The organism is Mesorhizobium sp. CNPSo 4688, from assembly GCF_057784295.1.
Map to the genome: position 1 here is coordinate 398,264 of NZ_JBWLUY010000004.1, position 57,671 is coordinate 455,934.

A 57,671-nucleotide genomic window follows, 5' to 3' on the forward strand; every position below is an offset into this window, starting at 1 on the left:
TGCGGCTGTTGTCGTCTCAAGCTATGAAACCTTTTGATTTCGAGGCCGTTGTCGGGGCGTATGTCCGAGGCGAAACCCAAATCGAAACCGACCGACGGCATCAGACCGAGCGATGCCCCGAAGTCGCGCCGGGAAAAGCCATCACGACAAAAGCCGCGCGACCCACGAACGGGCGAGGAGAAGCCGCGCGAAAAGAAGCCAACGCCCGCCGACGCAGCGCCGGAGGTCGACGGCCAGGCGGGGCCGCCGCCGGAAGCTATCGAACCCGATCCGCAGCTGACGCCCGAAGAGGCCGAGCAGGCGCGCAAGAAATACCTGCTGCGGCGTTTCTGGATCAGCGCGCGCGGCTACTGGAGCCGGCGCGGCGACCGGCTCGCCTGGCCATTCACGATCGGAGTGCTGCTGCTGATTTGCATCAACATCGGTTTCCAGTATGGCATCAATGTCTGGAACCGCTCGATGTTCGATGCCCTCGAGCAGCGCAACGCCCGCACAGTCTATTTCCTCAGCGCCGTATTCGTGCCGCTGGTGATCTGCAGCGGCTGCCTTGTCGTCGCGCAGGTCTACCTGCGCATGACGATCCAGCGCCGCTGGCGTTCCTGGCTGACCACCGGGATCGTCGCGCGCTGGCTGGCAAACGGCCGCTACTACCAGCTGAACCTCGTGGGCGGCGACCACCAGAACCCCGAGGCCCGCATGACCGATGATCTGCGCATCGCCACCGAGTCGCCGGTCGATTTCATCGCCGGCGTCCTCAACGCGTTCCTGTCGGCCTCGACCTTCATTGTCGTGCTGTGGACGATCGGCGGCGCGCTCACCCTGCCGATCGGCGGCGAGAGCATCACCATTCCCGGCTTCCTGGTCATCACCGCGATCATCTATGCCGCCATCACCTCGACCTCGATGGTGGTCATCGGCCGCAATTTCGTCCAGCTCTCCGAGCGGAAGAACCAGGCGGAGGCCGAGCTGCGCTACACGCTGACGCGCGTGCGCGAAAACGGCGAGAGCATCGCCTTGCTGGGCGGCGAGGAGGAGGAGCGCGGCGGCATCGACAGGAATTTCGGCCATGTGCTGAGGCAATGGGCGCTGCTGACCGGACAGCACATGCGCACGGCGGCGGTGTCGCAGGGATCGAGCCTGTTTGCGCCGGTCGTGCCGATCCTGCTGTGCGCGCCAAAATTCCTCGAAGGCTCGATGACGCTTGGCGAGGTGATGCAGGCGGCGTCGGCCTTTGGCATCGTGCAAGGCGCGTTCGGCTGGCTGGTCGACAACTATCCGCGTCTCGCCGATTGGAACGCCTCCGCGCGGCGCATTGCCTCGCTGACGATGTCGCTCGACGGGCTCGAGCGCGCCGAGCAGAGCGATGCGCTCGGACGCATCAACCGGGGCAAAACCGAAGACGGCGCCATCCTCAGCCTCGAGAATCTTTCCGTGACACTCGACGACGGCACCTCCGTGGTCAAGGAAACCGAGGTCGTGATCGAGCCGGGCGAGCGGGTGCTGGTGGCTGGCGAATCTGGTTCAGGCAAGTCGACGCTAGTGCGGGCAGTCGCGGGCCTGTGGCCATGGGGCGGCGGCAGCGTCAATTTCCACGCCGACAGGCGCCTGTTCATGCTGCCGCAACGCCCCTACATCCCCACCGGCACGCTTCGCCGCGCGGTCGCCTATCCCGCGGCGGCGGACAAGTGGACGATCAAGCAGATCAAGGCCGCCCTCGACAAGGTGGGGCTTGGCTATCTCACCGACAGGATCAGGGAAGACGCGCCATGGGACCAGACGCTGTCGGGTGGCGAAAAGCAACGCCTCGCCTTCGCGCGCCTGCTGCTGCATCGCCCCGATATCGTGGTGCTGGATGAAGCGACTTCGGCGCTCGACGAGAAGAGCCAGGACACGATGATGAAGACGGTGATCCGCGAACTGCCTGATGTCACCATCATCAGCGTGGCGCACCGCGCGGAGCTCGAAGCCTTCCACAGCCGCAAGATCACCCTGGAAAGGCGTGAGGGCGGCGCCAAGCTCGTCAGCGATGTCGACCTCATCCCACGCAAGCGCAAACGCAGCCTGCTGAACCGCGCCCTGTGGGGTTCCGGCACCCCAAAGCCGCGCAGGTAGGGACGGCATAACCGCGAACAGGTGACAGTGGAGTGCCTGAAGCGAAGTGATTAGCCGGCTTCTTAACGACCGTAGAGGCCCTTGTAGGTTTCGCGCAGCAGGTTCTTTTGCACCTTGCCCATCGTGTTGCGCGGCAATTCATCGACGAAGATGACCTGCTTCGGGTGCTTGTATTTCGCCAGCTGGCCGGCAATGGCGCCAACGATCTCCGCGCCGGTAATCTGCGAGGCAGGCGCCCGCACCACGACAGCGGTGACGCCTTCGCCGAAATCGGGATGGGCAAGACCGATGACCGCACTCTCCACGACGCCGGCCAGCGCGTCGATCTCGCTCTCGATTTCCTTCGGGTAAATGTTGTAGCCGCCGGAAATGATCAGGTCCTTGCCGCGCCCGACAATGTGGACGTAGCCATCGGCATCGATGATGCCGAGGTCGCCGGTGATGAAAAAGCCGTCGGCGCGGAATTCCGCCTTGGTTTTCTCCGGCATGTGCCAATAGCCGGAAAAGACATTCGGCCCCTTCACCTCGATCATGCCGACTTCACCCTGGGCTAGCGCAGCACCACTGTCGGGATCGGCGATGCGCAGCGAAACGCCGGGGAGCGGGAAGCCGACCGTGCCAGCGCGGCGCTCGCCCTCGTACGGGTTCGAGGTGTTCATGTTGGTCTCGGTCATGCCGTAGCGCTCGAGGATCGCGTGGCCGGTGCGCTCGCGCCAGGCCTTGTGCGTTTCTGAGAGCAGCGGCGCCGAGCCGGAAACGAACAGGCGGATATTCTTCGCCGCCTGCGCGTCGAGTCCCTGTTGCTGCAAGAGCCTGGTATAGAAGGTCGGCACGCCCATCAACACCGTGGCGCGCGGCAGAAGCGAGACGATGCGGCTGGCGTCGAATTTCTGCTCGAACAGCATCGAGGCGCCGGCCATCAGGGCGACGTTGGTGGCGACGAACAGGCCATGCGTGTGGAAGATCGGCAGCGCGTGGATCAGCACGTCATCCCTCGTGAAGCGCCATTGCTCGACCAGCACGCGCGCGTTGGAGGCCAGATTTTCGTGGCTGAGCATGGCGCCCTTCGAGCGGCCGGTCGTGCCCGATGTGTAGAGGATCGCCGCGAGGTCGTCCGGCTCGCGCGCCATATCGTCAAAATCCGCGGGCTGTTGCGCGGCCAGTTCGATCAGCGAGCCTTCACCGTTGCTGCCGAGTGTGGCGGTAACTGCGCCCGAAGTCTTTGCCAGCGGCGCGATATCGCCGGCCCGCGCTGGGTCGCAGACGACCAGCCGCGGCTCGGCATCGCCGAAGAAATAGCCGAGCTCCGTCAACGTGTAGGCGGTGTTGAGCGGCAGGAAGACCGCACCGGCGCGCAGGCAGGCCAGATAAAGGAAGATGCATTCGGGGCTTTTTTCGACTTGCACCGCGACACGGTCGCCCGGCCTGACGCCGAAATGCTTCAGCGCCTGCGCCAATTGCGCCGACCCCGATAGCATATCGCCGTAGCGGATCGAACGCCCGTTATCGGTCTCCATCAAGGTGTGCTCGGGCGCGGGCATGGAGTCGCGAAAGGCGTGGAACAGATGATTGCTCATGCGTCTTCCCTAGCGCATGGCCTCGAAAATAAACAACCGCTTTTCGGAACACCGCTGCAAGCAGATTTCGGATCGAAAAACCGCAAGTGTTGCTATCTGCGGCCGCGCAACGCCTTGCTTGCCCGGAGATCGCCGCTCTCGTTGAAGCGCTCCATGCACATGGCTGCCGTCAAACGATAGTGGTTGAGCAGCGCTTCGACGGCGCCATCGGCATCGCCATCCACGGTGCGCTCGGCGATCAGGCGATGTTCGCCGATATCGTCGCGCTCGGCCCCGTCCTGGGAGATCAGCCGGTAGCGGGAGGCCTGATCGGAAAGCTGGTCGCAAAAGCCGGTCAGCCAGTGCGACCGGCAGCCTGCGATAAGTGCCCGATGGAAGGCGCGATGCAGCTTTTCCCATTCCGGATTGTTCGAGGACGGATCCTCCGGCAAACGGCGCTGCGCGCGCGCCAGCCGATGCAAGGCCAGCACCAACTGCTCTTCCCATTCGCCGGTGCGGTTGGCAATGGATTCACGCAGCGCCCGCTCTTCCAGCCAGCAGCGGGTGCGTGTCAATTCCTCGAGTTCCGGTGCACTGACCGGCATGATGAAGAAACCGCGCTGGTCGTGCCGGCCAAGCAGGCCTTCCGAAGCAAGCCGGTTGAGAGCCTCGCGAACCGGCGAGGCGCCGGCGCCGTAACGGGAAACCACCCATTCGACACGAAGCTTGCTTTCACTTTCAAACACGCCGCGCAGGAGATCGTCGCGAAGCTGTTGATAGACCGTACTGGCGAGGGTGCTCTTGGCCCCCGCGCCTTCAATCATATCGGAAGATCCGTAGGTCAATATGGCTCCTGTCGCTCTCCCATGCTCCGCCAGCCCGGCCTCGAAGCAAACGATTCGCCCGTACTTGTACTATATGCCTTGAGGCATCCATGGCTCAAGGGGAAGATCACGATATTCGACTTAAAGAGGAAGGTTGTACGCATCTTACTCCGAGGAAGTAACGAATATCGTGAAAAACTTGTTCTTATGAAGAAACTTTGTCCAACGGTGTGGCCCGCGTCTTCGTGACATGGTTGTGAGATCAGGAATACGGGTAATTTTTCCTTAACGCGCGTCAGATTGGCGAGATGCGCCCTCCCGTAACAGGGGCGCCTTGGAGGATCGGACCAATTGATCAGAACCGCCGAGAATTTGTCTTGAAGCTGATGTCAGCCGGCAGCCCGGTCGGCCGCGGTTCGGATGGCTTCGATATTGGCCCTATAGGCTTCAACGCTGCCGCCTTTGAAGACGGCGGCGCCCGCCACCAGCACGTCGGCGCCGGCCGATGTAACCAGAGGAGCCGTCTCCGGCGACACGCCGCCGTCGATCTCGATGCGGATCGGCCGGTTGCCGATCAGCGCCTTGACCCGCTTGACCTTGTCGATCATGGCCGGGATGAAGGCCTGGCCGCCAAAGCCCGGATTGACGGTCATGATCAGGATCAGGTCGAGCCGGTCGAGCACATATTCGATCGCGCTTTCCGGAGTCGCCGGATTGAGCGACACGCCAGCCTTCTTGCCGAGACCCTTGATAGTCTGCAACGAACGGTCGAGATGCGGTCCAGCCTCGGCATGCACGGTCATGCCGTCGCAGCCGGCATCGGCAAAGGCGGCCAGATAGGGATCGGCAGGCGCAATCATCAGATGGCAGTCGAAGAAGGCCTTGGTGCGGTTGCGGATGGCCTTGATCACCGGCGGGCCGAAAGTGATGTTGGGCACGAAATGCCCGTCCATGACGTCGAGATGGATCCAGTCGGCGCCGGCCGCGACCACCGCCTCGACCTCGTCGCCGAGCTTGGAAAAGTCCGACGCCAGCACCGATGGCGCAATCAGGGTCTTCCTGGCCATGTCAGCTTCCCGTTGTTGAGCTTGCTTCCGCCCTAATCGTCTCGGCGCCGCTTGTCGACAGGAATCCGGTGTGGGCGACTGATCCACACAATGCAGAGAGGCGGCAGTGGGCCGCCTCTCCAGGTCTGTAGCGTCAAATTTCAGTTCACGTGACGCCTCGGCTTGGCCAATCCCGGCGCAAACAGCTTGCCGCTGCCTTGCTTCAATCTCTGCAGATTGAACGTCTTGACGGGTTGCTTCGGCACGCAATATCCACGCACAAGCTTTTCGGTCGTCTGGCAGCCAGTGGTGATGATGGCGTCCTTCACGCATGCCTTGCCGACCGGGTGGTAACCGCGTTTGCAGTCGATGATGACGGGAGGCTTGCGCACGCATTTGCCGTTGATGCGCAATTCGTCGCGCCTGCACTGGTCGGCGACTACAGGGTTCCTCACGCATTTCAAGCCGACCTGACGATAGCCTGGCAGACAGTGAATGCTGACGCCGATGCACCTGCCGCTGACAAGCTTTTCGGTGCTCTTGCACGCGGCAACGATCGGCTTGTCGATGCATTTGCCGCGCCGCAATGTCTGGCTGGGCAGGCATTTGCGGCCGGGATCGACGACGACCGGCGGCAGTCTCGGCTTGCCGAAGTCCGGACGCGTGCTGGAGACGAGATCGTCAGCCTCCGGTTCGGAGGTGCGCTTGATGCAGGTGAAATCCTCCTTGTCCGTATCGACGGTGGCGATGGAGCCGTTCTGCTTGATCTCCTGCAGCGTGCACTGGATCGAGCGGGTTCTGACGATGCTGAGATCATGTGCCGCGCTGGCCTTGAAGACGCCGCCATCGTTGAAGGCGACCGTGGTGCCGGTGAAGAAGGCGCCGTTCGAACAGCCGATCCGGTAGTGAAACGCGCCGGGCTCGTCGCGGCTCACCTCGAATGCGACCTGGCCCTTGCGAGGGCAGAGTTTTCTCGCTCCTGCGCTGTCGGAAACGGTCACTTCACCTTGCCAGTCGGCCTTTGCCGGCGGGTTGTCGGGATCGGCCTGCGGTGCGTCGGTGAAGCCACCGCCGCCGGCGCCGGTACAATGCACCGTGATGTCCTTCCAGCCGTCGAAGGGTTCGAACGGTCCATTGCCGACGACCTCGGTCTTGTACTGGAAATAGGCCGTGGCGCCGACATTCTCCCACTTCTCATAGTTGGCGTAATAACCATTCTTGCTTGCGTCATACGATGCCCACGCCTGCTTGAACTCGGAGGTGATCGGTCCGCCGTCCTTCTGTCGCCAGATGCGCATCGAGACCGGTCCGGCCTGGTTGGCCTGCGCCCGGCTGGTAACCTTGAGCGAGGGACAGACAGTGCCAGGAGTCGAGCCCGGTTGGTTCGACTGGTAGGTGGTCAAGAACAGCTTGACGTTCTCGACCTCGAACTTGCCGAAATCGGCAGCGATGTCCTGGACATTGGGCTTGATCACCGGGTCGCAGACAACCTGCACCTGGAAGGTGCCATGCGCGGCGTAGTTCGAATCGAAAAGCGGGTAGGGCCAGCTGCCCTGCTGGGTCTCGGCGACGGCATTGCCCATGTCGAGCGCTTTGTCGGTAAGTGCCGTGAAGCTGGCGTCGAATGTGTGGCTGAACGAATAGGATTTCGTCGGACCGTCGGCCTGCAGGTGCTGGTTGCACTTGGCGATGATCTGGTCGCCATAGGGCACGACGGCAATGCCGGTGTCCGACGACAGGGGTATGTTGGCCGGATCAAAGGCGAAGTTTTCCTGGTGGTCGTAGTCACGGCTGACTGTGGCCGCGCTCCAGATCGGCGGAAACGGGCCGCATTGGCCGGGTCCGCAGACGCCGAGTGCGACACCGACATCCTGAACGTAGCCGGGCCACCGTGTATCGATCTTCATGTGGCCCCAGAACTGGACGGTGCCGCTCTTCAGCCTGTCCCATTTCTGCTTGTCGCTCGAAACGACGTGAAGCGTGGTGTTGGCGCTCTGCGTGTCGAAGGACATCGACTTGATGTTGGCCTGTTCGGCGAAGGCCGACGTGCTGGCGAGCGCGGCTGCGATTAAGGCAACAGCGGTCGCCGTGTTGCGAAAGATATAACGGGGTGAAGACATTTTCTCTCTCCTGAAAGTGTTTCCTTCAGGAGTGGGTCATCCCGGCCGGCGCGAAGGTTCACAGCGACAGAACATAATTGCTGGTCCGAGTGTTGGCCTTCCCGGGTGATCCACCTCAGTCCGTTCGCTCTTTGAAATCTGATTGCAAATCGCAATCAGATATATAGCCTATAGGTATCGAACGGAGGTACACGTGGGAAAGATCGTCTACTCCATGCTGACGTCGCTGGACGGCTTTATCGAGGGACCGTCGGGCGACATCGGCTTGCCGGTGCCCGGGGAAGAACTGCACCGGCATTTCAACGGCGAGATGCGGCGGACCGCGATCGCGCTCTGCGGACGCCGGATGTATAAGGCGATGCGCTTCTGGGACAGTCCGGAGCGCGAGACCGGGGACGAGGTAGAGCGGGATTTTGCCGATGCCTGGCAAAGGACCCCGAAGATTGTGTTTTCGACCACGCTTAGCGACGTCGGACCCAATGCCCGGCTGGTGAGTGGGGATGTCGAAACCGTTGCAAGTCGGTTCAAATCGCAAACGGAGGGCGAAATCTCCGTCAGCGGCGCCGATCTTGCCGCACAATTCGCGCGCGCGGGCCTGATCGACGAATACCGGCTCTACATGCAGCCGGTCGTGCTGGGCGGCGGCAAGCCGTACTTCCAGTCCGGCCTGGCGCTGACCTTGCAGCCGCTCGGCACGCAAAGCCTTGCCCAGGGCGTGACGCTGCTGCGCTACGCGCCCGCCAGCTGAGATTCGGCCTGGAACAGTGTGAGGATCGACAACTCTGCCGCCTGAAATAAAAGCCCCGCCGGATCGCTCCGGCGGGGGTTCTATTTCTGGCTCGTATCCAGAACCTACGGCTTGAAGTTGGCCGTCGGATCTCTCTGCGGCTGTACCTGCGGCTGCTGCGTGCGCTTCGGCACCAACTGCTGGAGGATCCCCGGATTGAGCAACAGGCTCGGATCGAGCGATGGCTGTGGGCGAATGGGCCGGCAGTTCGGATACCGTCCAACGGTGCCTTCCGGGCAGCGCCGCCTGATCGGTTGGCACTGGCCGTTGATCATCACCGAGCCCGGGGCACATTCTTCCGGCCTCGGCTTGCGGCATGCGCCGTCGATCACCTGGGTGCCGCGCGGGCAAACGCATTCGCCGCGCTTGTTGTGGACCTGGCCGCGTATGTCGCACTGTTCCAGCACAGGCCGCTTCTGCCGGCAGGCACCGTCCCGCACCTCGGTGCCCCGTGGGCAGACGCAATTGCCATTGGCGTCATGAACCTGGCCGCGGATGGTGCACTGCTCTGGCTTCGGCCGGATCGGCCGGCAGGCTCCATTGCGCACCTCAGTCCCACGCGGGCAGATACAATCGCCATCGGCGTCATGAACCTGGCCGCGGATGGTGCACTGCTCTGGCTTCGGCCGGATCGGCCGGCAGGCTCCATTGCGCACCTCGGTCCCACGCGGGCAGACACAATCACCGTCGGCGTCATGAACCTGGCCGCGTATCGTGCACTGCTCGGGCCTCTGCTTGTCGCGCACGCAGGCATTTGCCTGTCGGTCGAGATGCGTGCCGTCCGGGCAGTAGCAGCCATTGCCGTCCGACGTCGGGACCGAGCCGGGGATGGTGCAGCCCGGCTTGTCGATCTTGACGCAGGCGCCGTTCTCGAGCTCGGTTCCGCGTGGGCAGACACAGCGTCCGTCCTCGGTGCGGATCTGGCCCTTGAGCAGCACGCATGGCCTTGGCTTCGGCTCGATGATGACGCCACCGTCGGGCGAGCACTGGCCGTTGCGGAAGGTGGTGCCTTCCGGACACACGCACCGGCCGGCGTCGTTCATCACAAAGCCCGGCGAGCATTCCTTCTTCACCTCGTGCTTGATGGTGAAGGGATGGCAGGCATAGGCCTTGCCGCGATCGCCCTGGATATTGGTCTGATCGCCGGACAGCATGTCGCCGCCTTGCACCCTGGTATCAGGAGACAAGACACCGACGCAGTTCTGGCCGCTGACATTGCCCTGCAGGTTGGCCAGGCGGCCGTCGTCAGGAAGGACCACGGTGACAGTGTGCACGTGGCTTTCCCCCGCGCCGAGCGTCAGGTTGGCGATGCAGGACAGAGGCAGCGTCGTCGGTTCTGGCGAGCAGCCGAAGGGTGGTTCGATCGAGGTGATCGCAACGCCTTCCAGCCGGCCGAGCCCGTCCACGCCGATCGCATCGCCGATGCGGACCGGACCCGAGAATGGGGTCTGGCCGTCATTAGTGATGGTGATCTCGAACGAGCAGGGCTGTCCCGGCTGGCACTCGGCGTCGCCGGTCTTCTTGACGCTGATGGTGGAGGTGCCACCGCCCTTGGCGCAGGCCTGGCCGAACGGGTAGACAACGTCGTCTCCCGGAGCCGGGCCATACGAGCCGCGTGCGCAGTTCTCGAACGCGCCATTGGCGGAGACCGTCACGTCGAAGTGCCTGGATGTTCCGGGCGTCATCACGGCGCCGGGAATCTGGCACGACAGCGCGTTGGCCGGAACCGCTCCGCAGGTCCACTCCGCGCCGTCGGGTGTGACGGTCTGGATCTGGACCGGCGCGCCGCCCGAGATCAGCGTGGCAGCATCGTTGACCCGCACCGGACCGGTGGGGGCAGAGGTGCCAAGGCTGATGACGGTGATGCGGCAGGAAACCACCGCCGCGCCGGCCAGCGAGCCGTTGCACACCTTGGTAATGCGCAAGGTTGGCTTGCCTCCATTGGGATGCCGGAAGCGTTCCTTGGCGCAGGCCTTGTTGTTGGTGAGGTCGACCTCACCGGGGACAGGCTTCAGCGCCGCGCAGTTTTCCACCGAGTCCGACTGGTAGCCGGCCGGCATCACCGCCTTGACGACGATCGGCGTCGAGGCGCCCGGCATCAGCACGATGCCGGCATTGTCGCAGCGGAACTGGCCGGGGCCGTTCGGTCCGCATGTCCAGGGCGGAGACGGGCCGAAGGTCGAAGAAGCCGGCGCGCCGCCCGGGTAATTGTCGATGACCGTCAGCGGCCCATTGTAGGGGACGCTGCCATTGTTGATGATGTCGATCACGAAGTAGCAGATGCCGTCGGGCGTACAGACCGGAATGCGGGCACGCTTCTTCAGGATCAGGTCGACCTTCTTGTCGACCGGCGGCCGGCAATCGCGGTCGCGGTCGCCACGCCGGCAGATCGGGATCGAGGCGCAGCCACGATCGTTCTGCTGGCTGCCGAACAGCGGCTTGCCGCTGGCGCCGTAATTGTAGGTGGCGCAGTTGCGCAGCGTGCTGCCTTGCCAGCCACCGGCCGGCTTGAAGCCGAGCTTGAGGTCGACGGAGGCGCCCGGATTGAGCGTGGTCACCGGATAGGCGCACGTCATCGGGGTCGCGCCGGGCACGCAGACCCAGGGCGGGTTGGGCCCTGAATCCAGCGTCGAGCCGGCCGGCAGCGTCACCTCGTCGAGCACGATCTTGCCGTGATACGGCCCGTCGCCGACATTGGTGACCCGAATGGTGAAGTCGCAGCCGCCACCCATCGTGCAACGCGTCACGTCGGCGCGTTTCTCGACCTTGAGGTCCGGTTCCTTGTCCTTGGGCGGACATCTCAGGTCACGCGGGATGACGATGTCGATGGTTTGCGTGCAGCACAGCCCCCAACCCTCCTTCGGGCCGGCATAGGTCTCGATGCCGGTGACGATGAGGTGGATGACATCGCCGGGCGATGCGCCGACGATCTTCCAGTTGAGCACACCGCCGCCCGCCGGCACCAGTTGGGTGTCGGGGATGATGGTGATACCGGGGGTGGTCGTCGACACCTGCACCCACTTGCCGCCCATCTCCGGGCCGACAGGCATGTGGTAGATGAAAGCGCCGCCGCCGGGCACGCAATCGACCGTGCCGCGCTCCACCTTGAAGCATTCCCGGTCGGGAGGCGGAGGCCGCTTGTCACAGTTGGTGAGGTCGATCTTGATCGAGGTCTTCACGCCGGTCTTGAAGTCGCCATCGTCGGGCTTGCCCGGATCCTGCGACGGGATGATGGTCCCGGTGCCAGCTCCATTTGTCACCTTGATCAGACCCTGGTTGTCGACGATGGTCGGCGAGGGAAACGCCGCATGGTCGATCTTGGCGGTGATCTGGAAGTTGACGACGCGTTCATTGGCAGCGCCCGCGCCGTCGAGATCGGCGGCGGAGAGCCGGAAATCAGACACGGTTGCCGTATCGTTCGGATCGGCCGAGGTGCTGATCGAAACGCCGGGCAGCGGGCCGCCCGCAGCGTCCGTGCCGTCGCCCGACACATGAGCGCTGACGATCGACAGGCCGTGCGGAAGCTGGTCCTTGAACTCGATCTTGAGCTTCTTCAACAGGGCAATCATGCCCGGGTCGGCAAAGCTTTGCGCATCGCCGCGCAGGCCGAAGCTCAGGGAGTAGACGACGTAGTCGCAACCTCGCTGGGTGCCTTTCTTGGTGAAGAACGGCACGACCCGTTCCGGCCTCGGAGTGATGATTTTCGAATTGTCGAGGTCGAGCCGCAGTTTCGGGGTGATCGGGACGGCGTCTTCGGCGTGACTTGCCACAGGGGCGTACATGGCGACCGCGATACCGGCCGCCATCAGCCAGCGCGCGCCGCGCCTGGCGTATGACAGGGGTCTCATGATGGTCTCCATGACGGTTTTCTGGTTGCGCGTCGCGGTGGGGGAAAGTGCAGAAATGTTCATCTCTCCCTCCTCAACGTTCGCAGCTGACGGCTGGGATTCTGAGCGGCAAAGTCATCTTGCAGCAAGGGTAGTAGCCACCCTTGTCCTTGTCGGATTGCCTGTAGAAGCAAAGCCCGACATCGACTGTGTCGCCCGGATAGTGGCCGGTGATGTCGATCGTGTAAGGCTTGCCGGGCGCGTGCGACTGGGGTGATGTCACCCCGACGCCTGGCGTCCTGGACTGGGCCTTGATCGAATCGCCGCCGAAGCCGGCATGGTCATGGAGATAGAGGTCGGCCTGGAGGCCGCGAGGCGTGCAGTAGAACTGGACATCCTCGACATCGATGCACGGCGGCAGATCGCCGGGCGGTGGGAAGTCAGGCGGATAGAAGGGCGGCAGGTAACCGCCGGGGATTTCTTCATAGTAGCCGGCACGGCCTTCACAGGGGTGCCAGACCTCGACGTCGCCGACATGGCCTTCCACCTCGGGGTCTTCGAAATAGCCGTCGAAATCGACGAACCACGAGCCGAAGGGCGGCACGTTGGCCGGCTTGACCAGCGGCGTCGGCGTGATCTGCACGCCGTGCACGGCAAGCGGCCCGCCGGCGGCGAGCTGGTCGGCCAGTGTCGGGGTGTCACGCAGTTTGTCGCCGGTGTTGACCAGCGTATCAGTGCAGACGCCGGTGTTGAGATTGCCTTCGGCGTCGTAGCCATATTGCAGGTCGAGGCCGCCGGCCGACTGCCGGTTGCCTTGCGGGAAGCCGACCGCATATTCCTGCGGCTCTTCCACCCATTCCGATTCCGTCGCCGGATCGTGGGGGTTTTCGCGCCAGTAGCGGATGACCTCGCCTTTGCCGGAATCGGCGAACTGGCTGTAATCATAGCGGTTTTCCACCGGACCGCGCTGCGCCAGGTACATGAAGCCCTTATTGTCGAAAGCGATGTCGGTGACGGCGTAGTCCTTGTCGGCCTTGACCGTCAGCTCCCAGCGCGGATCCCCGGCGAATGTGCCGTCGCGGGCAATGCCCACCGACCAGATTTCAGACTTTTCGCCGACCGAATAGTAAACCCGGCCGCCGCGATAGGCGACCGCCCAGACGCGGCGTTCGTCCTGCGTGTAGCCCCAGGTGTCGGGGTCTTCGCTATCGAAGGCGGCGCCCTGAATGTCCATCACAGCACCGTCGTCGGCGACGGGCGCGAGCCCATGCGCCGGTCGGCCGGCAACGCCGTGGTCGAACGTGTCGATTAGCGTACCGTCGTCCGCGAGGCGGTGGATGAGGCCGGTGTCGAGGTCGCTGGCGAAGAATTCGCGGTGATTGCTGTCGAAAGTGACGTCGCCGATGCCGGGACCGCTGTTGGTGTCGATGTCGGCGAATTTGGAGACGGCGCCGGTGATGCCGTCGATCTTCCAGATCGTGCCGGGACCGCCACCATTTTCGGTGCCGAACTGGCCGTCCATGAAGACCGCGCCGGCCGTGCCGCGGCGCTGCCGCTCGGGCCTTCCGTCGGCGTCTTCGTCAGGGGTGACGATGCGGATGCCGTGCAGCGAGCTGGCGCCGGCATAGAGGTTGGGGATGCCTGATGGGACGCCGTCGCGCACGCCGTCATCATAGGTGACGGCGAACACCTGGCCGATCTGTTCGGCCGTTACTTCGAAAGGCGGCGGCGTGTAGACGAGCTGGCCGGAGGCAGGTCCGCCCAGCGCAGAAACGTCGAAAACGCGCAGGGTGGCGCGCGTCGTGTCGATGAAGGTTTCGTCGACCGGGTCTACGCCGGGCGGCAGCCCTTCTTCGAAATTGGGAATGACGGTGCCGGAAAATCCGGTCACGGCCATCGAGCCGGGATAGATGATCTGAGTTTCCTGCGCCCGGGCAGCTGTGCCCAACCAGAGCGTGGCGCTCAGCGCCAGGGCAAGCAAACCCCCGGCCAGATGGAGCGAACGACGCAAACCGCCGCGTGGAGATGGCATGGACGTGCCGCGATCGCAGGACATAAAACTCCCCCCGAAGTTTTCGGGAGGAACGTCCGGTCCGGCCGTGCGAATCAGGGCAAGGCGCGTCGTTCCGGCACGTTCGTCCCTGATCGAATTGTCTGCTTTCCTCATCCTCACGATACGCCTGCTCCTGCGCAGGGTCAACGGAATCAGCCGGAAGCCCAGCGCATCGACCCCATCCCGAAGGCGATGGTCGCGCTGAGCTCCCGTTGTTCCCGGAGACCTGCGAGTCTCTGGGGTCCTGGTCATTGGGGGCATCCTTTCCGGCCCCGCACCATGCGGCGCCTGAGCGTCAGTCGCAGGCGGAAGTGGAAAGGTTCATGCAAAACGGCGGCTGGGACTGTTCGCCATTTCACAGAAGCGGCGACTAATTCTTGTGTCAGTCAACTCAGGATGGAAGACAGGTTGGTGCTTGCTCCTCCTGGGAGGGTTGCTCAGGCAGATTGTCGGCGAATGATCACCAAGCCCAGTCGCCCTTGCCCAGCACCGAGACCGCCTCAACGATACGGCTGAAGCTGGCGCGCGCCCGGCCGACCGTGTGCCTGGCCCGGAGATAGCTATGCACCAGCCCGGGCTCCTCGAACCAGGTGGCGCGGCCGCCTGCGGCGAGGACGCGGTCGCGATAGGCTTCGCCGTCGGACGACAGCGGGTCGCATTGCGCGGTGATGAGCACCGTCGGCGGCAGTTTGGTGAAGTCGGTGTCGGCGAGCGGCGACAAAGTGATATCGCCGGTGGCGTCAGCGCCGCCGGTGCGGATGTGCTTGTAGAAGTCGAGATCGCGCACCGTCAGCATCGGAGCTTCCGCATGCCTCACGTAGGAACCCCTCGAGCGGTCGCCGCCCAGGCCGGGATAGATCAGCACCTGGCCGATTGGCCGCTTTGCATGACCGCGCGTTGCGTGGGCAACGGCCGCGCAGAGATTGCCGCCGGCGCTGTCGCCGCAGAGCAGGACGGAACGGTCGTAGGTTTTGGCAGCCCATTCGAAGGCATGCCGCGCATCGTCGAAGGCGGCCGGGTGCAGATGCTCAGGGGCCAGGCGGTAGTCGACGGAGACCACCTCGAAGCCCGTGCGGGCGCACAATTCGGCGCAGACATCGTCATGGCTGTCGAGCCCGCCGAGGATAAAGCCGCCACCATGGATGTAGAGCACCATCGCCGCCTTGTTCGGGGTAGCGCTGCGATAGATGCGGATCGGGATATCGTGCGCGGCAATGATGGTCGTTTCCGCCGTCACGCCATCGGGATAGCCGGCAAAGAATTCGCGACACATCCGGTCATAAATCGCGCGCTGCTGGGCAATGGTGTAGTCGATCGTGTCGGGCGGGTAGAAGGAATTGGTCCGCTCGATGAAGACCCAGGTCTCGGCGTCGATGAGGGTTTTGTAATCGGTCATGCGGGAAGACCAACTTTGGATGATGGCGCCCAGGCACCCCCCTCTGGCCTGCCGGCCATCTCCCCCTCAAGGGGGGAGATCGGATGTCGCGAATGGTTTCGCCAATCGTCAACGTTGGTGGGTGGGCGTCGAGGTCCGAGCAGCCAATCTCCCCCCTTGAGGGGGAGATGCCCGGTAGGGCAGAGGGGGGTGTGGAGGAACGCCATCGTCCGCTAGGCTACTTCCCCTTCCACACCGGATCGCGCTTCTCGGCGAATGCGCGAAACCCTTCCATATTGTCTTCCGAGCCATACAGCGCATCGACGGTCGCCAGTTGCCGCCGCGTCACGCGGTTCATCGCATCTTGGAAGGTCAGGGCTTCGGCAACCCGCGCCGTCTCCTTGATCGCGGCAAAGACCAGCGGCGGCCCGCTGGCCAGCAGCCTTGCAATCTCCCAGACACGGTCTTCGAGCTTTTCCTTGGGCAGCACTTCGTTGACCAGACCCCAGCGATGCGCTTCGGCGACATCCATCCAGCGGCCGGTGAGCAAAAGGTCCATGGCGACATGGTAGGGAATGCGCTTCGGAAGCTTGATCGTCGCCGCGTCGGCCAGCGTGCCGGCGCGGATTTCGGGCAGTGCGAAGGAGGAATGGTCGGAAGCGTAGATGAGGTCGCAGGACAGCGCCAGTTCGAAGCCGCCGCCGACCGCCATGCCGTTGACGCAGGCGACGACCGGCTTGTTCATGTCGCGCAGCTCCTGCAGGCCGGCAAAGCCGCCGACGCCATAGTCGCCATCGACCGCGTCGCCGCCGGCAGCGGCCTTCAAATCCCAGCCGGCGCAGAAGAACTTATCGCCGGCGGTCTTGACGATGGCGACGCGAAGCTCCGGATCGTCGCGGAACGCCTTGAACGTCTCGCCCATCAGCCGCGACGTCTTGAGGTCAATGGCATTGGCCTTCGGCCGGTCAAGCGTGACCTCGAGGATATTGCCCTCGCGGCGGGTCGAAATGACGTCAGACATTCTTCTTGTCTCCCAGCACCAGCAGCGCGTCGGCGATCCAGGCGCCCTTGCCCTCGGCGCAGACGATGAGCGGGTTGATGTCGAGTTCCTCGATCTCGCCGGCATTCTTCTGCACGAAGTCGGCAATGCCCGCGACGGCCTCGATGGCGGCGGCGACATCGGCTTTCGGCCGCCCACGATAGCCCTCGAGCAGGGGGAACAACTTCAGCCGGCGCAGGGCCGCCTCGATATCGTCGCGCGTCGCCGGCAGCATCAGGGTGACGCTGTCGCGCAACAGTTCGACCAGCACGCCGCCGGTGCCCAGCGTCATCACGGCGCCGAACATCGGGTCGCGGGTGAAGCCGACGATCAGTTCGGCGACGCCGTCGCGCACCATGCGCTCGACATAGAGCCCGGTGCCGAGCGGCAGCAGATCATGCGCCGCCGTGCTGACGGATTCGGCATCCCTCAGGTTCAGCCTGACAGCGCCGACTTCCGACTTGTGGGTGACACCGAGCGCCTTCAGCGCCACCGGGAAGCCGAGCGCCATCGACGAGATGACGGCGTCGACTGCATTGGCGGCGCGTTCGCCCTTCGGCACCGGCAGGCCTGCCTTGATCAGTCGCTCCTTGGCTTCGGCCTCATCAGGCGTCACATGGCCGCCTTCGGCAGCGCCCGCGGCTGACGTGTCGATCGGCTGCGCCTGCGGCTCGGCCCAGGCCCAGCCGATGAAGGCTGCTGCGCCTGCGGCGTCCATGGCTTCGGAGATGCCGAACAACGGCACCATGCCGCGCGCCATCAGCTCGGCGGTGTATTCCTCCGGCAGATTCTCCGGCAGCGACGAGACGATCGCGCCATGCGCCTTGTTGGTCTTCAGCGCCGATTCGAAGGCGCGCAGCGTCGCCCACCAGTCGGTGACCGAGCAACGATCGGGGCGCGGAAAGTCGAGCACCAGCATGTTGAGGTCGAAACCGCCCGAGACCATGGCGGTGAAGGTGGCGGTCATCGCCGGCTCGTTGTTCCAGATGAAGGTGTGGTAGTCCAACGGGTTGGCGACAGCGACCAGCGGCCCGAGCGTCGATTTGACATGGGCGCGGTGCTTGCTGGTGAGCTCTGGGAAGTTGACCCAGCGGCCCTCGGCACTGTCGGCCATCACCGAGGCCTCGCCGCCCGAACAGCTCATCGACGACAGGCGATAGCCGGGCAGCGGACCGGTGACGTGCAGCAGCTTCAGCGCCTCGATGAAGGCGGGGATGGAATCGACGCGCGCAATGCCGAGCCGCCTGAGGAAAGCGCCGGAAGCGGCGTCCGAGCCGGCGAGCGAGGCGGTGTGCGAGACTGTCGCTTGCCGCGCCTGTTCGGAGCGGCCGACCTTCATGGCGATGATCGGCTTCTTCAGCTCGCGAGCTCGTGCGGCCAGCCGCTCGAAGCCGGCTACCGAATCGAAAGCTTCGATGTGCAAACCGAGCGACGTCACGCGCTCGTCCTCTATCAGGCCGAGCGCCATTTCAGACAGGCCGGTCTGCGCCTGGTTGCCGGCGGTCATCAGGAAAGCGATCGGCAGGCCGCGCTTCTGCATCGTCATGTTGATGGCGATGTTGGACGACTGGGTGATGATGGCGACGCCCTTGGCGCCTTCGGGCAGCCTGATGCCGCCATGCTGGTCGGGCCACAGCAACGCGCCGTCGGCATAGTTGATCAGGCCATAGCAATTCGGGCCGATGATCGGCATCTGGCCGGCAGCAGCCACCAGTTCGGCCTGCAGCCGCTCACCGTCATCATCGTAGGCCTCGGTCTCGAGAAAGCCGGCGGCAAAACAGACGGCGCCGCCGGCGCCACGTTCGGCCAGCGCCTTGACCACCTCGATGGTCAAGTGCCGGTTGACGCCGACAAAGGCAGCGTCGGGCGCACCGGGAAGGTCTGCAACAGAACGATAGGCCTTGCGGCCGGCGACCTCGTCCTTGGTCGGATGCACCGGCCAGATTTCGCCGGCAAAGCCCATCTTGATCGATTGGGCAACGACGGCAGCGGCCTGCGCCCCGCCGAACACAGCAATCGACTTCGGGCGCAGGAGACGTTCGAGTTTATGCATGGCCATCTTTTCGTTTGAGCATGATCTTCTCCCCAAAACCGGACCCCGGTTTTGGGTACATCATGCTCTATGCTCCGAACGGACGCAGCAGCGCCCGCGAAATAATATGTCGCTGAATCTCCGAAGTGCCTTCCCAGATGCGCTCGACGCGCGCATCGCGCCAGATGCGCTCCAGCGGCAGGTCGTCCATCAGCCCCATGCCGCCATGGATCTGGATGGCTTCGTCGGCAACGTAAGCCAGCATTTCGGTCGCCTTCAGCTTGGCCATCGCCATGTCCTGATCGGTGACAGTGCCCTGATCGTACTTCCACCCGGCTTCGAACACCATGAGGTCCGCAGCTTTCAGTTCCGTCGCCATGTCGGCAAGCTTGAATGACACGCCCTGGAACTTGCCGATCTGCTGGCCGAACTGATGGCGCTGCGCGGAATATTCGATGGCGTGGCCGAGCGCTCGCTCGGCGCGGCCGAGGCAGGTGGCGCCGACCTGCAGCCGGGTGGCGCCGAGCCAGGAATTGGCGACCTCAAAACCTTTGTGCACCTCGCCGAGCACCTGGCTCGCCGGCAAACGGCAATCGTCGAATTCAAGGATGGCGTTGGTGTAGCCGCGATGCGAGACGTTGCGGTAGCCGTCGCGTACGGTGAAACCCTTGGTGCCCTTGTCGACGAAGAAGGCGGTGATCTTCTTGCGCTTGCCGCGCGCGGTTTCTTCCTCGCCCGAAGCCATGAAGACGATGGCAAAGTCGGCCAGATCGGCATGGCTGATAAAATGCTTGGTGCCGTTGAGCACCCAGTCGTCCCCGTCCTGCACGGCGGTCGCTTTCATGCCGCGCAGGTCGGAGCCGGCGCCGGGCTCGGTCATCGCCAGGCAGTCCCACTTTTCGCCACGGATGCAAGGGAACAGGTATTTTTCGCGCTGTTCCGGCGTGCCGGCCAGAAGGATGTTGGAGGGGCGCGCGACGCAGGTCCAGTGCAGCGCATAGTTGGCACGGCCGAGTTCTTTTTCGTAGAGCAGCCAGGTCACCGTATCGAGGCCGGCGCCACCGACATCGGCTGGCATGTTGGCGGCGTAGAGGCCGGCCTCGATCGCCTTGACCTTGATCTCCTCGATCAGCTCGCGGCGCAGCACGCCGGTGCGCTCGACCTCGCGTTCATGCGGGTAAAGCTCATTCTCGACGAAGGCGCGCGTCGTCTCGACAATGAGCTTCTGTTCCTCCGACAGCCCGAAATCCATGGTCTTCAGCCCTTCTTCTTTTTCTTCGGCTTTTCCACCTTCTTCACCGGCTTCGACGCCTTGGCCTTTTCGGCAGCCTTGGAAGCCGTGGGCTTCTTCGCCGCCAGCTTGGCCAACTGCCTGGTATAGTCCTTGTGCAGCGCGCCGGCGCCCCAGCCCTTGCCTTTGTTCTGCTTCGACAGAGCGTCCATGATGGCGACCAGATTGTCGTCGCGGATCTTTTCCAGCTCGCGGATCGACAGGCCATGCGCCTGGTCGTCCGACTGGGTGGCGATCAGGTCGACCAGTTCGTCGTTGAACTCCGGCACGTCCATAAGCTTGGTCCACGGCCATTTCAGGCACGGCCCGAACTGCGCCATGAAGTGGCGCATGCCGGCCTCGCCGCCGGCGACGCGATAGACCTGGAACATGCCCATCTGCGCCCAGCGCAGGCCAAAGCCATAGCGCATGATGTCGTCGAGCTCCTCGACGGTGCAGATGCCGTCCTTGATCAGCCACAGCGCCTCGCGCCAGGCGGCTTCCAGCAAGCGGTCGCCGACAAAGGCCTCGATCTCCTTGCGGATGACGACAGGCTTCATGCCGATCGAGGCATAGATTTCTTTCGCGACCTCGATCGCTTCGGGGAACGTCTGCTCGCCGCCGACGATCTCGACCAGCGGCAGGAGATAGACCGGGTTGAAGGGATGTCCGACAACCAGCCGCTCCGGATGCTTCTTCATCGCCACCTGCATGTCGGTCGGCTTGATGCCGGAGGTGGACGAGCCGACAATGGCGTTGGCCGGCGCATAAAGGTCGATCTCGGCCAGCACCCGGTGCTTCAGGTCGAGCCGCTCCGGCACGCTCTCCTGGATGAAATCGGCATCGGCCACCGCTTCGGCGATGGTCTTGGCGAAGGTCAGCTTGCCCTCCTTGGGCAGGCCGCCGGGAACCATCTGCTTGTAGGCGCGGCGGGCGCCCTTCATCACTTCGGAGACCTTGCGCGACGCTTCCGGATCGGGGTCGAAGATCGACACGTCGATACCGTTGAGCAAAAGCCGCGCCACCCAGCCGGCGCCGATGACACCGCCGCCGATGGCGGCCGCCTTGTTGATGATGCTCATGGTCAGGCTCCGGTTCTTGTCTTGGCTGTTTGAGGGTCGATGAGAGGGATGCGCTCGCCGGCGCGGACCACGGAGGCGTCGTAGGCCTTGCGGGCAAAGACTTCGAGCACGAAGGGCCGGAAGAATTCAATCTGCAGCGTCTCGTAGTCGGGGTCGAAGCTCGACTGGTCCCAGCGTTCGCAAAACTGATCGCAATCGTCGAAATAGGCATGGCCGGCGAAGCGGTCGCGGGCGTGACGGTTGCCGCCGAGATGGTGCGCGTAATAGAGGCGCTGGAAGTCGCCGTGCTTTTCCACCACCCAGGTGCATTGCTCGCGCACGAAAGGTTTCAGGATCGAAGCGGCGTATTCGTCGTGATTGTAGGGCGCGTAGATGTCGCCAATGTCGTGCAGCAGGGCGCAGGCGATCCAGTCGGTGTCGGCGCCGTCGCGCCAGGCGCGCGTCGCCGCCTGCAGCGAATGGCCGAGCCGGGTGATCTTGTAGCCGGACAGGCCTTCGTCGAGCTGGACCAGCGCGTCGAGCAGCCGCTCGCCGGTCTTGGCGGCATAGTCGATTTCATGGGCGGTCAGGAACTCGTAATCGTCCTTGTCGCCATCCTTCATCACGGTGAATTTGACGGTATCAGCCATCGCCAACTCCCGCCTTACGCAGCTGCTGCGATCGGCGCCCGCTTGGTCAGGTTGAGCTTCTTGCGCACTTCCTCCGGCCCGAGGATACGGGCGCCGAGATTGGTGACGATGCTGGCGGCGCGCTCGACCAGCTGTGCGTTGGTCGCCAGCACGCCCTTGTCGAGCCAGAGATTGTCTTCAAGCCCGACGCGGACATTGCCGCCGGCGAGCACCGCCGCTGCGGCATAGGCCATCTGGTTGCGGCCGATGGCGAAGGCGGACCAGTTCCAGGTCGACGGCACGTTGTTGACCATCGCCATGAAGGTGTTGAGGTCGTCCGGCGCTCCCCACGGCACGCCCATGCAGAGCTGCACCAGCGCGTCGGGGTTGAGCACTTTCTCCTCGACCAGCTGCTTGGCAAACCAGAGATGACCGGTGTCGAAGGCCTCGATCTCCGGCTTGACGCCGAGCGCCGTCATCATGCCGCCCATGGCGCGCAGCATGCCGGGCGTGTTGGTCATGACATAGTCGGCCTCTGCGAAGTTCATGGTGCCGCAATCCAGCGTGCAGATTTCCGGCAGGCACTGGCGCACATGTTCCATCCGGTTGGTGGCGCCGCCCATGTCGGTGCCTTTTTCATTGAGCGGCAGCGGCGCCTCGGGCGAACCGAACACCATGTCGCCGCCCATGCCGGCGGTGAGGTTGAGCACCACATCGACATTCGCATCGCGGATGCGCTCGGTCACTTCGCGGTAGAGATGGACGTCGCGACGCGGCTTGCCGGTTTCGGGGTCGCGGACATGGCAGTGGACGATGGCAGCACCTGCTTTGGCAGCATCAATGGCCGAATCGGCGATCTGCTTAGGCGAACGCGGCACATGCGGCGAGCGGTCCTGCGAGCCGCCGGAGCCGGTGACGGCACAGGTAATGAAGACCTCACGGTTCATCGCGAGCGGCATGGAACTCTCCTCCCAATCCATCAGCCATGCATGTCGCCCAAAAGTGGGAACCGGTTTTGGGATAACGACATGCACAAGAACAGCCCAACAATGGTCCGACTTGCGGCGAACTGTTTTGCGATTTACGAAGCTTCCATGATCAAAAGCGAAAAGCCGACCATCTTTCGCTCGGAACGCTCACCGCTCAAGGTGACGCTGCTGGTGTTTTCCGGCTCGTCCATCATGTGTGTGGCATCGGCCGTCGACCCGCTGCGCGCCGCCAACCGCATTTCCGGCGAGACCCTGTTCGATTTCAAACTGGTCTCGGTCACCGGCGAGGCGCCTGTCACCACCTGCGGCCTGCCGGTGGCGGTGAGCGGCCGTTTCGATGCCGCCGAGCCAACCGACGTTCTGGTGGTCGTTGCCGGCTTCGGCACCCAGAATTATGCGACATCGGCTTTGCTTTCGGGCTTGCGCCGCGCGGCTCGGGCCGCCCGCGCCTGCGGCGGCGTCGAGGCCGGCACCTGGCTGGTGGCGCGCGCCGGTCTGTTGGAAGGGCGCAGCGCCACCACCCACTGGGAGGACATGGAGGATTTCTCCTCGGCCTTTCCCGGCGTTGATGTCCGTCCCGACCGCTATGTCATCGACGGGCCTGTCTTCACCTCGGGCGGGGCGTCGCCGACCTTCGACCTGATGCTGCATCTGATCCGTACGCGCCTCGGCATGGCCGTGGCGCTCGATGTCGCCAGCGTCTTCATCTACGACCAGGCGCGCGCCGCCACCGATGCGCAGCCGCTGGTCTCGCTCGGCCGGCTCGACGGCTACGACCCGCGGCTGGCGCAGGCGATTAGGCTGATGGAATCGCATGTCGACCAGCCGCTGACCATCGACGCGGTGGCAAAACGCGCCGGGGTGACGGCACGGACATTGGAAAGCATTTTTCGCAAATCGATCGGCGAGACGCCCGGCGCCTACTATCTCAGGCTGCGGCTGGGCGCGGCGCGGCGGCTGGTGGTCGACACGCGGATCGCCATGGCGGATATTGCCGGGCGGACGGGATTTTCGTCCGCCGCGGCATTTTCCAGAGCGTTTTCAAGAGCGTTCGGCGAAGCGCCGGTGCGGCTCCGCCGAGGTTGATGCATGTCGCCCAAAAGTGTTTCGCGGTTTTGGGATAACGACATGCACAGACAAAGAGAGATCAGGCCGCGTTCTGTCGATCGCTGCCGGCGTCCATCTGCGAACGCATCTGCTTCGCCAGACGGACTTCAAATCGGTTGCTGACAGCGCGATCCCATTCGTTTTTCACATTGTCGGTCGGCCGCGGCAGCGCCATCAGCCGATCAATGATCGATCCGGTTTCGCCGGATGAGAGCAGGGCGTCGATTTCGCGTTCGTGCTGCATATCGGTTCGCCTCCTTCCTTTTCACCCGCCACAACGGCATCCTTATACGAGATACGTGACGGCAGTTTGAAGGCAAGAGCGAGGTCATTGAGGGGCGGCAAAGGGCAAAAGCATGTCGCCGGATGAGGGCTGCCGCACAAAGCATTCCAAGACGGCGGGATGTTCATCCCGCCGCTCCTTAAGCAGTGCGAATCGGCTTTCGTCCTCAGACGTAGCGATTGACGATGTTCTCCAGCAGTTCCTGGCGGCCGGAGCGCGGCTGCGGTTCGATCTTCTTCTTGACCACGCGCTCGGCGATATCCTCCAGCGTGCGCTTGCCCGACAGCATCGCCTTGGCTTCGGCGCTGTTCCAGCCGGCATAGCGTTCGGCCAGCGGACCCGACAGCGCCTTGTCCTCGATCATCTTCGCGGCTGCCTTGAGACCGCGCGCGCACGAATCCATGCCGCCAATATGGCCGATCAGCAGGTCCTGCGGATCGAGCGACTGGCGACGCAGCTTCGCGTCGAAATTGGTGCCGCCGGTCTTGAAGCCACCGGCCTGCAGGACCTGGTAATAGGCAAGCGCCATTTCCGGTACGTTGTTGGGGAACTGGTCGGTGTCCCAGCCCGACTGGTAGTCGTTGCGGTTCATGTCGATCGAACCGAAGACGCCGAGCGCATTGGCTAGCGCCAGCTCGTGCTCGAAGGAATGGCCGGCCAGGATGGCGTGGCCCTGCTCGATATTGAGTTTTACTTCCTTCTCGAGGCCGAAGCGCTTGAGGAAGCCATAGACCGTTGCGACGTCGTAGTCGTACTGGTGCTTGGTCGGCTCCTGCGGCTTCGGCTCGATCAGGATCGTGCCCTTGAAGCCGATCTTGTGCTTGTAGTCGACGACCAGGCTGAGGAAGCGCCCGGCCTGCTCCTGCTCGCGGGCAAGGTCGGTGTTGAGCAGCGTCTCATAACCTTCGCGGCCGCCCCACAGCACATAATTCTCGCCCTTCAGCCGCTTGGTGACGTCGATGCAACTCTTCACCGTCGCCGCCGCATAGGCAAACACATCCGGATCGGGATTGGTGGCGGCGCCCGACATGAAGCGGCGGTTGGAGAAGAGGTTCGCCGTGCCCCAGAGCAGCTTGACGCCGGTCTTCTTCATCTTGGCGGCGAAATAGTCGGCGATCTCGTCAAGCCGCGCGGCACTTTCGGAGAAATCCTTGCCTTCCGGGCGCACATCCGCGTCGTGGAAGCAGAAATAGGGCGCACCAAGCAGCGAGAACATCTCGAAGGCCACATCGGCCTTGAGCTTCGCCAGTTCCATCGTGTCGACGCCACCCGCCTTGGGGAACCAGGGACGGTCGAAGGTCTGGCCGCCGAACGGATCGCCGCCCGGCCAGGCAAAGGAATGCCAGTAGGCGACGGCGAAGCGCAGATGATCTTCCAGCCGCTTGCCGGCGACGACCTCGTCCGGGTTGTAGAACCGGTAGGCCAGCGGATTGGTCGAATCCGGCCCCTCATACTTGATTGCTTTGATGTCGCCGAAAAATCCGCTGCTCATGATTTCTGTCCTCTCTCGAATAGTTCGCCCTGATTACCTCAGGCGTAATTGGTTTCGCTCTCGCTCGGGGTGAAAAGGCTCGTGTCAAAGCCACTCAACGAAGGAGACAGACCATGACCGACCTCAACACGATCGCTCAAAACTACATCACCGCCTGGAACGAGGCCGATGCGAACCGCCGCGCCGAACTGCTCAAGGCTACCTTCACCGAAGACGTCAGCTACCGCGATCCGCTGATGCAGGGCGAAGGCCATGCGGGTGTGGCCGCTCTTATCGACGGCGTGCAGCAGCGTTTTGCCGGCTTCCGATTCTCGCTGAAGGGCAAGCCGGACGGGTTTGCCGACACGATCCGCTTCTCGTGGAATCTTGGGCCGGAGGGTGTTCCGTCCGTGATCGAAGGCACCGATATCGGTATCATCGAGAACGGGCGGCTGAAGAGTGTCACCGGGTTTTTGGACAAGGTGCCGGCTCAGTGAGGCTAACTGGGCAGGGGTGGTGCGAGGCACCCCCCTCTGGCCTGCCGGCCATCTCCCCCGCAAGGGAGGAGATTGGCTGGCATCCGCGCCTTCGCCAATCACCCAAATTGCAAGTCTGGCATAGCCGCCGAAGCTGCTAATCTCCCCCCTTGCGGGGGAGATGCCCGGCAGGGCAGAGGGGGGTGCCTCGCGCCGACTCACGCGGTTACGGCCTTGATCGCTGGGTACAGCGCCCGATACCGCTGGTACGCATCCGCATACGCCCCACCAAGCGCGGTATCCGGTTCGATCGTCGCATCCGTCTTCGGCGCCGTGCATACCGCCAGCGGATCCGCCCCCGTCGCCGCAATCAGCCCGAGCCGGGCCGCACCAAAAGCGGCGCCGAAATCGCCGTCGGCGGGAATATCCACCGGCACCTGCAGTGCGGTAGCAATCGCCTTCAGCCAGTAGTGCGAGCGCGAGCCGCCGCCGATCGCCGTCACCCTGGTCAAGATCGTGCCGGCTGTCTTCAGCGCTTCGAGGCTGTCGCGGAAAGCGAAGGCGACACCTTCAAGCACGGCCTGCGTCAGCACCGCACGGCTCGATTCATGCGCCAGCCCGGTGAAGGACCCGCGGATGGCGGAATCATTGTAAGGCGTGCGCTCACCCGAGAGGTAAGGCAGGAACGACACACCGCTCGGCGCCTTCAGCGCCTCGCCGAGTTCGGCGGTCAGTTCGCCGGCCTTCTTCCCCGATACCTCCGACAGCCAGTTCAGCGAATCCGTCGCCGACAGGATGACGCCCATCTGGTGCCAGGTGTTGGGCAGCGCGTGACAGAAAGTGTGGACCGCACTGGCCGGGTTCGGCAGGTAGGAGGCATTGGCAGCAAACAGCACGCCGGAAGTACCCAGCGAAACGAAGGCATGGCCGGCGCCGACCGTGCCCATGCCGCAGGCCGAAGCCGCATTGTCGCCGGCGCCACCGGCAATCGGGATGCCAGCCTGGACGCCCCATTCGGAGGCGAGATCGGCGCGCAAGGCGCCAGCCTTTTCAGTACCTTCGACCAGCGATGGCATCTGCTTCTCGTCGAGCGAGGTGGCTGCAAGCAGTTCCGGCGACCAGCGCCGCTTGCCGATATCGAGCCATGAGGTGCCGGCCGAGTCGGACATTTCCGACATATGCTCGCCGGTCAGCCAGAACCGCAGGAAATCCTTGGGCAGCAGCACCTTCGCCACCTTGGCGAAGACAGCCGGCTCGTTGTTCTTCACCCAGGCGAGTTTTGGCGCGGTGAAGCCGGGGAAGACGATGTTGCCGGTCAGCTTGCGGAAGCGTGGGTCGGCATCGAGCGTGGCCGCCTCGGCATGGCTGCGCGTATCGTTCCACAATATGCAGGGGCGCAGCACCTGGTCGCCGGCGTCGAGCAAGGTTGCGCCGTGCATGTGGCCGGAGAGGCCGATGCCTTTGACGGCGGCAAGCTCTTTCGGATGCGCTGATTTCAGCTCGGCAATAGCGGTCTCGCAGGCTCGGACCCAGTCGGCCGGATTCTGCTCGGACCAGCCGGGATGTGGCCGCGATACGTCAAGGGAAGCATGGCCGGAGCCGACGACGGTTTGCCCGGCATCGATCAACAGCGCCTTGACGCCCGACGTACCGAGATCGAGGCCGAGATACATGCATTCCTCCCACTGCCATTAATTTTTTCGGGCCTCGAAAAAATCTGGCTTGGCCAGTTTTTAAAACAAGATCCGCTGCGGGTCAATTCTCTGACAAATTGGCGGCCCGTCGAGAAAACAGCGCCGACAGCGGACTGTCCGGCCGAGCCAGCTGACGCTCAGCCGTCAGCGCCCGTGCCAATGCTGTGTCGCCGGCGCGCAAAGCCGCCTCGATCAGCGTCAGGTCGATCACGTCGCGCTGGGCATGGCTGCCGCCGAAGCGATGAGCAATCGAGCGAATCGGCCGGATCAGGCGGATCGTCTCGTTGTATTTCCCTTCGCCAAAGGCCCTGATCGCCAGCGTCAGCGGATGGCCGACGTCCCGAGTGAAGGCGGCGTTGTCGTCATGGCCGCCCATCGCTTTGCGCTGCGCCTCGAGCAAGGTCTTGGCTGGCGCCTCGAGCCCTGCGCCGACGAAGGCCATCATGGCATGGGCGTCGTTGAAAGCGTAATTGCCGGCACCGACCTTGGGCCAGTTGGCGGCGAGCGCTATCCAGCGGTCGCCGACATCGACGCCGCCGAGATAAAGCCGCCACAGGATCGCCGAGGCATCGACCATATTGAGCGCCATCGTCGACGGCGCGCCGTAGATCGGCCCGTCATACAGGGCCAACACCTCTTCGGTCTCGCCGAGATCGTAGTGGAACAGCGCCAGGTGCCACCAATTGTGCACCTGCAGGAAACTCTCTTTCGTCCACGCCTCGGGATTGGCGCGCATCCAGGCGATGCCGTCCCTTTGCCGGCTTTGCATTTCCATGACATGGGCGACAGCATGCTGCGCCCAGCCGTCGCGCGGCTCGATATCGACAGCCTGCCGGCCCAGTCTCTCGGCGCGCGCATAGTCGCCCATTTCCTCCAGCCCGAATGCCTGCATGCCAAGAATGGCATGATATCCAGGCATGTCCTTTTGCCAGGATGGCAGTGCGCGGCCGATACGGTCACGCAGCATGCGGGCGTTGCCGGTGAAGAAGTCGACCTGGTGCCCGGTCTGCAGCGCCACCGCGTCGAGCGGGAAATCGATGGCGATATCTTCGAGCAAGCGCGAGGCCTCGTGCCAGCGGCCGGCGGCGAGATGGCCAAGGGCAGCGACATGCGCCCGCTCGCGCGCGGTCGCGGCAAGCGGCAGCGCCGTTTCATGGCATGCCTTGGCCACCGCCGTTGCCTCGCGCTCGGTGGCGAGGCCGAACAGGTAGCCCTTGAACACATGTGCCATGACGAAGCCCGGGTTGGCCGCAATGGCGCGATCGACGGAAGCGACGGGGTCGCCGATAAAGCATTGCAATTCATGAACGGCCTGGCTGTAGGGCGAAAACCCGGCCTCGCTCGCGCCCGAAAATGTCAGGCCGAATGCGTCCCTGACTGCCATGCCCGGCCCCTCCGGTGATCATAAAATTCCAGCTGCGCGGCCGATCCTAGAGCATCGGCGGCGGGCGCGCCAAGCGAAGTCTGGACCAATCAATACCGGAGTCCAGTTCAACTAATTTCGCAGTTCGTCAACCATGCGGCACAGAATAGGCTTTGTAAAAGCTGGCGAATTGTGTCTTCATTGCGGCGTCGGGCGGGGAGCTTGAAATCGCGAATCGAGAGGGACGCGATGCGGCACCTGAAGAACAAGCCTGCGGACAGTTGTTCGCAGGCTGCGGAGGGAACAGTTGCTTTGCCGCCGCGAAAACGGCGTCAGCCGCATCCATGCTTAATTAGCATTCTCTCAACTATGGCGCTGACGTTGCTGCCCAATTCTATGGCCTTTGCCGCCTGCGCGCTGGTTCCACCGGCCGGAAATACCGCCTACATCTGCGACAGCGGCGATTCCGGCGGCAGCCTCACCGACACCAGCGGTGACAACACGCTGACCTTCCCCACCGCCGGCACCGGGCAGATCATCGGCAGCGTCACCTTCGGCACCGGCATCGACCGCATCGACATGCAGTCCGGCATCATTACCGGCGGCGTCGACCAGGACGGCGGCACGGATTTCTTCACCATCGGCGCCGGCACTGTCACCGGCAATGTCCAGCAAGGCGCCGGCATCGACGATTTCAATATGAGCGGCGGCCAGATCGGTTCGCTGAACCAGGGCGACGCACTCGACACCTTCTTCATGAGCGGCGGGCGCATTGTCGACTTCTTCGATGACGGCGACCGTGCGGTGATGACCGGAGGCCGCATCGGCCGCGTCAACATGAAGCTCGACGACAATTACTTCGACATGTCCGGCGGTACCATCGACCGCAACCTCGTCACCGGTTTCGGCAACGACACGATCATTCTCTCGGGCGGCACCATCGGCGGCAACATCAGCGTCAGCGGCGGTACCGACAGCGTAACGGTGACCGGTGGCACGGTCGGCGGCGACGTGCTGATGAGTTTCGGCACCGACAGTTTCGTCTGGGATGGTGGCGGCATCATCTATGGCATGGTCGATCTCGGCGGCGACAACGACACCGCCAGGCTCAGCAACCTCACCAACGCCAATCTCGGCGGCACCGATGCCATATCGGGCGGTCTCGGCACCGACACGCTCACCTTCGACAATGTCTCGCTGGACGGGATCTCCAGGGTCCAGAACTGGGAAACGATCAACGCCACCGACGACACCGAACTGACGCTGGACGGCAATCTGGTGCTAGGCGACAGCGGCACGGGCACCGGGACGCTCAATGTCGACCAGGCAAGCACGCTCTATGGCGGCGGCTTCAACGCGTCGATCCAGGCCTTCACGGCTGGCCAGCTGGCCAATGTCGTCAACGCCGGCCGTATTGATCTGACCAATGGCGGCACCGGCGTCACCGACCGGCTGACGATCAACGGCAACTATACCGGCCTCGGCGGCCTGCTGCTGATCCAGACCGAGCTGGGCGACGACTCTTCCGCGTCGGACAGGCTCGTCTTGTCGGGCGGCACAGCCTCCGGCTCGACCGGCATTGCGGTGGTCAATGTCGGCGGTGCGGGTGCCGAAACGAATGCCGATGGCATCATGGTCATCCAGGCAATCAATGGCGCGACAACGGCTGACGGCGCCTTCGCGCTCGATGCGCCGGTCGCGGCCGGCGCTTTCGAATATTACCTGTTCAAGGGCGGCGTCAGCGCCGGTAGCGAGGAGAACTGGTATCTGCGCTCATCGCTGATCACGCCGACATCACCGGCAGCCGCGCCGCCGGCACTCGAGCCAGCGCCACTGCCCGAGCCGGAACCGCCCGAGACCGAAGCGCCGCCACCCCCGTCCGACCTGCCGCCGGTGCCGGTGCCGACCGAAGGCGACATCAACGACCCGCCCGTCGATCCGACACCGCCGGTGCAGGCCAGCGACCCCGAGCCGGAACCGCCGCCGCCCCCGCCGCTGGCGCCGCCTGCCGACCCACCGCCGCCGCCACCACCGGTGCCGACCGATTCCCCTGCTCTGCCAACCCCGGCGCCGGGCGAGGAAATCCTGCTCTACCGCATCGAGGTGCCGGTCTATTCGGCCTTGCCTCCAGTGGCCGAGCACCTGGCAATGAGCATGCTCGGCACCTTCCATGAACGGCGCGGTGAACAGAGCCTGCTGTCGAACACCGAGATATCGCCGGTCTGGGGCCGCATTTTCGGCCAGGACACCGAAATGGCCTGGTCGGGAACGGTGTCCCCGTCGTTCGATGGCACGCTGTTCGGCTTGCAGGCCGGCTTCGATCTGTTCGGACGCGAGACCGCGTCAGGCAGCGTCGATCGCGCCGGCCTGTTCATCGGCTATGGCAGCATGAATGGCGATGTGCACGGCCAGGCGCTGGGTCAGGACGGCCTTTCCGTCGGCGGCATCGATCTTGGTGGCACCAGCGTCGGTGGCTACTGGACGCGCATCGGCCAAGGCGGCTGGTATCTCGACGGCGTACTCATGGCGACTTTCTTCAGCGGCTCGGCAACCTCGTCGCGCGACATCGGCATCGACATCGATGGGACCGGCATCACGGCTTCCCTGGAGGGCGGCTATCCCATAGCGCTGGCGCAAGGCTGGACATTGGAGCCGCAGGCGCAACTGGTCTGGCAGCATCTGTCGCTCGACGACGCCGCGGACCGTTTTTCGTCGGTCTCCTTCGATCTCGACGATCAAGTGAGCGGCAGGCTGGGGTTGCGGCTGCAGGGCGAGACGGTGCTGAACGGCATCGCGCTGCAGCCCTACCTCAAGGCCAATCTCTGGCACGACTTCGGCGGCACTGACGACGTCAATTTCGGCGCAACCGATATCTCGACGGAAGGCAAGTCGACGTCGCTGGAATTCGGCGGCGGCGTGGTCGCCAAGGTGACCGACAAGGTCAGCCTCTTCGCCACCGGCGACTACACCACCAATCTCGGCGGCGACAAACGGCGTGTGCTGGAAGGCAATCTCGGCTTCAGCGTCAAATGGTGAGGCCCGTAGGCCTCACCCGCATCGTCGAAGACCTCAATTCCCCGAACGCATCGCCACCGTGGCAATCCCCGCGCCGACCAGCAGCGTGCCGCCGGTGCGATTGAAGATGCGGATCGCCTTGGGGTTGCGCACGACATTGCGGGCACGTGCCGCGATCAGCGCGTAGCCGAAGGCATTGGCGAAGGCGAGCGCCAGGAAGGTCGTTTCAAAAATCAGCATCTGCGGCCAGAAATCGGCCTCGCGGTTGAGGAACTGCGGCAGGAAGGCGACGAAGAAGGTGATGCTTTTCGGGTTGAGCGCAGTGACCAGCCAGGCATGCGCCATCATCTTGGCCGCCGACACGGCGTCGGTGCGCGGTTCGGCTTTCAGCGCGCCGCCGGCGCGAAACAGTTTTATGCCGAGATAGATCAGATAGCAGGCACCGATCAGCTTCAGGATGGTGAACACAGTCGCCGATGCGGCCAGCAGGGCGCCGATGCCGAGCATCGACAATGTCATGGCGGTGAAGTCGCCCAGCGCCACGCCGACCGCCATTGGCAGAGCGGTACGCCAGCCCTGGCCCAGCGCATAGGACACGACCAGAAGAATGGTCGGGCCGGGAATGACGAGCAGAACGGTGGAGGCAGCGGCGAAGGCAGCCCAGTTTTCGAACGACATCTTTGTCTCCTTGAGCGCAAAGAAAAGGATAAATCCTCGGGTACGCGGGAATGTAAAGAGCCATCTCCAAAAATGCGCTGCGTGCCATTTCGCGCAGCGACGTTGGCATACAGGGTATAGGGTTAAGGCAAGCCTGAAGACCTTCACCCTTTTTCAACCATGTTTGGCGAAACTGCCTGCTATCCGGCCGGACCGTGTTTCCCGCCGACAGCGTAGGGTTTGGGTGCATGCGTGAGTTGCCGCAGAATCTGACGCCGCCGAATGGCGACGCAGTCGAAACCGAACATCTTTATTCCCGCCGCTTCGTCCTTTCGGGCGCCGGCGCCATGGCGCTGCTCGGCATGGCCGGCTGCAGCACCGCGACGCTCGAACTGCCGCAGCTGCAGCTGGACGACACGGTCACCGGCTCGGTGCGGCCGGTCCGCCCCGCAATCAGCGTCGACAAGAACATCACCGGCCCTGACGTCATGTATGCCGCGCTCACCGATGGCGATTTCGAAGTGCCGGCGGTGCCTTACCAGAAGGTCAAGCCGGAGTTCCGCCGCCAGATCGTCGTCAACGAGACCGGCGAGGCGCCAGGCACCATTGTCGTCCATCTGCAGGAGCGAAAGCTCTATCTCGTGCAGGAGGGCGGCGACGCCATCCGCTACGGCGTCGGCATCGGCAAGGACGGCTTCCGCTGGTCCGGCCGCGCCAACATCCAGTACGGCAAGGAATGGCCGACCTGGACGCCGCCGCCGGAAATGATCCAGCGCAAGCCGGAACTGGTGAAGTGGCAAAACGGCCAGCCCGGCGGCCTCACCAATCCGCTCGGCGCGCGTGCGCTTTACATCTACCAGGACGGCAAGGACACCGGCTATCGCATCCACGGTTCGCCCGAATGGGCGAGCATCGGCCAGGCGATGTCGTCGGGCTGCGTGCGCCTGATCAACCAGGACATCATCGACCTCTACAGCCGCGTTTCCAAGAAGAACCCGGTCGTCGTCGTCTGATCCTTCTGCGGCGGTTTGGCGCCACTCGAAACTCTCGTTGCGCGATGCGGCAAGCTAGGCCAAGGTGCCTGAAAACCATCGCGCCGGGAGACATCAAGCATGGCTGGAACGTTTGTCATCGCACAGGGCGGCGGCCCGACTGCCGTCATCAACCAGACGGTCGTCGGCGCCACGCTGGAAATCCGCAAGCGCCATCCCGGCGCCAAGGTGCTGGGCTCCATCCATGGCGTGCGCGGCATTCGTGACGGCAACTATGTCGACCTGTCGGCCATCCCCGAGGATCGGCTGCGGCTGATCGCCGGAACGCCGAGCGCCGCCCTCGGCTCGACGCGCGACAAGCCGGATGCCGCCTATTGCGACGTCATCCTCAATGGCCTGAAGAAGGCGGGCGCCGACGCCTTCATCTACATCGGTGGCAACGACACGTCGGGCACGCAGCAGATCCTGACCGACGCCGCCGGCGGCAGCATCGCATTCGTGCATGCGCCAAAAACCATCGACAACGATCTCGAGGAGAACGACCACACGCCGGGCTTCATCTCGGCGGCCGAGTTCGTTGCCGGCGCCTTCCTGTCCGTCGATCTCGATTTCCGCGCCCTGCCCGGCATCTATGTCGGCATCGTCATGGGCCGGCATGCCGGCTTCCTCACCGCCGCAGCCGCCGCCTGGCAGCTCGATCCCGACAGCGGCCCGCATCTCGTCTACGTGCCGGAGCGGCCATTCTCGGCCGCCGGCTTCATCGACGACGTGCGCGCCTCGCTCGACCGCCACAAGCGCTGCATCGTCGCCGTCTCCGAAGGCGTCAGCACCGCCGACGGCAAGGCGCTCGTCGAAAGCCTGGTGCCGCCGGACAAGTTGGAGCGCGACGCGCATGGCAACGTCAAGCTGTCGGGCAGCGACCTGCCGGCGGCGCTCGAACGGGCGCTCGCCGAAGGCCTGCCGGGCAAGCGTGCGCGGGTCGACGCATTGGGCTACATGCCGCGCGGCTATATCGGCGCGATCAGCGCTGTCGACGCGCAGGAGGCCTTCGATGCCGGCGCCTTCGCGGTTGCCGTTGCCGGGGAAGGCGGCGGCTCGGTGGCGCTGCAATATGACGGCAGCAAAACCGTGCTGAAGAAGGTGCCGCTGAAGAACGTCGCCGGCAAGACGCGCCATATGCCAGACGATTTCATGAAGCCCGACGTCAACCAGCTGTCGGAAGCCGGCATGGCCTATTTGAAGCGCCTGGTGCCGGAAAAATACAAGGTCGGGAAGCCCTTCGTCTGATGGGCGACCGTTTTGGCGGGGAACGGGTGATCGGCGACTGGTTTGGCAAGACCGTCATCGATGCCAGCACAACGATGCTGACCGAACCGTTCGTGCATGATTTCGTGCGCGCCAACATCTGGCATTTTAGGGGACTCGACGCCGACCTGCTCGTCGATACCGGCATGGGCATCTGTCCACTGGCACCTGAGATCGATACGCCGCAGGGCAAGCCGCTCATCGCTGTGGCCACCCACATCCATCTCGACCATGTCGGCTCGCTGCACGAGTTTCCGCTGCGCGCCGGGCCCCGGCACAGTGCCGAGCATTTCGAGACCATGAACGAGACAGTGACCTACGCCTACATGTTCACCAATCTCGACGGTGCGGTCTCGAAATTGCCGGGGCCAGGCTGGACTGCGGCCGATTACAAGATTCCGCCGGCGCCGTTGACGCGCACACTGGACGAAGGCGACATCGTCGACCTCGGCGACAGGCAATTCCGTGTCCTGCACCTGCCCGGACATTCTCCGGATTCGATCGCGCTGTTCGACGAGGCGGACGGCCTGTTCTTTGCCGGCGACGCCATCTACGATTCCATGCTGATCGACGATTTGCCGGATTCGTCCCGATCAGACTATCGCCGAACCATGCAAAGGCTGCTCGACCTGCCTGTTCGCCTCGGCCATGGCGGCCACGGGCCGAGCTTCGACGGCGATCGAATGCGCGAGATCGCTACCGCTTATCTCAGACGCACAGAAGGCCGTTGAAGGCTGGCTCCGCTGCCGTCTAACGAAAATGTGAGCGGAAATTAAATCTTCGTAAGGTGGCGCAAAAACCCTAAATCGGGCCGATCCGTACCCTAGATGCAGGGCTGTCGATCCGGCCGGCTGCCATGCCAGGCGAGACGGGCAACCGCGACCGCCGACACGCTGATGGCCGATTCTCTCCCGGAACGGCCACGGCGCCGGATCATCTCTCGCCCGGACAAACGACCATGTCAGACATACTTCGCAGACATCGCGTCGCGGCCTTGCTGGGCGCTGCGCTGATCGTCAGCCCCTTCATTGCGTCTTTCGCGCAAAGTGCTGGCTCCACAGTTGCCACGACCCAGACCCCTGTCGCCGGCATAACGGCCCCCAACGGCTCCTTCGCCCCAATCGTGGCCGTCGACAAGCCGGCGGTGGTGACCGTCACCACCGTCATGAAGGCACAGCCGCAAGACATGAGCGAGGAGCTCGGCGGCAATTCGCCCTTCGACGACTATTTCCGCCAGTTCTTCGGTGACCAGGGCATCCCGATGCCGAAGACGCCGCCACAGCAGGCGCAGCGCGCCGAGGCGCTGGGCTCCGGCTTCATTGTCGACGCCGACGGCACCATCGTCACCAACAACCACGTCATTGACGGCGCCACGTCGATCAAGGTCACCTTGGACGACGGCACCGAGCTTCCCGCCAAGCTGGTCGGCCACGACGCCAAGAACGACCTCGCGGTGCTCAAGATCAAGGCGGACAAGCCGCTGCCGACGGTCAAATGGGGCGATTCCGACAAGCTCATGCCGGGCGATCAGGTGCTCGCCATCGGCAATCCGTTCGGCATCGGCACCACGGTCACCGCAGGCATCGTTTCGGCGCGCGGCCGCGACCTCAACAGCGGTCCGTTCGACGATTTCATCCAGATCGACGCGCCGATCAACCACGGCAATTCCGGCGGCCCGCTGGTCGATGTCGCCGGCAATGTCGTCGGCATCAACACGGCGATCTATTCGCCCAATGGCGGCAGTGTCGGCGTCGGCTTCGCCATTCCGTCGGACCAGGCGCAAAAGGTCGTCGCCAAGCTGATGAAGGGCGGCAACATCCAGTACGGCTATCTCGGCGTGCAGATCCAGCCGGTGACGCCGGATGTGGCGGGTGCGGTCGGCCTCGATCATCCGGGCGGTGCGCTGGTTTCCGAGGTCACGGAAGGATCGCCGGCGGCAAAGGCCGGCATCAAGACCGGCGACGTCATCACCAGCTTTGCCGGCGAGCCGATCAAGGATCCCAAGGACCTGTCGCGCGCCGTCGCTGATGTCGCGCCCGGCGCGAAGGAAACGCTCGACGTCTGGCGCGGCGGCAAGACGGTGCAGATCTCCGCCGATGTTGGCCGCAACAGCGACGATGTGAAGTCGGCCTCGACCGAGGACGACAATCAAAAGCCTTCGGCCGGCCAGGCGCTTCGCGTTCCCTCGCTGGGCCTCGGCCTGACCGACCTTACGCCTGATATCCGCGAGGAGCTAAACTTGGCGTCCAACCAACGCGGCGCCGTGGTCGAGCGCGTCAATCCGGACAAGGCGGCCGCCAATGCCGGCCTGCAACCGGGCGATGTCATTGTCGCCGTCGACCAGTCTCCGGTGCGCAACGCAAGGCAGGCCAACCAGGCGATCGCCGAGGCGGGCAGGTCGGGCCGGAAGTCGGTGCTGCTTCTGGTCGACCGTGGCGACGCGCAGATCTTCGTCGCCGTGCCCTTCGCCGCCGGCTGAAGCACGATGCGGCAGGCCCCCCGAGGTGATCCTGGCGGGCCTGCCACGCCGCCCAAGATTCCTGTTGCCCGCTAGCACATCTTCGAGAACACTGCGGCAGGTCGGTAATGGCCTACTGCAAACGGATAGTCTGAGATGGTCACTCGCGGTTTTTCCTCCGGTCGAAAGCCTCCAACCGAGACCGACGCGCGCATCCCGCCCGGGCAATATCTCGAACAGGGTTTTCCGGTGCTGTCGGCCGGACCGACGCCGCGCGTGCGCACCGAGGACTGGTCGTTCACGCTCAAGCACGGGCCGCGCCCCATCAAGAAATGGAACTGGGCCGAGTTCAACGCGCTGCCCTTGACCAAGATGACGCGCGACATCCATTGCGTCACCGCCTGGACCAAGTTCGACACGGCCTGGCAAGGCGTTCTGGTCGACGACATTCTCGCCGATGCCGGCATCGAAGCGCCAACCAATTTCCTGCTGGCGCATGGATATGACGGCTACACCACCAACGTGCCGGCCAAGGATCTCACCACCGGCAAGGCGATGGTGGCGCTGCTTTATGAAGGCAAGCCGATCACACCCGACCATGGCGGTCCGGCGCGGCTTCTGGTGCCGCATCTCTATTTCTGGAAGTCGGCCAAATGGCTGAACGGGCTGCAATTTACAGAACGCGATGAGCCGGGTTTCTGGGAATTGCGCGGCTATCACATCTATGGCGATCCGTGGCGCGAGCAGCGCTATAGCGGCGATCCATGAGCGAAGCGCCGCAATCTCCCTGGCAGACGGCGAAAATCACCCGGATCGAAAAGCGCACTCCGCGCGTCACCAGTTTCTTCTTCGCGCTGTCGCGGCCTTTTGCATACCGCGCCGGACAGCATGTCGACGTCCGGCTGACGGCGCCTGATGGCTACCAGGCGCGCCGCTCCTATTCCATCGCCTCGGCACCGGAGAGCGGCGCCACGATCGAGCTGGCGATCGAAAAACTCGACGACGGCGAGGTTTCGCCATTTTTCCACGAGGTGGCGGCGGTCGGCGACGAGATCGAGCTGCGCGGACCGCTTGGCGGCCATTTTGTCTGGTCCGACAGCGATGGCGGGCCGCTGCTTCTGGTCGGCGGCGGCTCCGGCGTGGTGCCGCTGATGGCGATGGTGCGTCACCGGACCTTGCGCAAATCCGTGGCGCCGGTCGCGCTGATGTTTTCGGTGCGGATCTGGGACGAGGTGATCTTTCGCGACGAGCTGATCGGTCTCGACGATCGCCGTGACGGTTTCGACCTGGTGCTGACGCTGACTCGCGAGGCCGCACACCGCCCGTCCGACTATTCAAGGCGCATCGACACGGCAATGGTGATGCAGGCGCTCGCGCGGCTGCCGCTGCCGCCGGCGCTCGCTTTCGTCTGCGGCTCGAACGCCTTCGTCTCGGCGGCCGCCCAGGCGCTGATCGACGCCGGCATATCAGCGGACATCATCCGCACCGAGCGCTACGGTGTCTGAGCAGTTTCTGAGCAGTTACTGTTATCAGGCCGGTGAAAACCGTGCCGACATCAACTGGAACGGCAGCGCGCCATACGCGGCGACATCGGCCTCATTGTCCCAGGTTCGGAACTGGCGAGACGGCCGGGCTTCGAGCACCAGCGTCTGCCGAGCTTCCTCCAGGCTGACGCGGCCGCGAAAATGCAGTACTTTTTCGCCACCGGCGCGGCTGATCACCAGCGAGCGCAGGCGGGCGATATGGCTGCCGCCGACATTAATCTCCATCTCGATGCGGCGGCGGACTGGCGGAACGACGATCCTGACGGTCACGTCCAGCATCATGTCCCCGGCACTATCCGGGCGAGGAAGGGGCTGCGAAAGCGCGAACGGCGCCAGCGCCGGCTTTGCCTTGCGTGACATCGACCTGCCGCGCCAGACCACTTCGGGGGCCGTCTGCTGCAGGCGACCTTTCTTGCGTTTCAGGCGCAGCTGCTTGGCAACGCCCCGCGACAGCCAGACAAGGCCGCCGAAATCAGTGCGCGGCTTGGCTTGCAGAACCGACGACCAGCGCGACAGGCCGGCGCGATCAGCCAGCGCCACCGTCCGTGCGAATTCGGCCGGCGGCACCTCGATGCCGATTTCCAGACGAAGATAGGAGAGCGCCACCGCCGCAGCGACGGCGAGACGGCGCCTGGCGACGATGTTGGCGAACACCTCCCAGTCGACTTCGCCGCTCTGGATGGCAACCGCACAGTCGACCAGCCAGTCGCTGTGGGTGTGGGCATCGAGGCCACCATGCGCAATAGCGAGCGCCATGCGGTCGGCGGGCGAGGGCACAAGCAGGCTGACGCCGTTGAACTCGGCGGACTGCGCCCGTTGCCATATCGCCAAATCGTCTTCTGCGCTTTGTTGCGATCCGTCATAGGCCTGCTGATGCAAGTCGATGTCGCCGAAACTGCCCTTGAAGAAATTCATCGAACGCAAGGATGCCAGCCGGGTGCGCAGATATTGCGGGCTGACGCCGGTGGCGATCTGCCAGTCGCGGTCGCGCAGCACGTCGAATGCAGCAACCATATCTTGCGGGCGCACCAATATATCGATGTCGTGCGCCACCCGGCCGCGTTGCGCGGATGCGTTGACGGCGATGCGGCTGGCGCCCTTGATCAGCATGACCGCGCTGCCGGCATCGATCATGGCCTGCAGCGCCGGCTCGGCCTCGCGCATCGCCAGCCGCGACTTGGTCCACAGCATTTTTTGCAAGCCGACAAGGCGTGGATGCGCCGGGTGGCCGGCGAGCTTGCGGCCGAACCTGTCGGAAATCGCGGCCAGCAACCGGTGCTCGCGGAAGGCGACGTGGTCGATATCGTTCTCATCGAGCCAGCGCGCAGCATGGCGGCCGGCCGCCTCTTCATCGGGCAGCAGCGCTGCCTTCAAAAGCTGGTCGAGCCCGCCGGTCGGCCATGACCAGCCATAGTCGGGGAACCGGCGGCCGATGCTGCGAAGATCGCTGGCCATCATTCGGCGCCCGTCTTCTTTCCTGCTCGCCTTTGCATGGCCAGCCTTACAACTTCGAGATAGCCTCGATCACGCACTGGGTCGCGTCCGTAGGACATGCTGCCGGGCCGGATGCGGCGCAAGGCCAGGACCTCGTCGAGCATGGCCAGCACAAAGCCTGCCTCGCGCATTCGGGCAATCCAATCGATCATCTCGCCGCGGCCACCTTGCGGATCGATGATAGGGCCGACGGTGTCGGCCACCTCGTGGCGGATCATCATCGTCGTGCGTGACCAGCCGGGTCCAGCGGCGGCGTCCGGCATGTCCGGCCGGTCATTGCGGAAAGTGTCCATATGGGTAAAGACGCCTGCCGTCGCCGGAAACCGAGCAAAATGCGCCAGCTGCTTTTCAATCTTGGTCGGCAGCCACAGATCGTCGGCGTCGAGCGTCGCGACCAGCGGCGTCGACAGCGCGGTGATGCCCCTGGTGGTAGCGCTGCCGGGGCCTGCGTTTTCCTGGCGCAGCAGCGTGACCGGTATGTTTAGCGGAGCGATAACCGCTGCAATATCGTCGGTCGAGCCGTCATCGACGACGACAATGGCGTCGGGCTTGACCGTCTGTGCCGCAACCGAGCGCAGCGTCTCGGCGATGGTGCCGACCGCGTTGAAGGCCGGAATCACGACGCCGTAGCTGGCCATCACATGAACCGCCAATCCGCGAGTGGCCTGAGATCGAAGATGCCTTCGATCGGCCGCAGCGAGGGGTCGGCCTCGCGGCGCTTCATCGATTTGAAGACGGCGCGCATAAATTCACGAGACTGGACATCGGCTTCCCTGGTCATGTTACCGGGATGGCGCCGGTAGTAAAGCGCCACTGTATCAGGCATGACGTAGTTCGGTCCGCTTTCGAAGATGCGCAACAGGTAGTCGGTGTCCTCGGCCTGGTTGAAATCCGTATCGAAGCCGCCGATCCGTTCGACAAGTCGACGCGTGAAGACTCCTGCCGACAGATGAATGCCGCGAACCGTGATGCTATGGCTGTCGGCGGCTGGCTCCAGCGTCGCGTCGTCGAGATGATCGACCAGTGTCATGCACGAATAGGTCAGGTCAAGGCTGGGGTCGGTTTCGAAAAAGGCGAGATCGTTCCTGAAGCGGCCGGCCGGCGAAATGTCGTCCGAATCGAGGAAAGACACCAATTTCGTTTCCGGCAGAAGCAGGCCGAGACCGGTGTTGCGCGTGCGGGTCACGCCCATGTTGGACTGCCGGAACAGGCGGATGCACGAATTCTCGTCCATAATCGAGCGCACCACTTCTGCAGAGCCATCGGTCGAGCCGTCATCGATGACAATGATGTCGAGATCGGCGGCGTCGCGCTGCCTGAGCAGCGAGCGCAGCGCAGAGCCGACATAGCGTTCGCGGTTATACACCGGCATGATCACGCTCAGCTTCATGCACGCATCCCGGACTGTGACCTATTCATCCTATCACCAATCTGCCGTGCGCCGGATCTCGAAAAGCCCCTCGACCGGGCGCAGCGATGGATCGGCCTTTCGCCGGCGCATGGATTTCAGGATCACACGCAGATATTCGCGCACCGCGACGTCATTCTGCTTGGTCAGATTGCCGGGATGCCGCCTGTAGTAGACGGCAATGGTATCGAGCAGAACATGCCTTGGGCCGGTTTCGAAGATGCGCAACAGATAGTCGGTGTCTTCGCTTTGCGTGAAATCCTCGTCGAAAGTGCCAATTCGGTCGATGAGCGCTTTGCGGAATATGGCCGCGCTCAGGCTGATACCGCGCATGGTGACGCTGTCGGCGCCCGGCGCCGGCTGAAGCGCCTCGTCGTCCATGACAATGACTTTGGTCATCAGCGAGTAGGTTAGCTCGAGAGCCGGATCGAACTCGAACAGGGCAAGGTCGGCCTTGAACCGCCCGGCTGGCGAGATGTCGTCGGAGTCCAGGAACGACACGAACTCGGTCTGCGGCAGCAACTGCCTCAGGCCCGCATTGCGGGCCTTGGCTACACCCTGATTGGCCTGCTGGAAGAGCCGGATACACGGTGCTTCCCTCATCAGGGTACGGACGGCGTCAGCGGAGCCATCGGTTGAGCCGTCGTCGACGACGATAATGTCGAGATCGGCGGCCTCGTGTTGCCTGAGCAGCGAACGCAGGGCCGGAACGACATGGAGTTCGCGGTTGCAGACAGGCATGATGATGCTCAGTCTCATACACTGCTTCGCCCTATAAAATCGGCGATCCTGCCGGCGATCTCCCGCGGCTCAGCCCCCAGCGATAGCCGGTAGCATGGCAGATCGCGGGTGAGCTCGCTGAAAAAACGAAAGCCTGACTCTCGCTCGCCCGGCATCTGCACGATGCCGGAAGGCGCCAGGGCGATCATGGCATCCTTGCGCGATATGGGCATGATCGAACTTCTCTCTCCTCCGCTGATATGGGGCACCATCAACGCAACAATGTCCACACTTGCAGGGATCGGCCGGGGGGCAATCTCGTTAATGTGAAAGGCATGTTTGCCCTGCCAGTTCAGCGGTTGGTAGGATTTCAGCCGGTCTTTCAGCGTCAGCCGCCTAAACCCTTCCGGGTCCTGCTTGAGCGTGGCAAAGAGCGGCCGCGCCGTCACGCGATCGGTCCTGTCGATCAGCACATAGTCGTCTCCGACGCTGTCGAGGCCGTTGATGAGGCCGGCAACGACGGTTCCCGATTTGCCGGCCCCACCGGAGCCGGCCAGCAGCACGCCCTTGCCGCCAGTGCCCAGCGTGCCGGCATGGGTCAGCCGCATGCCGCGCGCCGCATATTCCCAATGCAGGAACGCGCGCAGCGGCGCCGCCTGCTCCCACGGCGGAAAGGCGTCGGCCGACACCATCAGCTGCGCCCCGACATGGCGTTGCGGATCGTAGAACTGCCAGAAATCCAGGTCATGATAGTAGCTGCCGCGCAGCCCAGCTTCGGCCAGCCTGTTGGCAAAGGCATGATGGTTGTACTCGCCACGGCCCCAGCTCGCCGGAGCGGCGACGCCACCGATACCCGGATGGACGACGAAAATGCCGCAGTCGCCAGATGCAGACGGATCATCCGGAGCCGGTATGAAGGCATGGCCCATGGCCTCCGCCAACGAGCCATGGTCGAGATGCACGCTCAGGTAAAGCCCTGGCAGCCGAACCTTGGCGGTGACCGGATAGTCCGTCGCAGCGCTTTCCGCGGCAGCCAGCACATGGCGAGCATAATCCGGCAGGGTTTGCAGCGTGATCGAGGGCATGGCCTGGCTATTTCGGCCTCCGGTGTGGCGAATGCTCCGGTTCACCTTGGAGAAACGTCTACGCCTGTTTGACCGCCGGCCAGCCGAGGGGTTCCTCGACCTCGTGGATCGGGTCGACGATGATGAGATCGGCAAGGTCGTCATGGACATCGACCTTGAGCGGCTCGCTGGTGGCGGCCAATTCAGCCTTGAGATCGTCTGGAAGCGGTTGCGCCGGCGTCTCGGCCGGAACGATGAGCCCGAAGTCGAGCAGTCGTGCGATGAAGCGTTCGAGGTCGGCCAGCGCTATGGTTGTACCGCCACCAGCCGTCGCCCTGGCCACTGCCTGGGCATCAACACCCGACGCCAGCGCCTGCCAGACCCGGCTGCCGGAATCGGAAAAGCCGAAATATTTGCCATTCGAAAGGTCGAGAACGACGGCCTCGCCATCGAAAGACTCGAAAACGATGTCTTTGCTTGCTATAGCGTAGACCCGTTGCTGCATCGCTCCATTCCCCTTTCAGACCCCTGGAAGAAATCGCGCCGGTTCGCGGTCTGCCAAGCTCCGCTGAAAAGGCCTCTAACCAGTTGGCCTTTCTTTGGCAAGACAAAGTCCGCGGGCATCGTGTCCGGGCGGGGCGGTCGGTTGCGGTGACGCAGGCCGGCTCAGGCCTCGATTTCGAGCGCCGACAGCGGTTTCGAGCAGCAGGCAAGGATGAAACCGTCATCGATCTCATGGTCGAGGATGCCGCCATTGTGGCTCATCTCGACATCGCCGGAGACCTTCTTCACCTTGCAGGTGCCGCACAGGCCGAACTCGCAGGCGGCTGGTATCCGCACGCCCGAGCTGCGCGCCGTCTGCAGCACGGTCTGGCCGGCGACGCAGTCGGCGTCGACCGCCGAAAGCGAGAAGCGGATCGGCGTGACGGCTTCGACAGGGACAGCAGTGCCGTCTTCAGCGGGTGAGGCAAACGGCGCCGGGACTTCCTCCACCGCGGGCGCGGCAAAGCTCTCCTGATGATACTTCGTCATGTCAAAGCCCGCGGCATCGAGCATGCCGCGCACGGCGCGCATGAATGGATCGGGGCCGCAGCAGAAGATTTCGCGCTCGCGGAAATCGGGCGCCAGCAAGGGCAGCCGGATCGCGTCGATGCGGCCCATATGGCCGTACCAGCCTTCACGGCTCGAGCGCTCCTCGATCATGAAGCCGAGCGACAGGCCGGGCATATGACCGCCGAGCAGTTCAAGTTCCTTGCGGAAGATGATCTCTTCCGCACGCCGCGCGCAATTGACGAAGCCGACATCTGTCCATGGCGCGCAGTCGTTCAGCCAGCGCAGCATCGACATCATCGGCGTCACGCCGGAGCCGGCCGAGATGAACAGATATTTGGCCGCGGGGTGGCTGTGCAACGAGAAGTCGCCGGCCGGTCCGTAGGCCTTGACGTGCGAGCCGGGCGTCAGATGGTCGAACATCCATCGCGTGCCTATGCTGCCGGCCTGCGCCTTCACGGTCACCGCGATCGAGAACGGCCGCGACGGCGACGACGACAGCGTGTAGGTGCGCATCAGCGGCCCGTCCGGTGTCGGCAGCTCCAGCGTCACGAACTGGCCCGGCTTGTAGCGGAACCAGGTCTGGTTGTCGGAGCGGAAGGTGAAGGTCTTGACGTCAGGCGCCTCGTCGCTGACGCCGATCACTTCCAGCACCTGCAGCCTGTCGTTCCACGGCGCCATCTGGTCGAGATGGCGATAGAGCCCAAGATCCGTCATCGCATTCATCCCTCTGTCCTTTTTGCTCTGCTCATGTCGTGATCCCAAAACCGCGATACACTTTTGGGCGACATGAGCTCACGCGACGCTGCGCAGCGCCGGCCGGCCGCCTTCGGCGAGGCGCGGACCGATGAAGGCTGCATACCATTCGACGAACTGGATCACGCCGCCCTCATGCAGCTCCGAATAGGGGCCAGGCTCATAGGCCGGCGACAGGATGCCGAAGGCGTTTTCCTCAACGATGCGGCGGTCCTGGTCGTTGGTTTCGGTCCAGACATGGGTGAGCTCTTCAAGATTGTAGTCGACGCCCTCGACCGCATCCTTGTGCACCAGCCACTTGGTCGTCACTGCGGTTTCGGTGGCGCTGATCGGCAGCACCCGGAAGGTCACTGCATGGTCGATCAGGATGTGATTCCAGGTCGTCGGATAGTGGTAGTGCATCAAGGTGCCGATGCGGTCGGCGGCAACAGTGTCTGAGAGGTTCTTCGTCACCGCGCGCTTTCCCGTCATCGTGTAGCTGACGGCATCGCGCAGCAGCGGCGCGCGGGTGGCGCGGTATTGTCCGGCCGGATCGATGCGGAATTTGCTCGGCAGGCCCGCCGCTTCGCATTTCGCCCAATGCGCCAGCATCTCCGGATCGCTGTCGGCGCCCTGCACGCCGGTTACCGTCGGCGCTTCCGGGAAGGTCTTGCAGAGTTCCGGATGGTTGCCGGCGCAGTGGTAGCACTCGCGGTTGTTTTCCCAGACCAGCTTCCAGTTGCCCTTCTCGACGATGGTCGATTCGAAAGCGATCTTGGCTTCGCTCAGCCGGTGCGGCTTGAGGTAGGGCTCGATCATGGCCCGCATCGGCGCGAAGTCTGCGGGTTCTTTCGCCAGGCAGATGAAGACGTACCCGGCCACGCTTTCGCAGGCGACCGGCTTCAGGCCGAACTGGCTCTTGTCGAAACCCTCGGCCATCTGGCGGGCGAAGAGCAGGCGGCCATCGAGCTCGTAGGTCCACTGGTGATAGGGGCAGACGAGCTTTGCCGCCGTGCCTTTGTCGGTGTTGCAGACGCGACTGCCGCGATGGCGGCAGGAATTGTGAAAGGCGTTGATGTTGCCCTTCTGGTCGCGGACGAGCACCACCGGATAGTCGCCGATCTGCACAGTGATATAACTGCCGGGCTTCGGCAGTTCGCAATCATGGCCGACGAACAGCCAGTCGCGATACCAGATCAGCTCCATGTCGAGCTTGAAATAGTCCGGGTCGGTGTAGAAGGGTTGCTCGAGCGAAAAGCCTTGCTTGCGGCCGTTCAAGAGCCTCAGCATATCGTTGCGCGCATCCATAGTTCTGTCCTCGTGGTTTAAGGACTGAACTTGGTGGTGATGGAGGAAGGATCGGCCGCAGGCCGGCAACACGCCGGGCATGCGCTATCCACCTCTTGACCGCCCACCGCGATCAGTCGAGTTCAAGCATCTCGGGCTGGTTTCCGGGCTCTGGAGTTGTCCTTGCGGACCATCGCGACACCTTCCCAGGCTTCTCGCCCAGTGGTCTCCCGTTGCGACTTGAACTCCACCACCGTTGCGGGGGCAGCGCCGGATTCTGACCGGCTTCCCAATTCTCCGCTCCGTCGTCACGAAGCGGCACCTGAGATGCGATCATCTAATCACGGCAGCGATCGCGACATCGGCATGAAAGCGACATCGTCTCCATGCGGCGCGACACGCACGACAAACGCGGCGGCAGACGATCGTGGGGCTGACGGTGTTGTTTTCGGGGCGGATCGCGGCCCTCGCAACTCACCTCGAATCAGACTGCCGACTAAGGAAAAACACGTCAACGGTATCGAAAAGTGACTATTAGCAGTTTCTAAAATCGAACCGAACGGTTCGTTTCTGTTGACAATGCGTGCAGGACAGTGTGAACGCTGACGCCCGGACACACTCGGTGAGCCGGATGGCATGGCCACATAAGCCTTTGTATTATTTACATAAAGTAAGATGGTAGGCATGCTTATGAAAATTACAAGAGGTGAAATCATGGCCCAGCCGGAACAACTTCGTGATTGGAAACCAGCCTATGGCTTTCCCACATCGGGGCTGTCCGAACGACGCGAATTGCTCCCACCACACGCCGCTAGACGGACAGCAAAACTGGAGTACTAAAAATGAAAAAGATCATCCTTACTGCCGCGGCCGTTTTGGCCATCACCGGCAGCGCCTTCGCTGGTAGCGACAATTATGGTTCCAATGGTGCGAACCAGCCCGCTGCCGCGGTTGACAGCTCGTATACGGCTTCCATTCAGAAGTCGGCGCCCGCTGACAAGCAGCCCGTCGTTCAGGGCAGCGACCGCAACCTCTTCGGCCGTTAACAGCTGATCCCGATCCAAACAAAAGCGTAGCGGCCTGTCCGCCGGTCTTGGGATCTCGAAGAAATTCAGGAGTATTTAAAATGAAAAAGATCATCGTTGCTGCCGCCGCCGTTCTGGCCGTTTCCGGCAGCGCTTTCGCCGCCAGTGACAACTATGGTTCGAACGGCGCCAACCAGCCTGCGGTTACGTCGACCGATAGTGGCCACACGGCTTCGGTTGCGAAGTCGGATTCGGCTGCTCAGGCCCCCGCACAGGGCGCCGACCGTAACCTCTTCGGTCGCTAACAGACGATCGGGATCTGACCTCAGAGTTTTTCGGACAACGATCCCAGTCGAACATCGAACAAGCTGCAGAGCGGCGTGATCACCAACCGCTCTGCCACATGATGAAAATTCAGGAGACTTGACATGAAGAAGATCGCTCTTGCTGCCGCTGCGCTTTTGGTTGCCGCCGGCAGTGCTTATGCCCGCAACGACAATGTCGGCTCTAGCGCCGTCGACAACAAGGCGACCGTCAACGTCGACAACACCCGGACGTCGTCGGTGCCCAACACCGGTTCGCCGGTCTACAAGTTGTTGAACTCGTCGGGCGACGTACAGAAGTCCGCCCCGCAAGGCAGCGACCGGAACCTCTTCGGCAACCGCTAGAACGTTTCACCGTTTCACAGAAACGGCGAACCGCCCTATCTCTTTGTTTTTCGCAATTCCCGGACGGAAAACCGCTCACACTTTTCCTGGAATTGCTCTAACAGCCGAAATTTCCAAAAAGAGCGGCGGGCCTGGCCCGCCGCTCTTTTTTCATGCCAATACGACGCGCCGATCTCAGGCCGCCTTCACTTCCACCGGCTTGAGCGAGAAGGAATGCCCGTCGGCGTCGAAGATGTGCAGGTCGCCGGCATCCGCAGTCAGCCGCAGCTTCGCCCCGCGCTTGACCTCGACATTGCCGGGCAGCTTGGTCACCAGCGGCAGGTCGGCGCGGCCGATGTCGACATAGACCAGTTGGACCTCGCCGAGCTGCTCGACATAGTCCACCACGCCTTCGAAAAGATACTCCGTGCCGGTGGCAACCGACAGATCTTCCGGCCGCACGCCGAAGCTGACCGCCGCGCCCTTGGCGGACGCCGGCGTCGCAATCGGCACCGTGGCCTTGCGGCCACCGACATGGCTGACGATGGTCGGGTCGCCGGTCTTGTCGATTGTCGCCGGCAAGATATTCATGGCCGGCGAGCCGATGAACTGGGCGACGAACAGATTGCCGGGCTTCTTGTAGAGGTCCATCGGCGTGCCGACCTGCTCGATATGGCCGTCCTTCAGCACCACGATGCGGTCGGCCAGCGTCATCGCCTCGACCTGGTCGTGGGTGACGTAGATCATCGTCGTGTTGGGCATCGATTCCTTGAGCTTGGCGATCTCGATGCGGGTGGCGACGCGCAGTGCCGCGTCGAGGTTCGACAGCGGCTCGTCGAACAGGAACACTTTCGGGTTGCGCACGATGGCGCGGCCGATGGCGACGCGCTGGCGCTGGCCGCCCGACATCGCCTTGGGCAGACGGTCGAGATATTTGGTCAGCTGCAGGATCTCCGCTGCCTGCCGCACCCTTTTGTCGATCTCGGCCTTGCTTTCCTTGCCGATCTTCATCGAGAACGCCATGTTGTCGTAGACCGTCATGTGCGGATAAAGCGCATAGGACTGGAACACCATGGCAATGCCGCGCTTCGAAGGCGGCACATCGTTCACGACCTCGCCGGCGATCTTCAACTCGCCGGAGGTGATCTCCTCAAGTCCGGCGATCGAGCGCAGCAAGGTCGACTTGCCGCAGCCCGACGGGCCGACAAAGACGATGAACTCGCCCGACTTAATGTCGAGGTCGATGCCGTGGAGAATGTGCAGATTGCCGTATGATTTCTTCACCTGTCTCAGCGTGACATCGGCCATGATTTCCTCCCAGTGATTTCCCTAGAGAACCCAGATTTCCTCAAGAAATTCCGTTTCGTCAAAACTCAGTCGATGCGCCCGAACCAGGCGCCGTAGCCGCCGAGGCGGATGGAGCCTGTGCCGGATTGTCCCGAGAAACCGTGCCCGGCCAAGGGCTGCAGCGCCTGGCCGAGATCGACCTCGGCCGGCCTGCTGCCTAGATTGAAGACGCAGACGATCTGCTCATTACCCTCGCGGCGGGTGAAGGCGACGGTGTCGCCCTCGCTTTCAATGAACTCGATGTCGCCTTTGGCCAGCGCCGGATGCTGGCGGCGGAAGCCGAGGAAGCGCCGGTAGTGCTCGAGCAGCGAGGCGGCATCGCCCTGCTGCACGTTGACCGCTTGCGACAAATGCTTGCCCGGCACCGGCAGCCACGGCTTGGCCGTCGAAAAGCCGGCATTGCTGGCGGTTGCATCCCATACCATCGGCGTGCGGCAGCCGTCGCGACCCTTGAATTCGGGCCAGAAGCGGATGCCATAGGGGTCCTGCAGGTCCTCGAACTTGAGCTCGGCTTCGCCCAGCCCAAGCTCCTCGCCCTGATAGAGGCAGACCGAGCCGCGCAGCGACATCAGCAGCGCCGAGATCACCTTGAGATAGGCGGCCGGATCGGCCTCATCGGCAGCCCAGCGCGAAGCCGGACGCATCACGTCATGGTTGGAGAAAGCCCAGCATGACCAGCCGTCGCTGGCGACCTTGCCGAAGGCTTCCAGCACCTGACGCACCTTGGCGGCGCTGATCTTTTCCGGCGCCAGGAAGTCGAAGGAATAGCACATATGGACGCGCTTGCCGCCGGCCGTGTAGGCGGCCACCACTTCCAGCCCACGCTGCGAATCGCCGACTTCGCCGACGGCGGCGGTCGCCGGATATTCGTCGAGCAGCGCCCGGAACCGTTCGAGGAAGGCGAGGTTCTCCGGCCGGCTCTTGTCGTAGATATGGTCCTGGTAGTTGTACGGATTGACGGCGGGTGCGGTCTGGTCGTTGCGCTCTTCCGGCGGCAGCGGCGGGTTGTTCTCCAGCCCCTGGCTGTGGAAGTAGAAATTGATGGTGTCGAGGCGAAAGCCGTCGACGCCGCGCTCCAGCCAGAAGCGGGTGACGTCGAGTAGCGCGTCCTGGACTTCCAGATTGTGGAAGTTGAGGTCCGGCTGCTCGGACAGGAAATTGTGCAGGTAATATTGCTGGCGGCTGGTGTCCCACTGCCAGGCCGAGCCGCCGAAGATCGACAGCCAGTTGTTGGGCGGCGTGCCGTCCGGCCGGGCGTCGGCCCAGACATACCAGTCGGCCTTCGGGTTAGCCCGATTGGCGCGGCTTTCCTTGAACCATGGATGGATGTCGGCGGTGTGCGACAACACTTCGTCGATCATCACCCTGAGACCGAGGTGATGGGCTTCCGCCACCAGCGCGTCGAAATCGGCGAGCGTGCCGAACATCGGATCGACGTCGCAATAGTCCGAGACGTCGTAGCCGAAATCCTTCATCGGCGACTTGAAGAAGGGCGAAATCCAGATGGCATCGACACCCAGCGAGGCGATGTAGGGCAGCCTGCGGATGATGCCCTTGAGGTCGCCTATGCCGTCGCCATCGGAGTCCTGGTAGGAGCGCGGATAGATCTGGTAGATCACCGCGCCCCGCCACCAGTCGCGATCGACGGCGAGATCGGGTTTCGAAGTCGCCTTCAAAGCGGATTGCATCAGTCTCAACCTCCTTTGACCGAGCCGGCCAGCAGCCCGCGGACGAAATAGCGCTGCAGCGAGAAGAACACGATCAGCGGCACGATGATGGTGACGAAGGCCGATGTCGTCAGGATCTCCCAGTCGCCGCCGCGCGAACCGAGCAGCGCATTGAGCTTGGCGGTCAGCACGATCTGATCGCCCTCGGTGCCGAGGAAAACCATCGCCACCAACAAGTCGTTCCACACCCACAGGAACTGGAAGATGGCGAAGGAGGCCAGCACCGGGAACGACAGCGGCAGCACGATCTTGACGAAGATCTCGAAATCGCTGGCGCCGTCGATACGCGCCGATTCCATGATCTCTCGCGGCAGGCCGGCGATATAGCTGCGCAAGAGATAGATGGCGAAGGGCAGGCCGAAGCCTGTATGCGCCAGCCAGATGCCGAGATAGGTTTTCGACGGCACGCCGAAGAAAGTGCCGACGCCGTTGTACAGCTTGAGCAACGGGATCAGCGACATCTGCAGCGGCACGACCAGCAGGCCGATGATGACGGCGATCAGCAGCGCGCGGCCGGGAAAGCGCATCCAGGCCAGCGCATAGGCGGCGAAGGCCGCGATCAGGATCGGGATGACGGTCGCCGGAATGGTGACGGTCAGCGAGTTCATGAACGAGCGGCCGATGCCTTCCGAAAACAGCACCGTGTTGTAATTGTCGGTGGTGAATTTCGGCGGCGCCGACGAGGCATAGTAGACGCGTTGGCCACGGTCGCCCTCAAAGGCTTTCGGCGACGACATGACGAACGTGCCGTCAGCATTGAGCTGCAAGGTGACGCCGTCGCCGAGATCGGCAGTCGTGCCGGCCGGATATTGCGTCGGCGCCGCCGACTTGACGCCGAAAGCGCTGATGTTGCGGGCGGCAGCATCGCCGAAAATGTTGCCGGCAAGCACGAACTTGCCGTCCTTCTCGACCTGCGCCGAGGCAGCCGGCAACCGGCCGGCTTCGGTCTGGGTGGAGCTGGAGAACGAGTTCCACCAGCCAGAGGCGATGATCTGGTCCTTGTCGCGCAGCGAGGAGACCAGGATGCCGAGCGTCGGCACGGTCCAGATGGCGACGAAGATGAGCACGGCGATGTGGACGCCGAAACGGCTGCCAAAGGATTTTCCGGTCGCGACGGCCATCTCAATGTCCTCCCGTCTCTTTGTTCGCCTGGCGGATGTTCCAGACCATGATCGGGATGACCGCGATCATGATGATGATGGCGATGGTGGCGCCGCGGCCGAAATCACCGCCGCCGCGGAACATCCAGTCGAACATCAGATTGGCCAGCACCTGGCTGTTCCATTGGCCGTTGGTCATGGTCAGCACGATGTCGAACACTTTCAGCACCAGGATGGTGATCGTCGTCCAGACCACGGCAATGGTGCCCCAGATCTGCGGCACCATGATCTTCCAGAAGATCTGGAACGGATTGGCGCCGTCGATGACCGCGGCTTCGAGCGTCTCCTCGGGGATGCCGCGCAGCGCCGAAGACAGGATGACCATGGCAAAGCCGGTCTGGATCCAGATCAGGATGATCATCAGGAAGAAATTGTTCCAGAACGGCAGAGATATCCAGACCTGCGGCTGGCCGCCGAAATACTGGATGATGGCGTTGAGCAGGCCGATCTGCGTCTGGCCCTCGCCGCGATACTCGTAGATGAATTTCCAGATCACGCTTGCGCCGACGAAGGAGATCGCCAGCGGCAGGAAGATCAGGCTCTTGGCGATCGTGCCCCACCAGATCTTGTCGGTGAGCACGGCGATGATCAGCCCGAGGAAGGTACACGCCGCCGGCACCACCGCCAGCCAGATGATGTTGTTGAGGATCGAGTTGCGGAACTCGCGGTCGCCGAACGCCCATTGATAATTGGCGAAGCCAACGAAACTGGTGCCGCCGCGGTCGAAGAAGGAAAGCCACAGCGTCGCCACCACAGGATAGATCAGATAGACGGTGAGGATGATCATCGCCGGGCCGACGAACAGCCACGGACGGACCAGCCCTTGCCGGCGCAGATTGTCGATGGCCGCTGCCCCGGCGACGCCGCGCGACGGGAAAATCAGGTCGACCAGCTTGTTGGCGCCCCAGAAATAGGCGACGCAGCCGCCGACGCCGATGATGATGACAAAAATGGCCGATAAGATCTGAGCAGCCATGGGTCCCTCTCCCTGCGCATGATCGGCCGGGCCTTGAACAGCCCTGGCGATGTGGCAATGCGCCGATTTAAGTTATTCGGAACGAACGAACGCAAATCGGTCCGGCGTACGGCGCCGGTTGGATCCGGACCAACAAGGCCCGGATCCAGTCTGTGGAGGACGGCCTAGAACTGCAGCCTGAGCGGCTGCTGACTAGCCGCTGATTGCTTGGCCGCTGATTACTTGATCGCGTCCCAGCTCTTCTGGATGTCGGTTGCGACATCCTGGGCCGACTTGCCGCCGACTAGATCGATCATGCCGGTCCAGAAGGCGCCGGCACCGATCTTGCCCGGCATCAGGTCCGAACCGTCGAAGCGGAAGGTCGAGGCATTGGCGAGGATTTCGCCCTGCTTCTTCAGCGCGTCGCTGGCATAGGCATCCTTGTTGACCGACTTGAGCGGCGTCACGAAGCCGCCCTGGGCCATCCAGATTTCATGCGCCAGCGGCATCTTCAGGAATTCGATGAAGGCGCGTGCACCCTTCGAATCCTTGGTGATCATGGCGAGCGTACCGGCGCCGAGCACGGGCGTGCCCAGTTCAGGCTTGGACGCATAGGGCGGGAAGTAGAAGAAGTCGGCATCCTGGCCCACCTTGGTGCCTTCCGGGAAGAAGGTCGGGATGAACGAGGCCTGATGGTGCAGGTAGCATTTCGGCGGAACCGAGAAGAGGCCCTTGGGGCTGTCGCGGAAGTCGGTCGCGGCAACCGCCTTGGCGCCGCCATCGACCATCTTGTCGTCGGTGGCGATCTTGCCGAAGATGTCGATGGCGTTGACCACCGCCGGGTCGTTGAACGGAATCTCGTTCTTCACCCACTTGTCGTAGACGTCAGGCGCCTGGGTGCGCAGCATGATATCTTCGACCCAGTCGGTCGCCGGCCAGCCGGTGGCGCCGCCCGAGCCGAGGCCGATGCACCACGGCGTGCCGCCGTCGGCGATGATCTTCTTCTCGAGGTCGGCAAGCTCTTCCTGGGTCTTGGGAACCTTGTAGCCGGCTTCCTCGAAATTGTCCGGCGAGTACCAGACCAGCGATTTCACGTCGGCCTTGTAGGGGAAGGCGAAGAAGCCCGGCTTGCCGTCCTTGTCCTTGAAGGTGCCGAGGTCGACCCATGACTGGCCGGCGCCGTAATTGTCCTTGACCCATTTGGCGGTGTCGTCGCCGAGCGGCGTCAGCAGGCCCTTGGAGGCCAGATCCTGGATCAGGCCCGGCTGCGGCAGCACGGCGATGTTGGGCGGGCTGCCGGCCTGAGTGTCGATGACAATCTGTTGTTCGTAATTCTCCGACGAGGAGTATTTGATCTCGGCGCCGGTGGCTTCCTGGAAATACTCGAGAACCGTGCGGATGAGACCTTCGTCCTCGCCGCGCCAGGGTCCGAAGATGGTCAGCGTCTCGCCCTTGAGATCGACCTTTTTCAGCTCTTCGTAGTTGGCCCAGTTGAAGCGCTTGTCTTCACCCGGCTTGAATTTCAGTTCGGCTTGCGCCGGCAGGCTCAGGGCGAGCGTTGCAAACGCGGCGCCAAGCAGAAGCATCTTCTTCATCGGTATTCCTCCCAGTGGTCACATACACCCGGACGGAACCTCCATTCCGTCCGCCGACGCCGCAGGACTGTGACTCACTCGGAAAGGAACCGCAACCTTTCGAAAGAGTCTTCCAAAGCGCTTTGGTCCTTTTGATCTCGCCATTGAATCCGACGGAAGTCAAGAGGGTAGCGGGCTAACCGATTTAATTTCGGGCTGCAACACTTGATAAAGTGCACTGCAGCATAGTTTTTTGGCGATGCAGCAGCGTATTATGCTTCAAACTGGCCGGACCAGTGCGTATGGTCCCATGGTTCGGCAGCGCCCGTCATGGCGTCCGTGCGGATCCAAAATTAAAAGCGCTTTGAGGCTTGGAGGCCTCCCAGTGAACCTGAAACAGCTCTCCCATATGCTGGCTCTGTCGCAGACAACGGTCAGCCGTGCGCTGAACGGCTATCCGGAGGTCAACGAGGAAACCCGCCGGCGCGTGGTGGATGCCGCCAAGCGCCACGGCTACCGGCCCAACCCGAGCGCGCGCCGGCTGGCGACCGGCAAGACCGGCATGATCGGCTATGTTCTGCCGACCGGCGCCTCGGTCGATATCGATCCGCATTTTGTCGAGTTCCTCTCCGGCCTGGGCGACTATGCCCGCTCGCACGAACTCGACCTCGTTCTGTCGCCGGCAGACGCCGACGACCAGGAGACCACCTATCGCCGCATCGTCGCCAATCGCCAGGTCGACGCCGTCTACATCTCCTCGCCGCGGCCGGCCGACCGGCGGGTGGCGCTGGTCAACACGCTGGGCATTCCCTTCATCGTCCATGGCCGCAGCGACGGCTTCGATTTCGACTATCCGTTCACCGACATCGACAATGAGGGCGCCTTCCACGAGGCGGCCCGGCTGCTGGTCCAGCTCGGTCATCGGCGGCTCGCGCTCATCAATGGCGACGACCGCGAGACCTTCGCCATCCACCGCGAGCGCGGCATGCGCCGCGCGCTGGCCGCCAGCGGCCTGACACTCGGCGAGCGCCATGTCTGCTCGGTGACGATGACCGAGGAGAACGGCTATCGCGCCGCGCGGCGCCTGCTCGAACAGAGCGAACCGCCAACCGCGATCGCCTGCTCCAGCCTGATCATGTCGCTCGGCGTCGTGCGCGCGGTGCGCGACCTTGGCCTGACCATTCCCGGCGACCTGTCGTTGATTGCCCATGACGACGTTTTTCCATGGCTGAAGCCGGAAAATTTTTCCGTTCCGCTGTCGACGACACGCTCGTCGATCCGCCTTGCCGGCGCCCGCGTCGCCGAGCGGTTGGCGGCCCGCATTTCCGGCCTGGAGGAAGGCGCCCGCGGTGAGGTCTGGCCGGTCGACCTGGTGGTCAGGGGCTCGGTGGCGGGCGCGCCGGGTTAGGGTTAAAGATCCAACAGTCTCAACGGCCGCTGACGCCTTCATGGACCGCTTCTTCTGTGCGATTATCGAAGGACGCGATAGGCCGTCGAAAGGATTGCGGATCATGTACGACGAGATCATTGCGTGGCGCCGTGATCTGCACGCACATCCCGAACTCCGATATGAGCTACCGCGCACCTCGTCGTTCGTAGCCGACAAGCTGAGGGCGTTTGGCTGCGACAGCGTCACCGAGGGTGTCGGCATCAGCGGTGTCGTCGGGGTCATTGCGGGAAAAAGCCGGCCCTCCGGCAAAGTGATCGGTTTGCGCGCCGACATGGACGCGCTGCCGATCGAGGAAACGACCGGCCTTTCCTACGCATCGCAGATCCCTGGCAGGATGCATGCGTGCGGCCATGACGGACACACGGCGATGCTGCTGGGCGCCGCGAGGGCGCTCGCGGATACGCGCAATTTCGATGGCACGGCGGTGTTGATCTTTCAGCCTGCGGAAGAGGGCGGCGCCGGCGCGAAAGCCATGTGCGATGACGGGTTGATGAGCCGCTGGGGCATCGAGAAAGTGTTCGCCCTTCACAACGAGCCCGGGCTGCCGATCGGCCATTTCGCCACCCGCACCGGGCCGTTCGGCGCTGCCGTGGCCAGCTTTCGCATCACCATCGAAGGCAAGAGCGCTCACGCGGCCAGTCCGCAGGCGGGCGCCGACACGCTACTCCCCGCTGCCAACATTTTGATAGCTCTGCAAACCATCATCGCGCGCAACGTCCATCCGCTGAAGAGCGGGGTCATAAACATCGGCTTATTGAATGGCGGCGGTTCAGGAGCGGTGATCCCGCAATCAACGCTGATGCGCGGCACCGCGCGCTGGTTCGATCCCGAGGTCAGGGACATGATGCAGCAGCGCATCACCGAAATCTCGGAAGGCATTGCCGCGTCCTACGGGGCGGCCGCGACGGTCAAGTTCAGGAGCCTCTATCCAGTGGTCTGTCGC

At 63.5% G+C, this 57,671-nt stretch carries 46 protein-coding genes, 1 pseudogene and 1 riboswitch (1 of these 48 cut by a window edge); of the genes and pseudogenes, 16 read left to right on the forward strand and 31 right to left on the reverse strand.

Features of this window, described 5'->3' with window-relative positions; all coding sequences use genetic code 11:
• The first annotated feature begins 60 nt into the window (after positions 1 to 60).
• Positions 61 to 2,112, forward strand: coding sequence for an ABC transporter ATP-binding protein/permease (locus tag AC04SH_RS09960; RefSeq protein ID WP_488574874.1), 2,052 nt, complete (start codon positions 61 to 63; stop codon positions 2,110 to 2,112).
• 62 nt (positions 2,113 to 2,174) lie between these two features.
• On the opposite strand, the gene AC04SH_RS09965 is transcribed toward AC04SH_RS09960, so the two are convergent.
• From AC04SH_RS09965 to AC04SH_RS09980, 4 genes are all read right to left on the reverse strand, one after another.
• Positions 2,175 to 3,689, reverse strand: coding sequence for a malonate--CoA ligase (locus tag AC04SH_RS09965; protein WP_488574875.1), 1,515 nt, complete (start codon positions 3,687 to 3,689; stop codon positions 2,175 to 2,177).
• Positions 3,690 to 3,781: 92 nt separating this feature from the next.
• Complete coding sequence (locus tag AC04SH_RS09970) at positions 3,782 to 4,513, reverse strand: GntR family transcriptional regulator (protein WP_488574876.1); 732 nt, start codon at positions 4,511 to 4,513, stop codon at positions 3,782 to 3,784.
• Between the two features lie 368 nt (positions 4,514 to 4,881).
• On the reverse strand, positions 4,882 to 5,559 hold the full coding sequence (rpe, locus tag AC04SH_RS09975; protein WP_488574877.1) for a ribulose-phosphate 3-epimerase: 678 nt from the start codon (positions 5,557 to 5,559) through the stop codon (positions 4,882 to 4,884).
• Between the two features lie 140 nt (positions 5,560 to 5,699).
• The gene (locus tag AC04SH_RS09980) at positions 5,700 to 7,658 is read right to left on the reverse strand and encodes a hypothetical protein (RefSeq protein ID WP_488574878.1); all 1,959 of its coding nucleotides are present in this window, start codon (positions 7,656 to 7,658) and stop codon (positions 5,700 to 5,702) included.
• Positions 7,659 to 7,851: 193 nt separating this feature from the next.
• Between AC04SH_RS09980 and AC04SH_RS09985 the strand changes: the two genes are divergently transcribed.
• Positions 7,852 to 8,406 carry a dihydrofolate reductase family protein gene (locus AC04SH_RS09985; protein WP_488574879.1) on the forward strand — a complete coding sequence of 185 codons (555 nt, stop codon included), beginning with the start codon at positions 7,852 to 7,854 and terminating at the stop codon, positions 8,404 to 8,406.
• A 104-nt stretch (positions 8,407 to 8,510) separates the two neighbouring features.
• On the opposite strand, the gene AC04SH_RS09990 is transcribed toward AC04SH_RS09985, so the two are convergent.
• The 9 genes from AC04SH_RS09990 to bcoG all read right to left on the reverse strand — a co-directional run bounded on the left by AC04SH_RS09990 (position 8,511) and on the right by bcoG (position 22,690).
• A complete protein-coding gene (locus tag AC04SH_RS09990; RefSeq protein WP_488574880.1) occupies positions 8,511 to 12,356 on the reverse strand; it encodes a DUF7929 domain-containing protein in 3,846 nt (1,281 codons plus the stop codon).
• Between the two features lie 10 nt (positions 12,357 to 12,366).
• Positions 12,367 to 14,328: a hypothetical protein gene (locus tag AC04SH_RS09995; RefSeq protein ID WP_488574881.1), complete on the reverse strand. Its 1,962-nt coding sequence runs from the start codon at positions 14,326 to 14,328 to the stop codon at positions 12,367 to 12,369.
• A gap of 457 nt (positions 14,329 to 14,785) precedes the next feature.
• The gene (locus AC04SH_RS10000; RefSeq protein WP_488574882.1) at positions 14,786 to 15,721 is read right to left on the reverse strand and encodes an alpha/beta hydrolase; all 936 of its coding nucleotides are present in this window, start codon (positions 15,719 to 15,721) and stop codon (positions 14,786 to 14,788) included.
• A 217-nt stretch (positions 15,722 to 15,938) separates the two neighbouring features.
• The gene (locus AC04SH_RS10005; protein ID WP_488574883.1) at positions 15,939 to 16,721 is read right to left on the reverse strand and encodes a carnitinyl-CoA dehydratase; all 783 of its coding nucleotides are present in this window, start codon (positions 16,719 to 16,721) and stop codon (positions 15,939 to 15,941) included.
• Complete coding sequence (locus tag AC04SH_RS10010; RefSeq protein ID WP_488574884.1) at positions 16,714 to 18,792, reverse strand: acetate--CoA ligase family protein; 2,079 nt, start codon at positions 18,790 to 18,792, stop codon at positions 16,714 to 16,716. The genes AC04SH_RS10005 and AC04SH_RS10010 overlap by 8 nt, the downstream gene beginning before the upstream one ends.
• Before the next feature lie 67 nt (positions 18,793 to 18,859).
• The gene (locus AC04SH_RS10015; protein ID WP_488574885.1) at positions 18,860 to 20,023 is read right to left on the reverse strand and encodes an acyl-CoA dehydrogenase family protein; all 1,164 of its coding nucleotides are present in this window, start codon (positions 20,021 to 20,023) and stop codon (positions 18,860 to 18,862) included.
• Positions 20,024 to 20,028: 5 nt separating this feature from the next.
• Positions 20,029 to 21,123 (reverse strand): carnitine 3-dehydrogenase, encoded by a 1,095-nt coding sequence (locus AC04SH_RS10020; protein ID WP_488574886.1) that lies wholly within the window; start codon positions 21,121 to 21,123, stop codon positions 20,029 to 20,031.
• A gap of 2 nt (positions 21,124 to 21,125) precedes the next feature.
• Positions 21,126 to 21,752, reverse strand: a complete 627-nt coding sequence (locus tag AC04SH_RS10025) for an HD domain-containing protein (RefSeq protein ID WP_488574887.1) — start codon at positions 21,750 to 21,752, stop codon at positions 21,126 to 21,128.
• A 14-nt stretch (positions 21,753 to 21,766) separates the two neighbouring features.
• On the reverse strand, positions 21,767 to 22,690 hold the full coding sequence (gene bcoG, locus AC04SH_RS10030) for a 3-dehydrocarnitine:acetyl-CoA trimethylamine transferase BcoG (RefSeq protein ID WP_032933947.1): 924 nt from the start codon (positions 22,688 to 22,690) through the stop codon (positions 21,767 to 21,769).
• 135 nt (positions 22,691 to 22,825) lie between these two features.
• Between bcoG and AC04SH_RS10035 the strand changes: the two genes are divergently transcribed.
• Positions 22,826 to 23,806 (forward strand): GlxA family transcriptional regulator, encoded by a 981-nt coding sequence (locus AC04SH_RS10035; protein ID WP_181056733.1) that lies wholly within the window; start codon positions 22,826 to 22,828, stop codon positions 23,804 to 23,806.
• A gap of 61 nt (positions 23,807 to 23,867) precedes the next feature.
• Here the strand turns inward: AC04SH_RS10035 and AC04SH_RS10040 are convergent, their stop codons facing one another.
• Both AC04SH_RS10040 and xylA read right to left on the reverse strand, forming a co-directional pair.
• Positions 23,868 to 24,071 carry a hypothetical protein gene (locus AC04SH_RS10040; RefSeq protein ID WP_488574888.1) on the reverse strand — a complete coding sequence of 68 codons (204 nt, stop codon included), beginning with the start codon at positions 24,069 to 24,071 and terminating at the stop codon, positions 23,868 to 23,870.
• Between the two features lie 205 nt (positions 24,072 to 24,276).
• Complete coding sequence (gene xylA, locus AC04SH_RS10045) at positions 24,277 to 25,602, reverse strand: xylose isomerase (protein WP_477233433.1); 1,326 nt, start codon at positions 25,600 to 25,602, stop codon at positions 24,277 to 24,279.
• Positions 25,603 to 25,715: 113 nt separating this feature from the next.
• Here xylA and AC04SH_RS10050 point away from each other — a divergent pair, with 113 nt between their 5' ends.
• Positions 25,716 to 26,078, forward strand: coding sequence for a nuclear transport factor 2 family protein (locus tag AC04SH_RS10050; protein ID WP_488574889.1), 363 nt, complete (start codon positions 25,716 to 25,718; stop codon positions 26,076 to 26,078).
• Between the two features lie 197 nt (positions 26,079 to 26,275).
• Here the strand turns inward: AC04SH_RS10050 and xylB are convergent, their stop codons facing one another.
• Positions 26,276 to 27,730, reverse strand: coding sequence for a xylulokinase (gene xylB / locus AC04SH_RS10055; protein ID WP_488574890.1), 1,455 nt, complete (start codon positions 27,728 to 27,730; stop codon positions 26,276 to 26,278).
• 82 nt (positions 27,731 to 27,812) lie between these two features.
• The gene (locus AC04SH_RS10060; protein WP_488574891.1) at positions 27,813 to 29,135 is read right to left on the reverse strand and encodes a tetratricopeptide repeat protein; all 1,323 of its coding nucleotides are present in this window, start codon (positions 29,133 to 29,135) and stop codon (positions 27,813 to 27,815) included.
• A gap of 348 nt (positions 29,136 to 29,483) precedes the next feature.
• On the opposite strand from AC04SH_RS10060, the gene AC04SH_RS10065 reads away from it, so the two are divergent.
• The gene (locus AC04SH_RS10065) at positions 29,484 to 32,150 is read left to right on the forward strand and encodes an autotransporter family protein (RefSeq protein ID WP_488574892.1); all 2,667 of its coding nucleotides are present in this window, start codon (positions 29,484 to 29,486) and stop codon (positions 32,148 to 32,150) included.
• 33 nt (positions 32,151 to 32,183) lie between these two features.
• On the opposite strand, the gene AC04SH_RS10070 is transcribed toward AC04SH_RS10065, so the two are convergent.
• On the reverse strand, positions 32,184 to 32,807 hold the full coding sequence (locus AC04SH_RS10070) for a LysE family translocator (RefSeq protein WP_477233428.1): 624 nt from the start codon (positions 32,805 to 32,807) through the stop codon (positions 32,184 to 32,186).
• 227 nt (positions 32,808 to 33,034) lie between these two features.
• On the opposite strand from AC04SH_RS10070, the gene AC04SH_RS10075 reads away from it, so the two are divergent.
• From AC04SH_RS10075 to AC04SH_RS10100, 6 genes are all read left to right on the forward strand, one after another.
• Positions 33,035 to 33,799, forward strand: coding sequence for a L,D-transpeptidase (locus AC04SH_RS10075; protein ID WP_477233427.1), 765 nt, complete (start codon positions 33,035 to 33,037; stop codon positions 33,797 to 33,799).
• Positions 33,800 to 33,898: 99 nt separating this feature from the next.
• Positions 33,899 to 35,065 (forward strand): diphosphate--fructose-6-phosphate 1-phosphotransferase, encoded by a 1,167-nt coding sequence (locus AC04SH_RS10080; protein WP_477233426.1) that lies wholly within the window; start codon positions 33,899 to 33,901, stop codon positions 35,063 to 35,065.
• Complete coding sequence (locus AC04SH_RS10085; protein WP_477233425.1) at positions 35,065 to 35,814, forward strand: MBL fold metallo-hydrolase; 750 nt, start codon at positions 35,065 to 35,067, stop codon at positions 35,812 to 35,814. The genes AC04SH_RS10080 and AC04SH_RS10085 overlap by 1 nt, the downstream gene beginning before the upstream one ends.
• Before the next feature lie 227 nt (positions 35,815 to 36,041).
• Positions 36,042 to 37,562, forward strand: a complete 1,521-nt coding sequence (locus AC04SH_RS10090; RefSeq protein ID WP_488574893.1) for a DegQ family serine endoprotease — start codon at positions 36,042 to 36,044, stop codon at positions 37,560 to 37,562.
• Between the two features lie 135 nt (positions 37,563 to 37,697).
• Entirely contained in the window at positions 37,698 to 38,309 is a 612-nt protein-coding gene (locus AC04SH_RS10095) for a molybdopterin-dependent oxidoreductase (protein WP_477233424.1), read from the forward strand.
• Positions 38,306 to 39,046: an FAD-binding oxidoreductase gene (locus tag AC04SH_RS10100; protein WP_477233423.1), complete on the forward strand. Its 741-nt coding sequence runs from the start codon at positions 38,306 to 38,308 to the stop codon at positions 39,044 to 39,046. The genes AC04SH_RS10095 and AC04SH_RS10100 overlap by 4 nt, the downstream gene beginning before the upstream one ends.
• Positions 39,047 to 39,070: 24 nt before the next feature.
• Here the strand turns inward: AC04SH_RS10100 and AC04SH_RS10105 are convergent, their stop codons facing one another.
• From AC04SH_RS10105 to AC04SH_RS10140, 8 genes are all read right to left on the reverse strand, one after another.
• On the reverse strand, positions 39,071 to 40,540 hold the full coding sequence (locus AC04SH_RS10105) for a nucleotidyltransferase family protein (RefSeq protein WP_477233422.1): 1,470 nt from the start codon (positions 40,538 to 40,540) through the stop codon (positions 39,071 to 39,073).
• Positions 40,540 to 41,217, reverse strand: a complete 678-nt coding sequence (locus tag AC04SH_RS10110) for a glycosyltransferase family 2 protein (RefSeq protein WP_477233421.1) — start codon at positions 41,215 to 41,217, stop codon at positions 40,540 to 40,542. Before AC04SH_RS10110 ends, AC04SH_RS10105 begins: the two co-directional genes overlap by 1 nt.
• Positions 41,217 to 41,969 (reverse strand): glycosyltransferase family 2 protein, encoded by a 753-nt coding sequence (locus AC04SH_RS10115; protein WP_477233420.1) that lies wholly within the window; start codon positions 41,967 to 41,969, stop codon positions 41,217 to 41,219. The genes AC04SH_RS10110 and AC04SH_RS10115 overlap by 1 nt, the downstream gene beginning before the upstream one ends.
• 33 nt (positions 41,970 to 42,002) lie before the next feature.
• Positions 42,003 to 42,746, reverse strand: coding sequence for a glycosyltransferase family 2 protein (locus AC04SH_RS10120; RefSeq protein ID WP_488574894.1), 744 nt, complete (start codon positions 42,744 to 42,746; stop codon positions 42,003 to 42,005).
• Positions 42,743 to 43,792 carry a serine kinase gene (locus tag AC04SH_RS10125; RefSeq protein ID WP_477233418.1) on the reverse strand — a complete coding sequence of 350 codons (1,050 nt, stop codon included), beginning with the start codon at positions 43,790 to 43,792 and terminating at the stop codon, positions 42,743 to 42,745. The genes AC04SH_RS10120 and AC04SH_RS10125 overlap by 4 nt, the downstream gene beginning before the upstream one ends.
• 58 nt (positions 43,793 to 43,850) lie before the next feature.
• Positions 43,851 to 44,276 (reverse strand): PqqD family protein, encoded by a 426-nt coding sequence (locus tag AC04SH_RS10130; protein ID WP_477233417.1) that lies wholly within the window; start codon positions 44,274 to 44,276, stop codon positions 43,851 to 43,853.
• Positions 44,277 to 44,437: 161 nt separating this feature from the next.
• Entirely contained in the window at positions 44,438 to 45,538 is a 1,101-nt protein-coding gene (locus AC04SH_RS10135) for an FAD-binding oxidoreductase (RefSeq protein ID WP_477233734.1), read from the reverse strand.
• A gap of 78 nt (positions 45,539 to 45,616) precedes the next feature.
• Positions 45,617 to 46,864, reverse strand: a complete 1,248-nt coding sequence (locus AC04SH_RS10140) for an aromatic ring-hydroxylating oxygenase subunit alpha (protein WP_477233416.1) — start codon at positions 46,862 to 46,864, stop codon at positions 45,617 to 45,619.
• A 117-nt stretch (positions 46,865 to 46,981) separates the two neighbouring features.
• A riboswitch (cobalamin riboswitch) is annotated at positions 46,982 to 47,184 on the reverse strand.
• Positions 47,185 to 47,685: 501 nt separating this feature from the next.
• Between AC04SH_RS10140 and AC04SH_RS10145 the strand changes: the two genes are divergently transcribed.
• The 3 genes from AC04SH_RS10145 (at position 47,686) to AC04SH_RS10155 (ending at position 48,536) form a co-directional block, all read left to right on the forward strand.
• A complete protein-coding gene (locus AC04SH_RS10145; protein ID WP_112565560.1) occupies positions 47,686 to 47,889 on the forward strand; it encodes a DUF680 domain-containing protein in 204 nt (67 codons plus the stop codon).
• Positions 47,890 to 47,969: 80 nt separating this feature from the next.
• Positions 47,970 to 48,173 carry a DUF680 domain-containing protein gene (locus tag AC04SH_RS10150; protein WP_192249324.1) on the forward strand — a complete coding sequence of 68 codons (204 nt, stop codon included), beginning with the start codon at positions 47,970 to 47,972 and terminating at the stop codon, positions 48,171 to 48,173.
• Positions 48,174 to 48,296: 123 nt separating this feature from the next.
• The gene (locus AC04SH_RS10155) at positions 48,297 to 48,536 is read left to right on the forward strand and encodes a DUF680 domain-containing protein (protein ID WP_488574895.1); all 240 of its coding nucleotides are present in this window, start codon (positions 48,297 to 48,299) and stop codon (positions 48,534 to 48,536) included.
• Positions 48,537 to 48,710: 174 nt separating this feature from the next.
• Here AC04SH_RS10155 and AC04SH_RS10160 read toward each other — a convergent pair whose 3' ends face one another.
• The 5 genes from AC04SH_RS10160 to AC04SH_RS10180 form a co-directional block, all read right to left on the reverse strand.
• Positions 48,711 to 49,823, reverse strand: coding sequence for an ABC transporter ATP-binding protein (locus AC04SH_RS10160; RefSeq protein ID WP_192249318.1), 1,113 nt, complete (start codon positions 49,821 to 49,823; stop codon positions 48,711 to 48,713).
• 65 nt (positions 49,824 to 49,888) lie between these two features.
• Positions 49,889 to 51,550, reverse strand: coding sequence for a beta-galactosidase BglA (gene bglA, locus AC04SH_RS10165; protein WP_488574896.1), 1,662 nt, complete (start codon positions 51,548 to 51,550; stop codon positions 49,889 to 49,891).
• Positions 51,551 to 51,555: 5 nt separating this feature from the next.
• On the reverse strand, positions 51,556 to 52,710 hold the full coding sequence (locus AC04SH_RS10170) for a carbohydrate ABC transporter permease (RefSeq protein WP_488574897.1): 1,155 nt from the start codon (positions 52,708 to 52,710) through the stop codon (positions 51,556 to 51,558).
• A 1-nt stretch (position 52,711) separates the two neighbouring features.
• A complete protein-coding gene (locus AC04SH_RS10175) occupies positions 52,712 to 53,725 on the reverse strand; it encodes a carbohydrate ABC transporter permease (RefSeq protein WP_488574898.1) in 1,014 nt (337 codons plus the stop codon).
• 218 nt (positions 53,726 to 53,943) lie between these two features.
• Entirely contained in the window at positions 53,944 to 55,299 is a 1,356-nt protein-coding gene (locus AC04SH_RS10180; RefSeq protein WP_192249306.1) for an ABC transporter substrate-binding protein, read from the reverse strand.
• Between the two features lie 364 nt (positions 55,300 to 55,663).
• On the opposite strand from AC04SH_RS10180, the gene AC04SH_RS10185 reads away from it, so the two are divergent.
• Both AC04SH_RS10185 and AC04SH_RS10190 read left to right on the forward strand, forming a co-directional pair.
• Entirely contained in the window at positions 55,664 to 56,686 is a 1,023-nt protein-coding gene (locus AC04SH_RS10185; protein WP_455856921.1) for a substrate-binding domain-containing protein, read from the forward strand.
• Between the two features lie 103 nt (positions 56,687 to 56,789).
• Positions 56,790 to 57,671, forward strand: a pseudogene (locus tag AC04SH_RS10190) (amidohydrolase) (it continues 226 nt past the right edge of the window).

Bases quoted from the DNA above. Each gene is read 5' to 3' on its own strand.
- AC04SH_RS10085 (WP_477233425.1), top strand. From the start codon at position 35,065: ATGGGCGACCGTTTTGGCGGGGAACGGGTGATCGGCGACTGGTTTGGC.
- AC04SH_RS10150 (WP_192249324.1), top strand. From the start codon at position 47,970: ATGAAAAAGATCATCGTTGCTGCCGCCGCCGTTCTGGCCGTTTCCGGC.
- xylB (WP_488574890.1), bottom strand. From the start codon at position 27,730: ATGTATCTCGGCCTCGATCTCGGTACGTCGGGCGTCAAGGCGCTGTTG.
- AC04SH_RS09995 (WP_488574881.1), bottom strand. From the start codon at position 14,328: ATGTCCTGCGATCGCGGCACGTCCATGCCATCTCCACGCGGCGGTTTG.
- AC04SH_RS10175 (WP_488574898.1), bottom strand. From the start codon at position 53,725: ATGGCTGCTCAGATCTTATCGGCCATTTTTGTCATCATCATCGGCGTC.
- AC04SH_RS10015 (WP_488574885.1), bottom strand. From the start codon at position 20,023: ATGGATTTCGGGCTGTCGGAGGAACAGAAGCTCATTGTCGAGACGACG.
- AC04SH_RS10155 (WP_488574895.1), top strand. From the start codon at position 48,297: ATGAAGAAGATCGCTCTTGCTGCCGCTGCGCTTTTGGTTGCCGCCGGC.
- AC04SH_RS10180 (WP_192249306.1), bottom strand. From the start codon at position 55,299: ATGAAGAAGATGCTTCTGCTTGGCGCCGCGTTTGCAACGCTCGCCCTG.
- AC04SH_RS10115 (WP_477233420.1), bottom strand. From the start codon at position 41,969: ATGAAGCTGAGCGTGATCATGCCGGTGTATAACCGCGAACGCTATGTC.
- bglA (WP_488574896.1), bottom strand. From the start codon at position 51,550: ATGCAATCCGCTTTGAAGGCGACTTCGAAACCCGATCTCGCCGTCGAT.
- AC04SH_RS10125 (WP_477233418.1), bottom strand. From the start codon at position 43,792: ATGCCCTCGATCACGCTGCAAACCCTGCCGGATTATGCTCGCCATGTG.
- AC04SH_RS10025 (WP_488574887.1), bottom strand. From the start codon at position 21,752: ATGGCTGATACCGTCAAATTCACCGTGATGAAGGATGGCGACAAGGAC.
- AC04SH_RS09965 (WP_488574875.1), bottom strand. From the start codon at position 3,689: ATGAGCAATCATCTGTTCCACGCCTTTCGCGACTCCATGCCCGCGCCC.
- AC04SH_RS10140 (WP_477233416.1), bottom strand. From the start codon at position 46,864: ATGGATGCGCGCAACGATATGCTGAGGCTCTTGAACGGCCGCAAGCAA.
- AC04SH_RS09960 (WP_488574874.1), top strand. From the start codon at position 61: ATGTCCGAGGCGAAACCCAAATCGAAACCGACCGACGGCATCAGACCG.
- AC04SH_RS10065 (WP_488574892.1), top strand. From the start codon at position 29,484: ATGGCGCTGACGTTGCTGCCCAATTCTATGGCCTTTGCCGCCTGCGCG.
- AC04SH_RS10005 (WP_488574883.1), bottom strand. From the start codon at position 16,721: ATGTCTGACGTCATTTCGACCCGCCGCGAGGGCAATATCCTCGAGGTC.
- AC04SH_RS10035 (WP_181056733.1), top strand. From the start codon at position 22,826: ATGATCAAAAGCGAAAAGCCGACCATCTTTCGCTCGGAACGCTCACCG.
- AC04SH_RS10050 (WP_488574889.1), top strand. From the start codon at position 25,716: ATGACCGACCTCAACACGATCGCTCAAAACTACATCACCGCCTGGAAC.
- AC04SH_RS10110 (WP_477233421.1), bottom strand. From the start codon at position 41,217: ATGGCCAGCTACGGCGTCGTGATTCCGGCCTTCAACGCGGTCGGCACC.
- AC04SH_RS10060 (WP_488574891.1), bottom strand. From the start codon at position 29,135: ATGGCAGTCAGGGACGCATTCGGCCTGACATTTTCGGGCGCGAGCGAG.
- AC04SH_RS10100 (WP_477233423.1), top strand. From the start codon at position 38,306: ATGAGCGAAGCGCCGCAATCTCCCTGGCAGACGGCGAAAATCACCCGG.
- AC04SH_RS10040 (WP_488574888.1), bottom strand. From the start codon at position 24,071: ATGCAGCACGAACGCGAAATCGACGCCCTGCTCTCATCCGGCGAAACC.
- AC04SH_RS10135 (WP_477233734.1), bottom strand. From the start codon at position 45,538: ATGACGGATCTTGGGCTCTATCGCCATCTCGACCAGATGGCGCCGTGG.
- AC04SH_RS10145 (WP_112565560.1), top strand. From the start codon at position 47,686: ATGAAAAAGATCATCCTTACTGCCGCGGCCGTTTTGGCCATCACCGGC.
- AC04SH_RS10010 (WP_488574884.1), bottom strand. From the start codon at position 18,792: ATGCATAAACTCGAACGTCTCCTGCGCCCGAAGTCGATTGCTGTGTTC.
- AC04SH_RS10105 (WP_477233422.1), bottom strand. From the start codon at position 40,540: ATGGCCAGCGATCTTCGCAGCATCGGCCGCCGGTTCCCCGACTATGGC.
- xylA (WP_477233433.1), bottom strand. From the start codon at position 25,602: ATGAGCAGCGGATTTTTCGGCGACATCAAAGCAATCAAGTATGAGGGG.
- AC04SH_RS10130 (WP_477233417.1), bottom strand. From the start codon at position 44,276: ATGCAGCAACGGGTCTACGCTATAGCAAGCAAAGACATCGTTTTCGAG.
- AC04SH_RS10120 (WP_488574894.1), bottom strand. From the start codon at position 42,746: ATGAGACTGAGCATCATCATGCCTGTCTGCAACCGCGAACTCCATGTC.
- bcoG (WP_032933947.1), bottom strand. From the start codon at position 22,690: ATGCCGCTCGCGATGAACCGTGAGGTCTTCATTACCTGTGCCGTCACC.
- AC04SH_RS10170 (WP_488574897.1), bottom strand. From the start codon at position 52,710: ATGGCCGTCGCGACCGGAAAATCCTTTGGCAGCCGTTTCGGCGTCCAC.
- AC04SH_RS10070 (WP_477233428.1), bottom strand. From the start codon at position 32,807: ATGTCGTTCGAAAACTGGGCTGCCTTCGCCGCTGCCTCCACCGTTCTG.
- AC04SH_RS10090 (WP_488574893.1), top strand. From the start codon at position 36,042: ATGTCAGACATACTTCGCAGACATCGCGTCGCGGCCTTGCTGGGCGCT.
- AC04SH_RS10075 (WP_477233427.1), top strand. From the start codon at position 33,035: ATGCGTGAGTTGCCGCAGAATCTGACGCCGCCGAATGGCGACGCAGTC.
- rpe (WP_488574877.1), bottom strand. From the start codon at position 5,559: ATGGCCAGGAAGACCCTGATTGCGCCATCGGTGCTGGCGTCGGACTTT.
- AC04SH_RS09980 (WP_488574878.1), bottom strand. From the start codon at position 7,658: ATGTCTTCACCCCGTTATATCTTTCGCAACACGGCGACCGCTGTTGCC.
- AC04SH_RS10080 (WP_477233426.1), top strand. From the start codon at position 33,899: ATGGCTGGAACGTTTGTCATCGCACAGGGCGGCGGCCCGACTGCCGTC.
- AC04SH_RS09990 (WP_488574880.1), bottom strand. From the start codon at position 12,356: ATGAACATTTCTGCACTTTCCCCCACCGCGACGCGCAACCAGAAAACC.
- AC04SH_RS10160 (WP_192249318.1), bottom strand. From the start codon at position 49,823: ATGGCCGATGTCACGCTGAGACAGGTGAAGAAATCATACGGCAATCTG.
- AC04SH_RS10000 (WP_488574882.1), bottom strand. From the start codon at position 15,721: ATGACCGATTACAAAACCCTCATCGACGCCGAGACCTGGGTCTTCATC.
- AC04SH_RS10020 (WP_488574886.1), bottom strand. From the start codon at position 21,123: ATGAGCATCATCAACAAGGCGGCCGCCATCGGCGGCGGTGTCATCGGC.
- AC04SH_RS10095 (WP_477233424.1), top strand. From the start codon at position 37,698: ATGGTCACTCGCGGTTTTTCCTCCGGTCGAAAGCCTCCAACCGAGACC.